Annotated in this window: 53 protein-coding genes, 2 tRNA genes, 2 pseudogenes and 1 riboswitch (1 of these 58 running past the window's edge); of the genes and pseudogenes, 34 read left to right on the top strand and 23 right to left on the bottom strand. The window is 36.9% G+C overall.

Features of this window, described 5'->3' with window-relative positions; translation table 11 throughout:
• A pseudogene (metE, locus tag FHL05_RS01720) lies at window positions 1-1328 on the bottom strand (5-methyltetrahydropteroyltriglutamate--homocysteine S-methyltransferase); it reaches 937 nt to the left of the window's first position.
• Window positions 1329-1472: 144 nt separating this feature from the next.
• Between metE and FHL05_RS01715 the strand changes: the two are divergent.
• The 3 genes from FHL05_RS01715 to FHL05_RS01705 all read left to right on the top strand — a co-directional run bounded on the left by FHL05_RS01715 (window position 1473) and on the right by FHL05_RS01705 (window position 3279).
• A complete protein-coding gene (locus FHL05_RS01715; protein ID WP_153385663.1) occupies window positions 1473-2405 on the top strand; it encodes a LysR family transcriptional regulator in 933 nt (310 codons plus the stop codon).
• Window positions 2406-2473: 68 nt separating this feature from the next.
• Window positions 2474-2665, top strand: coding sequence for a type II toxin-antitoxin system HicA family toxin (locus FHL05_RS01710; RefSeq protein WP_153521891.1), 192 nt, complete (start codon window positions 2474-2476; stop codon window positions 2663-2665).
• 143 nt (window positions 2666-2808) lie between these two features.
• Complete coding sequence (locus tag FHL05_RS01705) at window positions 2809-3279, top strand: glutathione peroxidase (protein WP_153385665.1); 471 nt, start codon at window positions 2809-2811, stop codon at window positions 3277-3279.
• 384 nt (window positions 3280-3663) lie between these two features.
• On the opposite strand, the gene FHL05_RS01700 is transcribed toward FHL05_RS01705, so the two are convergent.
• The 7 genes and pseudogenes from FHL05_RS01700 to FHL05_RS01670 form a co-directional block, all read right to left on the bottom strand.
• Window positions 3664-4035, bottom strand: a complete 372-nt coding sequence (locus tag FHL05_RS01700; protein ID WP_153385666.1) for a 6-carboxytetrahydropterin synthase — start codon at window positions 4033-4035, stop codon at window positions 3664-3666.
• A 3-nt stretch (window positions 4036-4038) separates the two neighbouring features.
• Complete coding sequence (locus FHL05_RS01695; RefSeq protein ID WP_153385667.1) at window positions 4039-5364, bottom strand: TIGR03111 family XrtG-associated glycosyltransferase; 1326 nt, start codon at window positions 5362-5364, stop codon at window positions 4039-4041.
• A pseudogene (xrtG, locus tag FHL05_RS01690) lies at window positions 5361-5984 on the bottom strand (exosortase family protein XrtG); the annotation flags it as partial. The pseudogene xrtG and the gene FHL05_RS01695, both read right to left, overlap by 4 nt.
• Window positions 5985-5990: 6 nt before the next feature.
• The gene (locus FHL05_RS01685) at window positions 5991-6737 is read right to left on the bottom strand and encodes a Firmicu-CTERM sorting domain-containing protein (RefSeq protein ID WP_153521889.1); all 747 of its coding nucleotides are present in this window, start codon (window positions 6735-6737) and stop codon (window positions 5991-5993) included.
• Between the two features lie 76 nt (window positions 6738-6813).
• Entirely contained in the window at window positions 6814-7515 is a 702-nt protein-coding gene (locus tag FHL05_RS01680; RefSeq protein WP_153521887.1) for a glycosyltransferase family protein, read from the bottom strand.
• A gap of 213 nt (window positions 7516-7728) precedes the next feature.
• Window positions 7729-8349, bottom strand: a complete 621-nt coding sequence (locus FHL05_RS01675; protein WP_153521885.1) for a glycosyltransferase family protein — start codon at window positions 8347-8349, stop codon at window positions 7729-7731.
• A gap of 141 nt (window positions 8350-8490) precedes the next feature.
• Entirely contained in the window at window positions 8491-10959 is a 2469-nt protein-coding gene (locus tag FHL05_RS01670) for an autotransporter outer membrane beta-barrel domain-containing protein (protein WP_153385669.1), read from the bottom strand.
• Between the two features lie 260 nt (window positions 10960-11219).
• On the opposite strand from FHL05_RS01670, the gene FHL05_RS01665 reads away from it, so the two are divergent.
• Both FHL05_RS01665 and FHL05_RS01660 read left to right on the top strand, forming a co-directional pair.
• Window positions 11220-11867 (top strand): CatA-like O-acetyltransferase, encoded by a 648-nt coding sequence (locus FHL05_RS01665; protein WP_162000158.1) that lies wholly within the window; start codon window positions 11220-11222, stop codon window positions 11865-11867.
• 136 nt (window positions 11868-12003) lie between these two features.
• On the top strand, window positions 12004-13503 hold the full coding sequence (locus FHL05_RS01660; RefSeq protein WP_153521883.1) for an MFS transporter: 1500 nt from the start codon (window positions 12004-12006) through the stop codon (window positions 13501-13503).
• Between the two features lie 49 nt (window positions 13504-13552).
• Here FHL05_RS01660 and FHL05_RS01655 read toward each other — a convergent pair whose 3' ends face one another.
• Window positions 13553-14296 carry a sulfite exporter TauE/SafE family protein gene (locus FHL05_RS01655; protein WP_153385671.1) on the bottom strand — a complete coding sequence of 248 codons (744 nt, stop codon included), beginning with the start codon at window positions 14294-14296 and terminating at the stop codon, window positions 13553-13555.
• Between the two features lie 126 nt (window positions 14297-14422).
• Here FHL05_RS01655 and FHL05_RS01650 point away from each other — a divergent pair, with 126 nt between their 5' ends.
• Window positions 14423-14977 (top strand): TetR/AcrR family transcriptional regulator, encoded by a 555-nt coding sequence (locus FHL05_RS01650; protein WP_153385672.1) that lies wholly within the window; start codon window positions 14423-14425, stop codon window positions 14975-14977.
• 47 nt (window positions 14978-15024) lie between these two features.
• On the opposite strand, the gene FHL05_RS01645 is transcribed toward FHL05_RS01650, so the two are convergent.
• Window positions 15025-15720, bottom strand: a complete 696-nt coding sequence (locus tag FHL05_RS01645; protein ID WP_153385673.1) for a M57 family metalloprotease — start codon at window positions 15718-15720, stop codon at window positions 15025-15027.
• Between the two features lie 401 nt (window positions 15721-16121).
• Here FHL05_RS01645 and FHL05_RS01640 point away from each other — a divergent pair, with 401 nt between their 5' ends.
• The 4 genes from FHL05_RS01640 (at window position 16122) to FHL05_RS01625 (ending at window position 21273) form a co-directional block, all read left to right on the top strand.
• Window positions 16122-18098, top strand: coding sequence for a PTS sugar transporter subunit IIABC (locus FHL05_RS01640; RefSeq protein WP_420360961.1), 1977 nt, complete (start codon window positions 16122-16124; stop codon window positions 18096-18098).
• A gap of 21 nt (window positions 18099-18119) precedes the next feature.
• A complete protein-coding gene (locus tag FHL05_RS01635; protein WP_153385675.1) occupies window positions 18120-18944 on the top strand; it encodes an alpha/beta hydrolase in 825 nt (274 codons plus the stop codon).
• Window positions 18945-19232: 288 nt separating this feature from the next.
• Window positions 19233-20153 (top strand): DMT family transporter, encoded by a 921-nt coding sequence (locus tag FHL05_RS01630; protein ID WP_153521881.1) that lies wholly within the window; start codon window positions 19233-19235, stop codon window positions 20151-20153.
• 247 nt (window positions 20154-20400) lie between these two features.
• Complete coding sequence (locus FHL05_RS01625) at window positions 20401-21273, top strand: DMT family transporter (protein ID WP_153385677.1); 873 nt, start codon at window positions 20401-20403, stop codon at window positions 21271-21273.
• 62 nt (window positions 21274-21335) lie between these two features.
• On the opposite strand, the gene budA is transcribed toward FHL05_RS01625, so the two are convergent.
• Complete coding sequence (gene budA, locus FHL05_RS01620; RefSeq protein WP_153385678.1) at window positions 21336-22043, bottom strand: acetolactate decarboxylase; 708 nt, start codon at window positions 22041-22043, stop codon at window positions 21336-21338.
• A gap of 36 nt (window positions 22044-22079) precedes the next feature.
• Window positions 22080-23759 (bottom strand): acetolactate synthase AlsS, encoded by a 1680-nt coding sequence (gene alsS / locus FHL05_RS01615; protein ID WP_153385679.1) that lies wholly within the window; start codon window positions 23757-23759, stop codon window positions 22080-22082.
• 112 nt (window positions 23760-23871) lie between these two features.
• Between alsS and FHL05_RS01610 the strand changes: the two genes are divergently transcribed.
• On the top strand, window positions 23872-24300 hold the full coding sequence (locus FHL05_RS01610; RefSeq protein WP_153385680.1) for a MarR family winged helix-turn-helix transcriptional regulator: 429 nt from the start codon (window positions 23872-23874) through the stop codon (window positions 24298-24300).
• Between the two features lie 66 nt (window positions 24301-24366).
• Here FHL05_RS01610 and FHL05_RS01605 read toward each other — a convergent pair whose 3' ends face one another.
• The gene (locus FHL05_RS01605) at window positions 24367-25038 is read right to left on the bottom strand and encodes a metal-dependent transcriptional regulator (RefSeq protein WP_153521879.1); all 672 of its coding nucleotides are present in this window, start codon (window positions 25036-25038) and stop codon (window positions 24367-24369) included.
• Window positions 25039-25087: 49 nt separating this feature from the next.
• Window positions 25088-25249, bottom strand: coding sequence for a hypothetical protein (locus tag FHL05_RS01600; protein WP_153385682.1), 162 nt, complete (start codon window positions 25247-25249; stop codon window positions 25088-25090).
• 406 nt (window positions 25250-25655) lie between these two features.
• Between FHL05_RS01600 and FHL05_RS01595 the strand changes: the two genes are divergently transcribed.
• Together FHL05_RS01595 and FHL05_RS01590 are read left to right on the top strand one after the other, a co-directional pair.
• A complete protein-coding gene (locus FHL05_RS01595) occupies window positions 25656-26096 on the top strand; it encodes a universal stress protein (RefSeq protein ID WP_162853724.1) in 441 nt (146 codons plus the stop codon).
• 36 nt (window positions 26097-26132) lie between these two features.
• Complete coding sequence (locus FHL05_RS01590; RefSeq protein ID WP_153521875.1) at window positions 26133-27749, top strand: Nramp family divalent metal transporter; 1617 nt, start codon at window positions 26133-26135, stop codon at window positions 27747-27749.
• A 593-nt stretch (window positions 27750-28342) separates the two neighbouring features.
• Here FHL05_RS01590 and FHL05_RS01585 read toward each other — a convergent pair.
• A complete protein-coding gene (locus FHL05_RS01585; RefSeq protein WP_153385685.1) occupies window positions 28343-28753 on the bottom strand; it encodes a peptide deformylase in 411 nt (136 codons plus the stop codon).
• A gap of 76 nt (window positions 28754-28829) precedes the next feature.
• Between FHL05_RS01585 and FHL05_RS01580 the strand changes: the two genes are divergently transcribed.
• From FHL05_RS01580 to FHL05_RS01555, 6 genes are all read left to right on the top strand, one after another.
• Window positions 28830-29642 (top strand): glycosyltransferase family 8 protein, encoded by an 813-nt coding sequence (locus FHL05_RS01580; protein ID WP_153385686.1) that lies wholly within the window; start codon window positions 28830-28832, stop codon window positions 29640-29642.
• 128 nt (window positions 29643-29770) lie between these two features.
• Window positions 29771-30307 carry a phenolic acid decarboxylase gene (locus FHL05_RS01575; protein WP_153521873.1) on the top strand — a complete coding sequence of 179 codons (537 nt, stop codon included), beginning with the start codon at window positions 29771-29773 and terminating at the stop codon, window positions 30305-30307.
• 52 nt (window positions 30308-30359) lie between these two features.
• A complete protein-coding gene (locus FHL05_RS01570; RefSeq protein ID WP_153385687.1) occupies window positions 30360-30869 on the top strand; it encodes a PadR family transcriptional regulator in 510 nt (169 codons plus the stop codon).
• A gap of 94 nt (window positions 30870-30963) precedes the next feature.
• Window positions 30964-32265 (top strand): Y-family DNA polymerase, encoded by a 1302-nt coding sequence (locus FHL05_RS01565; RefSeq protein WP_153385688.1) that lies wholly within the window; start codon window positions 30964-30966, stop codon window positions 32263-32265.
• The gene (locus tag FHL05_RS01560) at window positions 32243-32578 is read left to right on the top strand and encodes an acetyl-CoA carboxylase (protein ID WP_238333983.1); all 336 of its coding nucleotides are present in this window, start codon (window positions 32243-32245) and stop codon (window positions 32576-32578) included. Before FHL05_RS01565 ends, FHL05_RS01560 begins: the two co-directional genes overlap by 23 nt.
• The gene (locus FHL05_RS01555; RefSeq protein ID WP_153385689.1) at window positions 32571-32948 is read left to right on the top strand and encodes a YolD-like family protein; all 378 of its coding nucleotides are present in this window, start codon (window positions 32571-32573) and stop codon (window positions 32946-32948) included. Before FHL05_RS01560 ends, FHL05_RS01555 begins: the two co-directional genes overlap by 8 nt.
• A gap of 186 nt (window positions 32949-33134) precedes the next feature.
• Here FHL05_RS01555 and FHL05_RS01550 read toward each other — a convergent pair whose 3' ends face one another.
• A complete protein-coding gene (locus FHL05_RS01550; RefSeq protein WP_153521871.1) occupies window positions 33135-33494 on the bottom strand; it encodes an ArsR/SmtB family transcription factor in 360 nt (119 codons plus the stop codon).
• 121 nt (window positions 33495-33615) lie between these two features.
• Between FHL05_RS01550 and FHL05_RS01545 the strand changes: the two genes are divergently transcribed.
• Window positions 33616-35535 carry a heavy metal translocating P-type ATPase gene (locus tag FHL05_RS01545; RefSeq protein WP_153385691.1) on the top strand — a complete coding sequence of 640 codons (1920 nt, stop codon included), beginning with the start codon at window positions 33616-33618 and terminating at the stop codon, window positions 35533-35535.
• Window positions 35536-35604: 69 nt separating this feature from the next.
• On the opposite strand, the gene FHL05_RS01540 is transcribed toward FHL05_RS01545, so the two are convergent.
• The 4 genes from FHL05_RS01540 to FHL05_RS01525 all read right to left on the bottom strand — a co-directional run bounded on the left by FHL05_RS01540 (window position 35605) and on the right by FHL05_RS01525 (window position 39810).
• Window positions 35605-36150: an N-6 DNA methylase gene (locus tag FHL05_RS01540; protein WP_153385692.1), complete on the bottom strand. Its 546-nt coding sequence runs from the start codon at window positions 36148-36150 to the stop codon at window positions 35605-35607.
• Window positions 36150-37388, bottom strand: coding sequence for an AAA family ATPase (locus tag FHL05_RS01535; protein WP_153385693.1), 1239 nt, complete (start codon window positions 37386-37388; stop codon window positions 36150-36152). The genes FHL05_RS01540 and FHL05_RS01535 overlap by 1 nt, the downstream gene beginning before the upstream one ends.
• Window positions 37389-37593: 205 nt before the next feature.
• Window positions 37594-38931 carry an NCS2 family permease gene (locus FHL05_RS01530; protein ID WP_153521869.1) on the bottom strand — a complete coding sequence of 446 codons (1338 nt, stop codon included), beginning with the start codon at window positions 38929-38931 and terminating at the stop codon, window positions 37594-37596.
• 237 nt (window positions 38932-39168) lie between these two features.
• A complete protein-coding gene (locus FHL05_RS01525; protein WP_153385695.1) occupies window positions 39169-39810 on the bottom strand; it encodes an SDR family oxidoreductase in 642 nt (213 codons plus the stop codon).
• A gap of 176 nt (window positions 39811-39986) precedes the next feature.
• On the opposite strand from FHL05_RS01525, the gene FHL05_RS01520 reads away from it, so the two are divergent.
• Entirely contained in the window at window positions 39987-40748 is a 762-nt protein-coding gene (locus tag FHL05_RS01520) for a flavodoxin family protein (RefSeq protein WP_153385696.1), read from the top strand.
• Window positions 40749-41175: 427 nt separating this feature from the next.
• Here FHL05_RS01520 and tpx read toward each other — a convergent pair whose 3' ends face one another.
• Window positions 41176-41667 (bottom strand): thiol peroxidase, encoded by a 492-nt coding sequence (gene tpx / locus FHL05_RS01515; RefSeq protein ID WP_153385697.1) that lies wholly within the window; start codon window positions 41665-41667, stop codon window positions 41176-41178.
• A 101-nt stretch (window positions 41668-41768) separates the two neighbouring features.
• Between tpx and FHL05_RS01510 the strand changes: the two genes are divergently transcribed.
• The 6 genes from FHL05_RS01510 to FHL05_RS01485 all read left to right on the top strand — a co-directional run bounded on the left by FHL05_RS01510 (window position 41769) and on the right by FHL05_RS01485 (window position 47270).
• A complete protein-coding gene (locus FHL05_RS01510) occupies window positions 41769-42281 on the top strand; it encodes a GNAT family N-acetyltransferase (protein ID WP_153521867.1) in 513 nt (170 codons plus the stop codon).
• 114 nt (window positions 42282-42395) lie between these two features.
• A complete protein-coding gene (locus FHL05_RS01505; RefSeq protein WP_153385699.1) occupies window positions 42396-42869 on the top strand; it encodes an LPXTG cell wall anchor domain-containing protein in 474 nt (157 codons plus the stop codon).
• A 146-nt stretch (window positions 42870-43015) separates the two neighbouring features.
• The gene (locus tag FHL05_RS01500; RefSeq protein ID WP_153385700.1) at window positions 43016-43864 is read left to right on the top strand and encodes a WxL domain-containing protein; all 849 of its coding nucleotides are present in this window, start codon (window positions 43016-43018) and stop codon (window positions 43862-43864) included.
• A gap of 119 nt (window positions 43865-43983) precedes the next feature.
• A complete protein-coding gene (locus FHL05_RS01495; RefSeq protein ID WP_153385701.1) occupies window positions 43984-45081 on the top strand; it encodes a DUF3324 domain-containing protein in 1098 nt (365 codons plus the stop codon).
• Window positions 45082-45166: 85 nt separating this feature from the next.
• Window positions 45167-46150, top strand: a complete 984-nt coding sequence (locus tag FHL05_RS01490) for a WxL protein host-binding domain-containing protein (RefSeq protein ID WP_153385702.1) — start codon at window positions 45167-45169, stop codon at window positions 46148-46150.
• 4 nt (window positions 46151-46154) lie between these two features.
• Window positions 46155-47270, top strand: coding sequence for a DUF916 domain-containing protein (locus tag FHL05_RS01485; protein ID WP_153521865.1), 1116 nt, complete (start codon window positions 46155-46157; stop codon window positions 47268-47270).
• Window positions 47271-47334: 64 nt separating this feature from the next.
• Here the strand turns inward: FHL05_RS01485 and FHL05_RS01480 are convergent, their stop codons facing one another.
• Window positions 47335-48801 carry a helix-turn-helix domain-containing protein gene (locus FHL05_RS01480; RefSeq protein WP_153521863.1) on the bottom strand — a complete coding sequence of 489 codons (1467 nt, stop codon included), beginning with the start codon at window positions 48799-48801 and terminating at the stop codon, window positions 47335-47337.
• 139 nt (window positions 48802-48940) lie between these two features.
• Window positions 48941-49114: riboswitch (Lysine riboswitch) on the top strand.
• Between the two features lie 79 nt (window positions 49115-49193).
• Between FHL05_RS01480 and FHL05_RS01475 the strand changes: the two genes are divergently transcribed.
• The 4 genes from FHL05_RS01475 (at window position 49194) to FHL05_RS01460 (ending at window position 52552) form a co-directional block, all read left to right on the top strand.
• Window positions 49194-50642, top strand: coding sequence for an amino acid permease (locus FHL05_RS01475; protein ID WP_153385706.1), 1449 nt, complete (start codon window positions 49194-49196; stop codon window positions 50640-50642).
• Between the two features lie 319 nt (window positions 50643-50961).
• Complete coding sequence (gene serS / locus FHL05_RS01470; protein WP_153385707.1) at window positions 50962-52251, top strand: serine--tRNA ligase; 1290 nt, start codon at window positions 50962-50964, stop codon at window positions 52249-52251.
• Between the two features lie 64 nt (window positions 52252-52315).
• Window positions 52316-52388 (top strand) — tRNA-Asn (locus FHL05_RS01465).
• A 91-nt stretch (window positions 52389-52479) separates the two neighbouring features.
• Window positions 52480-52552: transfer RNA gene (locus FHL05_RS01460), tRNA-Thr, on the top strand.
• A 118-nt stretch (window positions 52553-52670) separates the two neighbouring features.
• On the opposite strand, the gene FHL05_RS01455 is transcribed toward FHL05_RS01460, so the two are convergent.
• Window positions 52671-54500: an FAD-binding protein gene (locus tag FHL05_RS01455; RefSeq protein ID WP_153385708.1), complete on the bottom strand. Its 1830-nt coding sequence runs from the start codon at window positions 54498-54500 to the stop codon at window positions 52671-52673.
• A 153-nt stretch (window positions 54501-54653) separates the two neighbouring features.
• Here FHL05_RS01455 and FHL05_RS01450 point away from each other — a divergent pair, with 153 nt between their 5' ends.
• The 3 genes from FHL05_RS01450 (at window position 54654) to FHL05_RS01440 (ending at window position 57512) form a co-directional block, all read left to right on the top strand.
• Window positions 54654-55580 (top strand): FAD:protein FMN transferase, encoded by a 927-nt coding sequence (locus FHL05_RS01450; protein ID WP_153385709.1) that lies wholly within the window; start codon window positions 54654-54656, stop codon window positions 55578-55580.
• Between the two features lie 100 nt (window positions 55581-55680).
• A complete protein-coding gene (locus FHL05_RS01445) occupies window positions 55681-56289 on the top strand; it encodes an NADPH-dependent FMN reductase (protein WP_153385710.1) in 609 nt (202 codons plus the stop codon).
• 11 nt (window positions 56290-56300) lie between these two features.
• On the top strand, window positions 56301-57512 hold the full coding sequence (locus tag FHL05_RS01440) for an NAD(P)H-dependent oxidoreductase (protein WP_153521861.1): 1212 nt from the start codon (window positions 56301-56303) through the stop codon (window positions 57510-57512).
• The last annotated feature ends 159 nt before the right edge of the window (window positions 57513-57671 follow it).

Below are 57671 nucleotides of genomic sequence, written 5' to 3'. Positions count from 1 at the left end.
TGGTGTCTAAATTGAGCTCGCGTCTTTTTGACTTCCTTAGTTTGAGGAAATGATCCAATCGTCGTAGTTGGTAAAAGTGGCAAATCGAATTCTTGTTTTTGAATAACAGCACGTTCTTCAAGGCTAGGGTGTCTGACAAATGAGTCAGCGGTCAACTTGTCGATTCGTTCATGAACAGCAGGATTAGCTTTAACTCGAGTTTTTTCAAAGAGTTGTTTGTTTTTAATTTCAGCTTCTTGACCATTGCCATTTAAAATAACTTCTAAGTCGTCGAGTTCAGTCAATTTTTCTTTAGCAAAAGCAAAGTGTTGCTTGATTTCTGGGGCAAAGTCTTCATTTTCAACTGAATAAGGGACGTGTAATAGGGAACATGAAGTTGAGATGACTAAATTTTTGACCGGTAGTCGTTTTAATAAGTCGGTCGTTTCTTCATAGTGATTGCGCCAAATATTTTTCCCATTAACGACGCCGGCGAAGAGAACTTTATCATCAGGAAAGCCTGATTCAACCAGTTCTTCAGTTTTACGCCCCTCGTGAAAGTCCAACCCGATTCCGTCAATTGGAAGGGTGGTCAAGTCAGAATAGACATCACGCACATCGCCAAAGTAAGTTTGAATCAAGACTTTTAAACCGGCTTTGTTGGTTAAGAGTTTTTGATAGATATTTTCGAAGAGCTCTTTATTGGCACCGGTTACATCTTTAACAAGCTCAGGTTCGTCAAGTTGAATCCAAGTAGCTCCTTTCTTAGATAGTTTTTCAAAGACTTCTTGATAAGCAGATACCAAATCATCAACGAAATCTTTTGGTTCTACGTCGTGAAATTCACTCAAAGAAAGCAAGGTAAAGGGTCCAATAATAACTGGACGAGTGTTAATGTCGTTGTCTTTAGCTTCTTGATATTCGTCAAAAATTTTAGTGTCGGTTAGTTTTATTTGGGTTTCTTTAGTAAATTGTGGAACTAAATAGTGGTAGTTGGTGTTGAACCATTTTTTCATGGGCAGGGCTTTAATGTCGCCTTCTTCTCCTTGATAGCCTCTTGCTAAGGCGAAGTATCGGTCGAGTGGTGACAGATTAATTTGCTTAACATTTTCGGGGATAATGTCGAAGAGGTAAGCTGCATCTAATGTCGTATCAAAAAAAGAAAAGTCGTTGCTAGGAATGCCATCGATACCAGCATCTTTAATCAATTGCCAGTGTTTTAAACGTAAATCTTTAGCAAAGTCTTTTAATTCTTTTTCAGTGATTTCGTCTCGCCAATATTTTTCAGTCTGATATTTAAGTTCACGATTTTCGCCGATTCTGGGAAAACCAATAATTGAAGTGGTCATATATAAGTCCCCTTTGTGGTAGTATTTGTAATTGTCTATAAATTACCATGATATTGAAATATTTAATAACTGATAATAACAGGGACATGTTATAGTTTTTAACTATAAGGGGTATAATTGAGAAAAATTTAGGGGATAAGGCTTATGCGAATTCAACAATTGCAGTATCTGGAAATGATTGTCAAAACGGGTTCTATCAACGAAGCAGCAAAACGACTTTACCTAACGCAACCAAGTTTATCGAACGCTATTAAAGAGTTAGAAAATGAAATGGGTATCAAAATCCTTATGCGAAGCAAACTTGGCGTGACACTAACCGATGAAGGACGTGAATTCATGATTTATTCGCGGCAGGTCCTTGATCAGGTGCAATTGTTAAAGGGGCGTTATGAAAAAAATACCGTGCAAAAGCAGGCTTTTTCAGTTTCGGCGCAGCATTATGCCTTCGTTGTGCATGCGTTTGTCGAGTTGATTAAGACGGTTCAGGCTGACGAGTATCAGTTCACTTTGCGAGAGACAGAAACGGAAAATATTTTGACTGATTTATCGAGTTTCAAGAGTGAAATTGGGATTTTGTATCTCAACACCTTCAATCGCCGGGTACTGGAAAAATTATTCAAGGAATACGACCTCGAATTTACTCCGTTGTTCAAGGCTTCACCACACGTTTTTGTGGGCAGGCAGAATCCTTTAACGAAGAAGTCTCGTGTCACGCTAGCTGATTTAGTGGATTATCCTTATTTATCATATGAACAAGGCGATAATCATTCGTTTTATTTTTCAGAAGAGATTTTGAGTACATTAGATAGAAAGAAAAATATCAAGGTCAGTGATCGAGCTACGATTTTTAATTTGATGGTAGGTCTGAATGGTTACACGATTAGTTCTGGTATCATCAGTAATAAATTAAATGATGATAAAATTGTCGCTATTCCTTTAGATGTCGATGATTCAATGACTTTAGGCTGGTTGAAGCACCGTCAACTGGAATTAAGCCCGATTGGAAAAGATTATTTGAAGATGTTAAAAGAACATATTCGAGGCTACGGATTCGATATTATTGGCGAGGATGTCTAGTAGACGATTATTATTTTTCCTAAATGCAAGCCGGGCGTGTACAATAGATAATGAGAGGGGGTAATACCATGGCAATGAAACCCCAAAAAATCGTAAAAATATTGAAGAAACATGGGTTTGTAGAAAAATCTCAAAATGGTTCGCATTTGAAAATGTATAACCCCGAAACTAATGTCACGTTACCAGTCCCAATTCATCACGATAAGGAACTGGAACATGGAATTGAAAGTAAAATTTTGAGACAAGCCGGTATTCGTTAAAAAATAAATAAGGTTATATAATAAACAACTTCGTAATTGAAAACGGGTTGTTCATTATATAGCCTTATTTTGATTAATTCAAAATTTCATCTTATTCTAATAGTATGGTTAAGATAATAAAGAGAGAGAAAGGATTGATTTAAATGGCAACGATTTATGATTTTTCAGAGACAGAAATGAATGGCTTTCAAATTGACTTCAAAGATTATCAAGGCAAGGTTTTGGTAGTCGTAAATACTGCTAGTAAATGTGGATTAGCTCCACAATTGAAGGGTTTGGAAGAACTTTATCAAAAGTACCACGACCAAGGATTGGAAGTTCTCGGTTTACCATCCAATCAATTCCACCAAGAATTAGATAGCGATGAAGCAACTAGCGATTATTGTCAAATGCACTATGGAGTTACTTTTCCGATGACTAAAAAAATTGCCGTTAATGGTGAGGATGAAGATCCATTGTTTACTTATTTGAAGGATATCGGCGGTCATGGTCGTATCAAGTGGAATTTTACTAAATTCTTGATTGGTCGCGATGGTCAGTTGATTGAACGGTTTGCTCCGGTTACTAAGCCTGAAAAGATGGAGAAACAGATTGTTGAGGCTTTGGGGAAATAAATATAAATATATATGGATATTAAAAAAGTTCTGGCACATATTAAAAAATAAGTGTCAGAGCTTTTTTTATTGTGGATATTATCTCTTTTTGTGTTTCATCCGGTTGCGCTTCTCTGCAATATAGTGGAAACGAGTTACACAAGCCAGCTACTTCCGGTTAAGCCTATTTCCCAAACCGCTTGCAAAGTACGCAAGCAATTCGTGAAATTGTCTTAATCCTCGGTAGCTCCCGGGCTTGTTTCACTCTCTAGTTAAAACGAGTTACACAGGGGCAACTACCTGCACCTAAGGCTATTTCCCAAATCACTCGCAAGACCAGCGAGCAATTCGTGAAATTGTCTTAGGCTCCGGTAGCTGACCGCCCCTGTTTCACTCTCTTATATTTCACTCTCTTACATCGATGCAATACGCTCTAGTAGGTGATTCTCCTACTTCTAATCTTACTAATTCAGCGTTCAATTCTTCTAATGCTGGATTGAGTAGGTTGAATAGCCATACGGCTACGTTTTCTACTGCGGGATTGATGGTTTTGAAGTAGGGTAGTTCGTTGAGAAATTTTCCGGAGAAGGTGTCGAAGATGCTTTGTAGTTTGTTATCGATGTCGTTGAAAACTATCATGTGGTCGTTTTTGCTGTGGATTTCGCAAACAATTTCCCAGGTGTGATTATGTTGTTTGCCTTCTCCATTTTCCCATCTCATAGCGTGGCTGGCATTTACGTAATATTTTAATTTGTAGGTATGATATTGTTTGCTCATTGATTATTTCTCTTTTCTTTTATTACGTTTCAAGTCTTCTTTGACAACGTTGATGGTTCGATCAAATTCTACTTTGAAGGGTTCAGAATTCCATTCGGAAGTGGTGGTCATGCTGTTTAAGACGCCGACTAAACGAATCAAGGCACAGATGAAATTGTAGATTGGTAGCGTGATGGCGACCCACCATTGTTTGCGATAAAACTTTTTCTCCTTGGGAAATTCTTTTAATAACTCTAAAACGCAGAGATAATTGAGAAATTCGACCAAAATGTATAGCAAATAAATGATGAAATAAGACATTCCCATCATGATTGGTGAATAACGAAAGAAGAGAAGCACGATACTGGCGCATAGCCAAATCATCCGTGGAAATAGGAAGGTGTGATCGATTAAGAGCCGACGCACCATAAAGTTTTTAAAAAAGTTTTTTATACTCAAATCATTAGCATATTGATGAATGACTTCGACTTCGCCACGTTGCCAGCGTTGACGTTGGGTGTACAATTTTGAAAAATCCTTGATAGGCTCAATATAAAAAATGGCATTGGCACAAAGACCGACCTTGCGCTGCATCCGTTGCCGCAGTTGAAAAGTCATATCCGTGTCCTCGCCAATCGTGTCAATATCGTATAGGAAAGTATTCAAAACGGCTTCTTTGCGAAAGGCAGAAAATGCACCTGACATGGTGAAGAGGTGGTTATTATGCGATTCCATTGTGCGTCCTGACAAGAATGCTTGAGCATATTCGAAGTACTCGTTGTGTTGTAAAAATCCACCAAATTTTTTTAGCGAACGGCGTTGGGTCAAAATCGTTCCTGTTAATGCGGAAATGTCATAGTCATTTTCAAATCTTAATACCATGTTCATCAAAGCATGTTTTTCCAAAATGCCATCGCTATCGATATTGATGATATAAGTTCCGATTGCTCCATAAAGGGCTGCGTTTAAAGCCTCAGCTTTGCCTTTTTCAGTATGGATCAAACGAAGATTCATATCAGAAAAAACATTTTGCGCATGACCAAAGACTTGGAAACTATCATCGGTACTTTGATTGTCAGCTAAAATTACTTGAATCAGTTCAGTTGGATAAGTGGAATCGTGAATTGATTTGATGCAGGCAAAGAGGGTGTCTTCAGAATTATAAACGGGAATCAAGACTGAAATCATAGGCATTTTATCAGGCATAATCATTTTCTGGGGATGTTTGTTGTGAATCATAATTCTAATACTAGATATCATTGAAGGGATGATTTCAATGACGATGGGGATTAAGGCCCAGGTAATCCAAAAGCCCATTTTAAATAAGGTAAGATTTAACCAATAGCTCATGATTTCTCACCTCTCTTAAATTTATTTTGGATTCTTTTGACGCGTGATTGGAAAGCTGCATACAAACTCCGTGAAATTTGTGAATAGGTAAAGACGTTGTAGTAGAGCGCAATCACTAAGATGTAAAAGATTAGGCGTCCAATAATTGAGTGTGCCAAAAAGAAAGAATCGCCACCGAAGAAATGGACGATGGTAATAACGATTGCGAGTCTGATTACATTCGCTAAGTATATCCAGATGATTCCTAAAAAACCGAAAAAGGTTCTTTCGTGACGGTTAAAAATAGGATAGAAGATGGTCAAGCTGATAAAGGCCATTGTTTCAATGATTCCAGAACATTCATAATCAATAGTCATCGTTAGGGGATTGGTTGGATTATTGATACTGATCAATCCATAGTGATTCATCACGGTACTCATGTGCGTTAAATCGCCAAACCAACCGACGCCATTGATGACAGCATGAGTAAAAAACCAGACCCAATAGGGTGTACTGAAGCCAATTAAAATAAAAAAGAGTCCGGCCGTTCCCACAATAAAATAAAAAGCGGGAACGTGAGCTCTTTTTAAAACGGATAATAAATATAACCAGACAACTATTCCAACTAATAAGTATACGTTCGCAAGCTATCCTCTCTTCTTGAAGCCAAAGCCAGTTATTTTTAGAACACTAATAATAGCAATGGTAAAACCAACGCTGGCTAAAACGATTGGTCCCGTACTGCCACCAGATGCTTCTAGTGAACCAGTCCAAAGATTATTATTGGCTAATTTGATTGTTTGACCACTGGTATCTGAAACGCCTTTGAGTTTGTCTAGGGGAATAGAGGCTTCAAAAACATAGCCTGTTCCTTTGTAATCAGAGCCATCGCCATTTTTTTGGTTGATAGTTTGTCTTGAGACATAAGCGTTGTTATTTAAATTTACATTTAAGTCATCACTGGCGTAAATATTCATCGAAACAGCTTTTTTTTGATTAAGATTTAAGGTAACAGTTTGATGATTATTAAAACTAATGTAAAATACTTTGTCACCGACTGTTAAGGTGTAGCCATCTGGTTGAAAATTAGTATAGCCACCGCTTAGTTTAGGATTCATCAAAACATATAAATAAATATTTTTGCCATCAGTTAAAAACGAAACGTATTTAATATTGTCGTCATCGCCTTTAATGGTCATGGCATGTTTAGTTTTATCTTTCCAGTCATCAAAATTGCCGTCAATCTTAATTCCTAAATCGCTTTTTTCATTGTTATCGACAGGCAATTGCGACGAATCAACGGTTGCAGCTTGAGTTATCGAACCTGTAAAAATTATTCCCAAAAAGAGGCAGATAATTGTACTTATAAAGACAAAGAAGCCTTTGAATTTCATTCTTATCCCCCCATATTTAAATAATTATATTCTCTATTCAAATTTAGTATATTACCTATTGGTTTAGAAAGTAAAGCTAATCTTTACTAGTCTTTGTCCAACTAAATAAATCGTGTAATTTTTGCTTTGTGGCATGAAAATTTAACGTTGCTAAAATGAGAAAAGCTGGCAAGAACTGAATCAAGTAGCGACTTCTGCCACCTTCAAAAATCAATAAGAAAATAAAGCCGCCGATAATAGTTAAGCGCATGATTTGCGTAATTTTACGAGTATCGTCCCAAGCAAAGAAAATTATTCCCAAGCAGATACACCAAAAAATCTGCGCAATGAAACGGAAATCGCCTAAATTAGTTCCGTATAAGTAGATGAAATTATCAATTACGCCGGCAACTCCATGCTGTTTAGGAATAGAGCTGCCATGGATAAAGTTTCCTTCTTTGATCCAAGCAAAAGTACCGTCAGCACTATTGTTGCCTTGTTTCTGCAATAAAAATTTTACATAACCAAAAGGTCCCATTTTTTTCAGACGCTTCTTGATTGAGTGAACGGAATAATCGATTCGGGCTTGTTTGCTGATGGTCGTCGCCATTTTGAAGGAATCTTTTTCGTTATAGCCGCCATCGCCCGACAATCCCATATTGATGAAGTGGACGATTGGTTTGGCGCGGAAAGTATTAACTCGGATATAAGTTTGTTTTTGAATGGACTGATTAAAAACGTGATATCCGCCATATGCACTGCCGGCCACCAAGATGACAAGAAGAAGCGTTGCCCACATTTTCCTAGTCGAGACGAGTAAACGAAGCAACTCAACAATCAAAATAGCAATCGCCGGAATTATGCCTGATGGTTTGACGAAATAAGCACAACTGATAGCGACGCCGAAAATTATTGCGACAGGTAGTTTATAAATAAAATTAACTTTAGTATAGGAAATAAAACAATAACATAATAAATATAAAGATACTAATGGTAAGACCCAGGTGTCGGTTTAGGGGACAAGAATCATAGGGAATAAAATGAGCCATAGAGCATGAAGATACATAGCGAGAGGCACTTTTGTTTTATCGATTAGACCGATGCTAAAAAGATTAAATATGGCAGAAAGATCAACTAAAATCAAAGTCAGATAATCAAAAAACAGCCAAGAGGTCATCTTAAATTGAGTTGCAAACCAGTGTTGAATCAAAAGCAAATTAACGTTGTTGGGATTGACGCTAAAATAACCAATTGTATTGATATTACGAGGATTTGTCAGTCCATAGTGAATAGCCCCAACGTCAAATCCGATGGCGGGATGCGTTAATTGAACAAAAATTATTTGAAGGACGATAACGATTAGCAAGAATATAGTAGCAGTGATTTTATTATTTTTTATAAAGATTTTATAAAAGAACTTATGTGCAGTTTTACTGACATATAGCAACAAAAAAATTGCTCCAGCCAGCAAAAGAAAGATTGTCGAAACTGCAGTAGTGCCAATTTTAGTTACTGCATTATCTCCCAAAATAAGATTGGGAGAGGTTAATGCAAAAAAAAATGTCAATGTAAATAAAATATAAAAAATTACTTTTAAGCTGTGATTACTAAAATTAAATAGTTTTTGTCGCATTCTTGCCCCTCATTACCCCATTTTTTCAAGCTTAACCTAAAATGGGCCATTGGTCTAGCTATTCTAAAACACAAATAGACAGAAAAAAATCGTTGGTTTCATTTATCGAAATCAACGATTTCTTATTAATATTATATATTTTTAGTTGCTGACTGAATCAGAAACGGTCCAAGTCAAGGTACCGGTGTATTTACCAGCATTGCTTGCTCCCAGTTGTTTCAAGAGCAATCCGGAGTTATTGGTCCAATCGTCAGCAATATCTTCAGTCGAGCTGGTTTCATGTGAAGTGGTGTCTTCATCAATCATGGTTGGAGTTGAACCAATAGCAGCGTAATTGGAATCGGCAGTCTTACGATAAACCAAGGCTAGATTGCTGTCTAAAGTTTTCCCATTTAAGTACAAGCCATTAGTTGATACGTTCAATTGCCAAGGTTCACGCAGACTGGTTACGCTGAGATCGAAGTCGCTGTTACGTTTTAGATACTCGGTGGTATCGCCTAAATTAATATCTTTGAAGTTTAAGTTCTTAGAAACGGTCATGCTCAAAGACTTATTCGGCTTAGTGTCAACGATATAGGTAACGGTATTTGAAACGAGTCCATTTGCTTGGTCGATAGCCTTGATCGTAACTGTCTGAGTTGAATTTTCAGTGAAGATATTCCAAAAATCGGTATCGTTATCGATTAAACTTTTTAGGTCGATAGATTGATTATAGTCATCATCCGTGGCGGTTGCGCCAGCAGTATAAGTTTTATCTCCAGCAGTGATTTGATAGATGATGTTAGTTCCTGTCGTGTCATCGCCAAAGCTGTGATTGTCGCTATAAGTTAAGTCTGTTACTAAATTTAATGCGGAATTATCAGCCTTATATAATAGGTTGAGATTGGAACTTCCGGTATTATCAAGTTTTAAACTATACTTTTTTGGTGCCATAATTGTAAAAGCAGGCGAGTTGGTTGTAGCAATGTTGTTGGAGCCAGTGAAGGTTGCAGGCTTGGTACCAACGTTAGTGTCAGAATTGACTTGATTAGCAGTGGCAGAAATCTTGATAGTTGCTGAAGTCCCAGTTGCACCAGAAGAGTTACCAATAGTTTTAGCTAAAGTGTGTTTCAAACTGCCATCAACTAATTCACTGGAGCTGATTGCTTCAGTCGTCTTGTTGGCATCGTTATAAGTAATGTAAGCAACGTTGCCATTAGCATCTGGTGTCACTGTGACATTATCGGGAATTTTAATTTGAGCGGCGATATCCTTCCAATTTTCGTTACCACGGATGTAATTTAAATCGTAATTTAAACTAAGTGAGTCACCACCAGCAACTTTTTTATCGGTTGAATCTGAAGTGATAGTTTTATTCAAAGTGTTGTCAGTGATTGAAGCATCAGCATCGCCGTAAAGCAATTCAGGAATGGAATCAAAGGCAACCAACTTCGTGGCAACGCTTGTGGAACTGCCATTAGCAGCAGTGAAACCCCAACGAACCTTGCCATCAGTCGTATTCAATTTAGTCGTATCGACATCGATTGTATCGTTGATCCGTTGGAAATTGGTGCTAGTAGTGTTGTTGTTATCAGAACCATCGGTACTTTTATCGTTATATGAATATTCAAGTTTAGCAGTGGTGCTGCCAGATTCAGCTGGAATCCATTTGATAGTGACGTGATGCCAATAAATTGGATTGCCACTAGAATCGGTATCATTGATCAAATAAGCTGCTGTTGGTTTGATGTGAACTAAGTCATAACCAGTGTCGAAAGGTACAAATTGGTTTTTCATGGTCGAGTTGGCTGTTAAATCAGCTGGTTGATAAGAATCAGCTAATCCAGGATAAGTTAAGGCGATGTGTCCGTAAGAACCACCAGCACCATAGCGAGCATCGCTTGGAAATCCGAGGTTAACTAGATTGGAAGTAGCGGTACCTAATTGAGTATCGTAACCGTTTAAAGAGTAATAAGTGTAGAGTGATGGGAATGACTTGCCATTATTATTGATAGGCTTATTGGATGTATCATAAAAATTATTTTTCTCAGTATCGAATTCCAAAGCGACACTATTTTGAACAGCGGTATTTTTAATGTAGCTTTGTTTAGCATTAGTTCCACTGACTAGAGTAACTTCGGAAGCGTCATAACCATAAACGCCTAAGCCTTCAAGACCAGCGCCCAAGGCTGCAACGCCGTTATCATCATTTTGCAAAACGAAGGCGATTCCTTCACTGTTGATATCAGACTCGCCATCGCCTGAACCAAAGTACATCCAAGCTGAGATAGTTTGTTCTTTGTTAATGTCAAAAGTTTTATCATTTGACCACATTGATCCATAAGTATTATTTGAGTTAGCTAGAGAAATGATATTGCCACTGTCAGAATTTGCCCCTGTATTATCGACGATTTGGGCAGAATTGGTGTCATAGATATCTTTTTTGTCGTAGACCTTAGGAGCAGAGTTAGAGAAATATTTATTAATACCTATCCCCTTAGGAGCGTCTTTTAAGACAGCCAAGTCAGTACTGTCGGTTAAATCGGCAGATGCAAGGTTGGTATTAAATGAAATAAATAAAAGTAACGAACTTATGATAAGCAAAAGACTGACAAGAATCTTTTTTCTCACAATTATTCCCCCAAATAAAAACAATCATCTTTATTATTTCATCTATTGTAGCACCATAAATGAAATAATATATTGTATAAAATGGCTTTAATAATACATTATTTTGCAATTTGTAACGTTTTGTTTAGGATTAAGGAAAAGATGATTTATTATTTGATAATCTTAGTATTCAATAAAATATTAAAACCAGCCAAAAAAACTTCAAAGTATTGTATGATGACTTTGAAGTAAAATGAAATTTAATTTTTGGAGGTAACAACGTGGAATTCACTAAGATTGATTTAGACACTTGGACTAGAACAGAAGTTTTTAACCACTTCATTGATCAAAAAACGACTTATAGTATGACGCACAATGTTCCAATTGATAGGGCTCTAAAATTCGTTAAAGAAAATCATTATAATTTCTATCCTCTATTTATTTTTTCAGTTTTAAAGGTTGTCAATTCAAATTATTTATATCGCATGGCTTTTAATGACCAAGGAGAATTGGGCTATTGGGATAGTTTGGTACCATTTTATTCAATCTTTGATAACAAGACGGAATTGTTCTCGAATATTGATACTGAAAACACCTATACCTTTGCTGAATTTCATCGTGATTATCTTGATGATATTAAGCAATATCAAGGCACAGGCAAACTATTCCCTAAACAGCCAGTTCCACAAAATGTCGTCAATATCTCGATGATGCCATGGGTCAACTATTCTAGTTTCAATTTGAATATTGGAAACAACGACAAGTATCTCTTGCCAATCGTGACAGCTGGTAAGTTTGAAAAAGATATCCATCAAAAAAGACAATTGCCGGTCACATTCCAGATTCATCATGCCGTTTGTGACGGTTATCAAACTGGACTATTCTTCAATCGTCTGGAAGAATTGTTGAGCCAGCCAGAAAAGCTTTAGACCATTTGTATGAATTTATAAAGAAGACTATAATTGAAAATACTGTTAGTATTTTCTGTAAGAATAAGGCAGTGCACAATGCGAGGCCTTATTTTTTATTGGTAAAAAGATTTTGTCATAGGAAGAAGCAAGGGGAATGAGCAGAAATAGGAAAATATTAGTTACTTTTGCGTTGGTTTTGTCGAATATGATGGCAGGACTTGACGCTACGATCATTAATACTGCATTACCAGCAATTATTAGTGATTTGCATGGTATTCAGTATATGGGTTGGATCGTTGCCATATTTTTATTGGGGATGGCCGTTTCAACACCGTTATGGAGTAAATTTGGTGAGAAAAAGGGTAATAAGACAGCCTATATCACCGCAACAGTCGTCTTTATGATTGGAGCTTTGTTTCAAGGATTAGCTCCTAATATTATCTGGTTTATCACCGCTAGAAGTGTCATGGGAATCGGTGCTGGTGGAATGAATACAATTCCATTCATCATCTATTCGCAGATTTTTAAAAATATCAAACGGCGGGCACAAGTTATTGGGCTTGCTTCAGCCGGATTTAGTGGAACATCCATTATTGGACCGCTGATTGGTGGTTGGATCGTTGATACATTCAGTTGGCACTGGGTCTTTTACATCAACTTGCCATTGGCCTTGTTGTCGATTCTGATTATTTCATTCTTCTTCAAAATTAAAGAAACACTCAACACGAGTAAAGTCGACTATCACGGTGCTATCTTGATGGTCCTAGGCTTATCTTCAATTTTAGTTGGTATCCAGTTGCTTGGAGTCGCCTCAATTTTCTTGACCTTATTGTTTATCGTTATTGGTGGCTTCTTGATTTTTTGGATGTCTCGTGTCGAGAAAAAAGTCGATGATCCCATCGTTCCTAATCGTCTCTTCAAAAATGAGAAATTGGTCGTTGACTTGATTTTATTCGCACTCTTATGGGGCTCTTTTGTCGCCTTTAATATTTATATTCCGATGTGGGCTCAAGGTATCATGGGCTTGAGTGCTTTAGTCGGAGGAATGACGCAGATTCCAGGAGCTATTTCTAACTTCATTGGTTCAGAAATGGAACCTTTGATTCAACGCAGAATGGGTCGTTATGAAATTATCGGTATTGGTGCGATTGCCTTTTTAATCTCTTTTGCAGGTTTATATATCGCCAAGCAAACAGCCAGTTACACATTCTTATTAGTGATGGGAGTGTTTGAAGGCTTCGGCGTCGGAATTTGTTTCAATGCTTTATTGCTTGCAGTCCAATTCGATGTCGATAGTCGGGATGTGCCAATTTCAACCTCATTTGCTTACTTGGTCAGAATTTTAAGTCAAACATTCATGTCTTCGATTTATGGAGTTATTTTGAATTTGGCTTTGATTCGTGGCGTTAAGGCAAGTAACGGTCACATAACGATTAGCGTGATGAACAAACTCAGCAATGCTGCTGATGCTAAGTTTTTGCCTAAGGCTTATCTTCCTGAAATGAAGGATATTTTCTTCCAAGGGATTCACAATATTATGTTGATGGCTTTGTTGATGATTGCAGCGGTAATCGTCATTTTGATGTTCTTATTTAGAAGAGAGCATGCTAAGAATAAAGATAAGAGTAAAAGTGCAGTTCAAAAAGTGGCTTAAGAAATAAAAAGGACTACGAATTTTTTTATAAATTCGTAGTCCTTTTGTTTTAAAAGACAGTTTTAATTCCCATAATAACCAAAACTATCGCAATAAAATATTGAACTAAATAAGCGTATTTACTTTTCGATAGAAAATGTTGAACGACATAAGGTGCAATCAATGCTCCAATGGCAGCTCCGATAATTAAGGGGATTCCGGCTTGCCAATAAATACTGCCGGTCGTGAGATGTAAGGCTGAACCTAATACGCACATGCCAACTAGAACATAGGAAGAAGTAGCTGTGGCATTGAAAGTATCTAATCCTAAAATTAACAAGCCAGCTAGAACAGGTCCACCACCGCTGAGTCCAGCGACACCAACCATTAGTCCACTGATAAAGCCATAAACGGCCGCCGCAAATTTACCATGTTGTTTCTTTTTCTTAGTTTTCTTAAATTGTTGAACAAATATTCTGATTCCTAAATATACTAGAATAATTGCAATTAACCATTTGTATAATTGTTCAGGAATATACGGTGCTATGATGGAACCAATGATAACAGCTGGCAACGAAGCAAGTAACATCTGATTTCCTAAACGAAAATTGACTCGACCTTGTTTGATATAGGCTATTACTCCAATGATTAAAGGTGGGACAGCTGTAACGACTGAAGTTGCAGCAGCTGTAGCTGGAGCAAGATTAAAGGAAGACGAGAGGATTCCTAAGTAAAAAGCCGCACCGCCGCCACCTAGAGCGATAACGATCGTTCCAATCAAGATTCCAGCGATAATAAGAAAAATTGTAGTCATCTAAAGAACTCCTTTAACTGGATTCTGAAATTGATTTAGGTTATAGTGCAGTTACATGATGTAATTACACATTACACTTTGTAATTGTAGAACAAATGTCATAAATTTCAAGTGGGAGGTTTTGTTTTGACGACAAGAATTTTATCAAAAGAGAAAATAGTTCTCGCAGCAGTCGACTTGATCAATCATCAAGAAAATCTGACCTTTACACGCTTAAGTCGCATTCTAGGAACACGCTCACAAGCACTTTATAACTATTTTCCAGACGTGATGGCTATTAGAATTGGCGTAGCTATTCATTTTTATAATGATTTGTATCAAAGATTACAAGCAGATTTGTTAGGATTGTCTGGTAAAGAGGCTATCAAAGCCTTCAATAAAATATTTGTTCAGTATTCCTTATCCCATTATCCAGTGGCGCAACAAGTCATTGCAATTCCCGCTGGCAAACTTCACAATGATGATTTAGATGCTGCTATTTTAAAAATACGTAACATTGGGTTGAAATTATTGAAGCCGTTAGTACCTGATAAGAAATCACGCTTGGTAATTTCGCGAATGTTGCGTAATTTGATTATTGGCGAGATTGTTCATATTGGCAACGGTCGGTTTGATAATAAGACCATTTCAGCGGCTGATAGTTTTGATCAGATGTTAAATATTGCTTTATCAACGATTTAATTCAATGAAAAAAGATTCAATCAACGTAAAAATTGATTGAATCTTTTTTATTTGTTATAGATTTTTTTCAAGCCATTCAAGTCAGCTTGAGATAATTTAGAAACGCCTTGATCAACTGGATACATCACAGAATTAGTATAAGAACTGTGCGCCAGTCCTAAGGCATGGCCCAATTCATGAACCGCAACGGAATCTTTAACTGACATAGTTGGATAGGTCATATTCAATCCAGCTTGAGCAGTATTGATTGCGTAATTGTTCAGTTGCAACGCAGAAGGGCCACCATTTCCTAATTCGATGTTACTAGACATGATGTTAGCGATTTTTTTGTGATAGATGAAAAAAGTTATACTGTTTTGATTCGATTGACCTTGACCAGGAATCAATTTCACCAGTCCGGTAGCGTTATAAGTGTTGACCGCATCTAAAAATACCTGGCGAGCATTTTCTGGTACATTGTCTTTAAAGTGATAATAGTAAGTTCTGGAAGTAGTCATCCCCTGTAAAGGCGATTCAATCGGTGTGGTTGCTTTGCCGACCTGACTTTCAGTAGTAGTTTTAGTAGTAGTTCCACTGAGCTTTTGTTCAAGATTGACTTTAGTTAAATAAAGATATGGTTTAAGTTTTTTAGTAGTCTGCGCGACTTGTTTTTCAAGTTTAGGGACTATCTGAGGATTTGTCTCAACGACCACAAAAACAGCGGCCAAAAGGATTAACCAAGTAATCCAAGAATTCTTTTTCATTAAATACTCCCTTAAATTATGTTCTTTGTCTTAGTAATGATAGTTTTTTAAGTTACGCTTGTCCACTTAAAAAAATTATAGGTACAGAAAGGTAAATCAGAAGGTATTAAAATGATAACTTTTTTCGATTTAAAAAAATAGTCAATTTGAAATTTATTTTAAAATGTTATTTATCATTTAATAAAGCAAAATAAAATTACAAATTATTGTCCATTAAAAAAGGACAAAAGCAAGATAATGTCGTTATTTTTTAAATTTATTGGAATAATAAGCCCTTGTCTGTGGGCTTCATGAGATGTTCCTCAGACTATAAAATAAGTTCGAATAAATATTGACTCCATACGTGTTTAAACATATGATATAAGCGTAATCAAAAAAAGACAAATCTATTAAAAAAGGGAATGACTGCTATGAACAATCAAACATTGCTTTCATTAGTTGCACCCGCTGACGGTAAGTTGCTGACGCTGTCAAAAGTGCAAGATCCTGTCTTCTCACAAGGGTTGATGGGAGAAGGGTTCTCAATTGAACCTAGTTCTGGAAATATTGTTTCACCCGCAGACGGAGTAATCACACTCGTTTCAGAAACCAAACACGCTTTTGGTTTGAAGACGAGCAGTGGTGCAGAAATCCTCGTCCATTTAGGAATCGATACCGTGGATTTGAAAGGAGAGCCTTTTGAAGTCTCAATCAAAGAAGGCGACCAAGTAAAAGCTGGCGATTCAGTTGTTAAGATGAACTTGCAAATGATTAAAGATGCCGGTAAGCAAACAACTATTATTTTAGCGATTACTAATAGTAAGGATATTTTAGAGGAATTGATGACAACTGGCTTTGATAAAGATGTTAAAGCTGGTTCAACAGTTGCTGTTGCATCATTGAAATCAGTTCAAAAGAAAGTCGTTAAAAAGACTGGCGGCAAGTACGATGAATTGGCTGCTAATATAGTCGAAAATGTTGGTGGCGTAGAGAATATCAAGAGTTTGATTCACTGTATAACGCGATTGCGTTTTTATCTAAAAGATGATTCTAAAGCAAACGATGAATCAATTGAAAATCTTGATGGCGTTATTACGGTTGCTAAAGCTGGCGGTCAATATCAAGTTGTTATTGGTCAAGCTGTAACTGATGTCTATGACGCCGTTATTGCCCAAATTGGAACACAGTTTACTGATGATTCTGCAACAGCAGAGGCGGTTGCGGAAACGACTGACAAAGCTGATAAGGTCCATGACTTTTGGCCAAATGTTAAACGTGGTGCCAGCAACTTCATTGGTGTTTTGACCGCTTCTATGATTCCTATCATCGGAATCTTGGCTGGTTCTGGTATTTTAAAGGGTATTTTAGCGGCCTTGACTGGTTTTAAAGTGCTCTCAACAACTAGTGGAACTTATATCCTCTTAAACGCAATCGGGGATGCAACATTTTACTTCTTGCCAATTATTTTAGGATTTACTGCTGCTAAGAAGTTAGGTTCGGATCCAATCGTTTTAGCAATTGTTGGTGGAATTTTAATTTATCCACAAATCGTCACCTTAGCTGGCAAAGCTAGCACAGCCTCAACCAGTTTCTTAGGCATACCCACAACTTTAGTTGCGTACACTTCATCTGTCTTTCCGATAATCGTTGCAGCTTGGTTAGGAAAATACGTCGAGCAGTTCTTGAAAAAAGTAATTCCTACCTATATTAGAAGCGTCTTCGTTCCAATTCTTGAAGCTTTGATTTTAAGTTTAGTTATTATTATTGGTGTTGGCCCAATCATTACTGTTTTGAGCAAGGGATTGTCAAATGGTCTTGTTTCAATTTACAATTTCAGTCCAACGCTTTGTGGATTCGTTATCGGTGGTATTTATCAGACGATGGTTATCTTCGGTTTGCACTGGGGACTTATTCCTATCGTTATTAACGACATTGCCACGAACGGACACAGTTATATCAATTCAATTCTTTCCATAACGATGGTCGCTCAAGGTGGCGCTGTTTTAGCAGTCTTCTTGAAAACTAAGAATAAACATCTCAAAGAAATGTCTCTAGCAGCAGCCGTTTCAGCCTTTTGTGGCGTTACAGAACCAGCGTTATATGGTGTCAATTTGAAGTATAAGAGAATTTTTATTGTTGCAAGTATTGCCAGTGCTATCGGTGGTGCTTTGACAGGCTTCTTAAGAGTTGACAATTATGCTTTATCCGGTGCTTTGATAGGTTTCCCAGCCTTTATTACACCAGGAGTCGGAATTGGTAGCAACTTCTATGGCTATCTGATTTCGCACTACGGAACCTTAGTAATTTCCGTTGTCCTAGTTTATTTATTTGGATTTACTGATAAAATGTTGGTAAAGAAAGGCGATCCAATGAATCTAAATAATGTGAAATTAGCATAACAACAAAGGAGATATGAAGATATGAAAGCAGAAGAAAATAATCTCACTATCTCTAATCATGATTTTAAAGTAAAAAGTTACTGGCTTGACCAAGTTGCCGATTTTGGTCAACCAGTCGATTATCCGATAGTCGTCATTTGCCCTGGAGGTGGATTTACCTTCCATTCGCAAAGAGAAGAAGAACCCGTGGCTTTGCGTTTCAATTCATTTGGGATGCACGCGGTGGTCTTAGAATATAAATTAATTGATAAAGAGCCGGTTTATCCTCTGGCCTTGCAAGAATTGGGCAAAGTTATCGACTGGATCAATCAGCAACCCGCATCACGCCATATTGATAAGCAAAGGATTATTTTAGCTGGATTTTCAGCTGGCGGTCATATAGTCGCAGCCTATAATGGGATTGCGACTGATGAAAAATTACGTAAGAAATATCATTTGGATCAGTTCAGCGGTCAACATGCTGCAGCAATCCTGGGATATCCAGTAATCGATATGACAGTGAAGGGCAGTTTCCCTAGTGATGATAAAGTTCGTGAAGAAATCACTCCCGATAAGGCTTTGTGGAAAACTCAAGATTTATTGAACAAGAATTCTAAACCAGTCTTTGTTTGGCAAACGAGAACTGATGAACTGGTCAATGTCATTAATTCATTGATGTATGTTGAAAAGATGAATCAACTAGATTTGCCGGTTGAATATCATTTATTTGGTTCAGGCATCCACGGTTTAGTTTTTGGAACTTATGTGACTAAAAAGCCAGGTAAGGATAAATATCTCAATGCTTGGACTGCAAAATGGATCGAGTTAGCTCTAAATTGGCTTGAAATGATGAAATTAATAGGATAGTTAAACTTTAACTAATGTTTTCTGAAGATTCTCAACAAATTTATAATAATTTGTTGAGGGTCTTTTTTTTTGCGTTCTGAAAGGGTTTGGAAAAACGATTTTAAAATTGAAAACGTTTACTTTCTCAGACGCCTTGTTATATTATTTTGCATTGTTATACTAAAGTGGTTTTAAGACAAAGGAAGGTGAGTATTTATCGTTTCTTGAATGAAGTAATATTTCGGCTATCTGCGAGGATAGCGTAGCAATGAATTCAAATTGGAATCAACGCGAAGGGAAATATTACTCATGAAATCTAAAAAGTTTTTAGGATCCATATATTTAATTATTGCTTCAGTAATTTGGGGAGCAATGTTCGTCGTCGTAAAAGTCATTGTCGACGAAGTTCGTCCAATCCAACTAGTTTGGTTAGAATACTTAATCTCACTAGTATTTTTGATTGGATATTCTGCACTAAAGAGAGAAAAATGGCATATCAATTGGCGTGATCTGAGATTGATTTTTTGGATTGGACTAATTGGTAACACGATTTCTCTTGTTGCCCAAGAAGCAGGTACTGGTCTAGCAAATGCTCAGACTGCTTCAGTTATCACATCAACTATCCCAGCCTTTATGATTATTTTTGGCTGGTTGATCTTAAAAGAATCGCTTGATAAGGTCAAAGTATTTTCAGTTATCATGGCCATGTTAGGTGTCGTTTTGATCGTAGGATTAAAGATGTCTGGTAGTAATGTCGTTATGGGAATTCTCCTATTGCTGCTTACTTCAGTGACTTGGGCTTTAATGTCAGTTCTTATTAAAAAAGTAAGGACGTACAGTTCTTTACAAATTACTATTATGTCAACTATAGTAGCTGTAGTCTGCTTGACGCCATTTATTTTGAGTGACATGAAGTCACTTACAAGCATCAATTTCTTGGATCCGAAAGTCTTCTTGAGTTTACTTTACGTCGGTGCAGTTTCAACATCTGTCGCTTATGTAATGTGGAATAAAGGACTTAAAGTTATCAGTGCTAGTTCATCCGGTCTATTTTATTTGATTCAACCAATCGTTGGCTCATTTTTAGGCTGGTTAATGTTAGGAGAACAAATCTCATTCGGCTTTTTGATTGGTTCAATCATGATTTTAGCCAGTGTTTGGGTCTCAGTTAAGTTCGACGGTTCTTCACCAGAAGAAGCTCGACTTGCTAGTGCTGGCAACAACATTTAAATTATGCAAATTATCGAACGAATCCTTTGTGGATTCGTTTTTTTTGTTCCATAAATAGACGTTATTTCACTCATATGTTTAAAATGTATAAAAATTTCTATTGAAAAAACGTGTCATGTTTATAAAAGATGCTATAATCTAGCCTTAACAGGTTTCCTCAAGAATTGAGAATGTTCCGATTGTCTGTGATTGTGGATGGTCCCGCTGTGAAGTTTATGAGAAATCCAGTGAAAAAAGGAATAGTACGATGAATACAAATAAATTAATTGGTTCAATATTGTTGAGCGTTGCCGCCTGCATCTGGGGTGGAACCTTTGTGGCTGTGAAAGTTATCGTTGGTGAAATTCATCCAATTCAATTGGTCTGGTTACGGTATTTTGTGGCCATTATTTTCTTGATAGCTTTCTCGTTAATTAGAAGAGAACATTGGCACGTTAAAGTTAAAGACCTAAAGTGGTTTGCTTTAATTGGTCTAACTGGTTATGCCGTATCGCTGGTCGCTCAAGAAACTGGAACGTGGTTTTCCAGTGCCCAAACGGGAGCGGTCGTAACCTCTGCAACACCAACATTTATGGCAATATTTGCTTGGTGGATTCTCAAAGAAAAATTAAATCATATGAAAATAATTTCCGTCATCATGGCGACTTTAGGCGTCTTGATGATTGTCGGTATTCACTTGACTGGTAAACATATTTTAACTGGCGTGGTTTTATGGATTGTCGCAGCATTGACCTGGTCTTTGATGTCAGTTTTGATTCAAAAAGTTTCTGATTACAGCGCCTTACAAATTACGATTATTTCTACTATCATCGCCATGCTTTTTTTGACGCCGTTTGTTTTAAGAGACGCTTCAGCATTAGAAAGCGTGAACTTCTTCAGTCCCAAAGTTATTATATGTTTATTTTACGTTGGAGCTTTGTCGACCGCTGCAGCTTTTGTGATGTGGAATAAAGGTTTGACGATGGTAAATCCAAGTGTTTCAGGACTGTTCTACCTCTTGCAGCCAATCGTTGGTACTTTGTTAGGTTGGTTACTTTTAGGAGAAGACATCTCATGGGGCTTTGTGGCCGGATCAATTATGATACTAGCAAGTGTCTGGGTATCGATTAAATTCGCATAGAAAAGCAAAATAGGTGGTTTCAAGGAAAATATTTCTTGAAATCACCTATTTTTATTGATTAATTATTCTGATTTGTGGATGTCTCCTAAGATGTCATGTCCAGAGAAATCAAAATCCATATAAGGTTTATTTTTAGTTGGTAAATGTTGTTCCAAAGTATCGAACTGTTGCAATTCTACGTCACCGGTCGCGCTCTTAAATGACAGTAGATGACCACCAAAATCACGTTGATCTGATAAGAAATGATGGTGGAAGCCACCGACTGCAGCACCGTCAAAAATTTCGGGTGAGTAATAGCTCAACAAAGTACCCGTGATATCTTTTTGTTCAAAAATGCTTTGACTTGCGGCAGTTTTGGCCAAGGTATCATATGGCTTGGATGACCTTTTAACAGCTCTAGTTTGCGCGTAGGAAAATTCGCCGTGCAGTTTAATTGAGAAGAAGGTATTGGCGCTAGTTAGTGACAAAATTTTCTTCTCTAAATCGGCTTGTTCGATGTTTTCCACAGAGGTTAGTTTGTGGTAATCAGCCCAATGAATATTGGCAAAGGGAAGCGTGAAATTATCGTCGACCAGATTGACTTGGCCACGATGATCGACTTGGTAAGGCTTGCCATCTAAGATAACCAATTCGCCATCTAAGCCTTCGCCAGTACCGATTCCGGTATCGCCATGAGTCAATAATTCTTTCATAGTGATAGTTCCATCGAGGAGTCCTGGGACTAATAAAGCAAGAGTTCCGTGTTGATAGAGGATATTCGTATTTGACATAAATAAACTTCTTTCTAGTTAGATTAAGGGGTTATTTTAATTTAGAACATCGTCGACAAGTTTGGAAGCTAATTTGATGTTGTCTGAATAGTCGACAGGAATGTGAAGAACTACTGGTCCTTTTGTAGCAAAGGCTTTAGCAAGCATTGGTTCCAAGTCTTCAGTTCTTTCAACGCGCATGCCTGTGGCACCGAAACTTTCAGCATATTTGACGAAATCGACATTTCCAAGTTGAACGCCAGCATCATGGCCATATTTAGCAATCTCTTGGAAGCGAACCATATCGTAGTAGCCATCGTCCCAAATCAATTGCACGATATTTAAATGCAATCTGACAGCTGTTTCAAGTTCTTGACCAGAGAAGAGGAATCCTCCATCGCCAGCTACAGAAACGATTGGTTGTTCAGGGCGCTCAAGTGCTGCAGCAATAGCCCAAGGTAAAGCTACACCAAGTGTTTGCATACCATTACTGAAGAGTAGGTGTCTTGGTTTGTAGCTTCTGAAGTGACGAGCCATCCAAATGTACAAACTACCAACGTCAACAGTTACCGTAGTATCGTCGTTGACTTGATTTTGAAGAGCATGAATGATTGCTAGTGGGTGAATTCCGTTTTTATCGGAGTGATTTTCAGGGATGGCGTCTTTTTTAGTGAATTTTTCCTGTTGCTGTGCTAAATGTTGGTGCATCTCTTGACTCAAGTCGATATCTTTTGGCAATTGCTCGCTGATTTCATCAAGAGTTTTGGCAATATCAGCTTGAACAATCAAGTCTGGTTGATAATCACTGGTGATTTCTGGTGCGATACTATCGAGACTAATGATTTCACCAGTTCGGCCAACGTTCCAATTACGGGCCTCATATTCAATTGGATCATAGCCGACTGCGATGATTAAGTCGCTTTCTTTGAGAATCGTATCGCCGATTTGATTTCTAAATAGTCCCACACGGCCGTAATAGTTCTTTTCAAGGTCACGAGAGATAACACCAGCTCCTTGGAAAGTCTCAACAACGGGGATTGAGAATTTATGGAGAAATTTGTGTATCTTGTGGGTTACTTCATTGGTAGATGAACGCATTCCAGCTAAAATTACGGGAAGTTTAGCTTTTTTAATCTTCTCAATTATTTGGTTGACCGTGTCTTGGTCAGCTCCACCTAATTCTACGGGTGAAAGACTCTTAATAGTAGGACGTGTGACTTCATCATTTAGGACATCTTGTGGAATTGAGATGAATGCTGCACCTGCTTTAGCAGCAGAAGCTGTTTGGTAAGCGTTTGCAAAGGACTCCGACAAATTATTAGCGTCCTGTACTTCCACGCTATCCTTAGTTGCAGCTGATAATAGTTCTTTACTTGAGATACTTTGGTGGGTTAATCTAGCAATATCATTTCGTGGAACTTGACCACCGATAGCAACAACGGGATCTCCTTCAGCGGTTGCAGTAATTAGACCAGTAGCTAAGTTGGAAACACCAGGACCTGAAGTAGTAGCGACTACTCCTGGTTTACCAGTTAAACGTCCAATTCCTGCTGCTATAAAGGAAGCGTTTTGTTCGTGACGAGTGATGATTAATTTGGGTGCTTTAGGATTATCATTGTGTTCTAGGGATTCGAAGAGCTGATCTATTTTAGCTCCAGGAAGTCCAAAAACGTATTTGACTCCTTGATTGATCATAGTTTGAATCAATTCTTGAGCACCATTGACTTGTTTTGCCATTATTTCTAACCTCTTTTTTTATTTAATTTTGTTCTATAATTAATTATAGGTAAAAAAGTAAATCATTCGTGTTGATTTGTCAACACAAAACTTTTCATTGGAGTGTAAATGAATGAAAAATATCGGTTATTTAGCACAAGATATCTCTATCCTACATAGACAATATTACAAGGATACGCGGTCCCAATTCAATCAAATTAACTTAAATCCGACTGCAGCTTGTATTTTATTGTCAGTTGGCGATTACGAAAACATCAGCCAAAATAAAGTTGCTCGACTATTGGTTATCGATAAGGGATTGGCAACTAGAGAAATTAATAAAATGGTCAAATTGGACTATTTGATTAAGAAAAATGGGGCTGGCAAAACTAAGGTTTTGACTTTGACTGACGAAGGTAAAAAAATCGTTGATACAGTTCAAAAAATTCGTAGTCAATGGTGGGAAGACCGTTTTGCTAAATCCGGAATCACACCAGATAGTCCACTAGTTTCTTCTATTGAGGCTGTTGTTTCAACTATTGTAAACCCTGAAGCTGAATAAGGGTAACCTGTAACGTTATATATAACGAAAAAAGCGTTTGACAACGCATGATTTCATCATGTGTCCTCAAACGCTTTTTTGCATTTCACTGACTTTTTCAATTCGAATCATTTTCGTAATATTCTTAGGCAAGATTTGTTTCAAATTATTCCGTAAATTCAAGACCACCATTGAGTGATCATAATTATTAATATTTAAAATTTTAATATCATCAGATAATTTAATATCTATATTATTCAAAATTTTAAATAAGTAATTATCTTCGGTGAAGTTGATAATTTGGAAAGTTTCGTTAGAAATGTTTTGATTTGCAAGCAAAGAATACTTCGAAAATTCTTGAATTGAGCAGTTGATAGGAATCGTATTCCCGTGTGGGCAAGCTTCAGGGTAGTCTAAATAGATGTTTAAGCGGTCAATCAAAAGTGAATCAGGATGATCAGACAGCTTAGTAGCTTTTTCGTAAATCTCGCTCAATGGAATATCCAGTTTTTCATAGAGCCATGTTTCAATCAGACGATGTTGCTGAATCAAAGGAATCACAGCATTTAAGCCCTTTTTAGTTAATTTAGTACCATAGTACTTTGTGTATTTAACTAAGCCTAATTTTGATAAATGTTGTGTTCGATCTGAGATTGAGGCTTTACTAACATCAGCCTTCACCGCTAGATCAATATTGCTGACATTTTGGAAACTGCCACCTAGTTCAAAAATAAGTCTTAAAAAATTCAGGTCATTCATAATTTTCACCACTTTTTGTTATTTAAGGCGTGTTTCTTCTATATAAGCCTTATTTGGAATGTCCCTTGAAAATCCGGTCATCAGCTAGCAGTAGATTGGTAAAAATCCTTGAATACATACCAATCAACATTTCCGATGTAACCCAACTATCGCTGAGATAATTTTGATTATTGACTTCGTTTATTTTTTCTTCTGGTGTCGTGTTCTTCATAAAGTTTCCCCCCATAAGTTATGAATAAAATCTTTTATTAGTCATTCCTAATAAAGATATAGAAGAATATTAAAATAATACGGATTGTCCATAATTAAATAAATATTCTTTATTAATAGACAATAAACCCCGTCGCTAACGTTTTTAATATATCATATTTATTTTGAATAAAATAGTTAAGAAGGGGGTAAACTTTTTTAAATATACCTCATAATATGGTCTTGAAACGCAGTGTAATAGGCAAGTAACCGTTTTCTAATTTTTTGATAAATATTCCTAAAATGTATTTTTTTATTAGGTGACCTTAAAAAATAGTTTACATCCTATTAAATTGGGGTAGAATGGTTTTTGGAAAGACGAGCAAAGATAAATCTTGTCTTGAGAAAATATATTGGAGGACAGACCAATGTCGAAGCAAAATAACACATTTGAACGTGTGTTAGTCGGTGTTGATGATTCGCCTGATGCACAATTAGCATTTAGATATGCTATGCACCGTTGTATCAAAGATGGATCAACATTAATCATCACTTCCATTTTGGAAAGTGGCGAGATGAATGTATATCAAGCATTGACTAAAGATTACGTCCATGGTGAACGCGATGAACTTGAAGAACATATGAAAGAATATCGTCAGATTGCATTAGATGCCGGAGTTAAAAAGGTCGAACTTATCGTGGCCGAAGGGGATCCCGGTGAAACAATCGTTAAAGACGTTATTCCATCTGCTGAAGCAGATCTTTTGGTTATTGGCTCATTATCGAAAAAAGGTATCAAGAAGTATTTTGGTTCACAAGCAGCATATATGGCGAAATACTCACCTATTTCAATAATGATTATTCGCTAAAAGATATTTTAATAAAGTTAAGGGGAAAGATTAATCATGACTGATGATAATTCAATGACAAAAAAGCATAAATTAATCCACTACGCCAACGGCCCTTCGTTGGAAGAAATTAACGGTACCGTTGATGTACCAAAGAACAAAGGTTTCTTTAAGACCTTATTCGCATATTCAGGACCAGGGGCTTTAGTTGCCGTTGGTTACATGGATCCAGGTAATTGGTCAACATCTATTACAGGTGGTCAAAATTTCCAATACCTATTAATGTCAGTTATTCTTATGTCTAGTTTAATTGCCATGTTACTGCAATATATGGCTGCTAAACTAGGCATCGTGAGTAAGATGGACTTGGCACAAGCCATTCGTGCCAGAACAAGTAAGTCACTAGGTATCGTATTATGGATCCTAACCGAATTAGCTATCATGGCGACAGATATTGCCGAAGTTATCGGTGCTGCTATCGCTTTGTACTTACTTTTCCATATTCCATTAGTAATTGCCGTATTCATCACTGTTGGTGATGTTCTAGTATTGCTATTATTAACAAAGATTGGTTTCAGAAAAATCGAAGCTATCGTTGTATGTTTAATTCTTGTTATTTTATTTGTTTTCGTATATCAAGTTGCTCTATCAAATCCTAACTGGGGTTCAATATTTGGTGGATTAGTACCAACAGGTAAGACATTCTCAACAAGCCCATCAATCGGTGGTCAAACACCATTGACAGGTGCTCTAGGTATCATTGGTGCTACTGTTATGCCTCACAACTTGTACCTTCACTCAGCTATTTCACAAACAAGAAAAGTTGATCACACTGATGAAGATTCAGTTGCACAAAACGTTCGTTTCTCAGCATGGGATTCAAACATCCAATTGACAGCTGCATTCTTCGTTAATGCTTTGCTATTGATCATGGGTGTTGCCGTATTTAAGAGTGGTGCCGTTAAAGATCCATCATTCTTTGGTTTGTTTGAAGCTCTATCAGATACATCTACATTAAGTAATGGTATTTTAATCAGTGTTGCTAAGTCAGGTATCCTTTCAACATTGTTCGCCGTTGCCTTGTTGGCATCAGGTCAAAACTCAACAATCACTGGTACCTTAACTGGTCAAGTTATCATGGAAGGTTTCGTTCACATGAAGATGCCTCTATGGTTACGTCGTTTAGTAACACGTTTAATCTCAGTTATCCCAGTTCTTATCTGTGTTATGATGACAAGCGGTAAGAGCGCAATCTCTGAGCACGAAGCCTTGAATACCTTGATGAATAACTCACAAGTCTTCTTAGCCTTCGCCTTACCATTCTCAATGTTGCCATTGTTAATGATGACAAACAGTAAGACAGAAATGGGTAACAGATTTAAGAACTCAATGTGGTTACAAGTTCTAGGTTGGTTCTCAGTTGTTGCCTTAACATTCTTGAACCTATACGGACTACCAGGTCAAATTGAAGCCTTCTATGGCGACAATCCAGCTAAATCACAATTAGCTACAGCTGACATGATTTCATACGTATTGATTGCAGCCGTACTAGCATTGTTAATCTGGACCGTTGTAGATCTTTATAAAGGTAATGAAAGATTGAAGAAACAATTATCAGCAGAAGGCGCAACAGATGCTGTTGACGCTATTGCTAAGAATGAAAGTACTAGATAGTAAGAGCTGTGAAAAAACATGGTCAGCTACCGAGTACTAACACAAAAAGCGCAAACTCACGAATGTGAGCTTGCGCTTTTTAGGTTAGACGGAAGTAGCTATGTTTTTTCACGCGATACTGAAGCCGCAAGTTTGAGGATAAAAATAGGAAGAACAATTCTAGACGATAAAACAATTTTCCACAATAACGAATGTGAGCTTGGGATTTTTTGGGTTAGACGGAAGTAGTTATGTTTTTCCACAATAAAGGATATGATTCTGCATTCTTCCCATATGTTATGCAATATTTCATTACTATAGGAAGAAAAACAAATAAACTGATAAAATCACTAACTAAACCCAATCAAAAAATCTTCACATTTTGGTACCAATTAATTCGTATTTTAACAACGATAAATTCATAATCATCCGTTATTATTTAAGCATAGTCAAATAACAAAGCAACAAACAAACAGATTTGACTATTACAAAATACTATTAAAATGAATAAAAATTATATCCCCCTCCCAAAAATATAAAACGAAAGAAGAAAACAATATGAGAAATATTAATAAAACAGGAGCTTGCAAATATGCAAGCTCCTTTCTTTTGTCCTAAATCAAAACACCGTTACAATGATCGATTTCATGCTGAATTATTTGAGCAATGAAATCAGTGAATTCTTGGGTATGTTCCTTAAAATTTGTATCTAAATATTCCACTGTAACGCTTTTATAACGGCTGGTTTTTCTTTGACCATCTAAAGAAAGGCAGCCTTCAACAGCTTGATATTCATTCTTTCGATTAATAATAGTGGGATTTATCATCGGAACAGTCATCATTCCCATTGAAAAAGCAATGATTCGTTTGTTGACGCCAATCATATTGGCAGCCATGCCGACGCAATTTTCATGATGATATTTCAAAGTGTCTTGTAAATCAGTTACAACGTTTAAATCGTCTTTAGTGGCGAGACTTGATTTTTGAGCTAAAAAAGTAGTATCGCGATTGATTGATCTAATCATAGTGGACTCCTGTGTCATTAATTAATTACCATTAGTATAATGGAACTAGTAAAAGTTTAACAAGCGGGGGTAGAAAATGAATTTATTGTTTGCGATTGACGATAACGTGGTGACACAGTTAATGACGACCTTGTATTCAATTAAGCAAAATTCATCAGCCAAAAATTATTCAATCTATGTGATTCAAGATAGGAAATTACGCGAGTCGAAGAAGCTGCAGGATTTTTGCCAGAAATTAGGGATGCATTATCATCCAGTTATGGTACAAAAATCTGATTTTGATAGTGCACCGACGACGGACCGTTATCCAAAGACAATTTATTATCGTTTATTAGCCCATAAGTATTTGCCTAAAAATATTAAACGAATTTTATATTTAGATGTCGATATCTTGATCATCAATGATTTGAAGCCTCTTTATCAAATTGATTTAAAGGATTATTGGTACGCGGCTGCTAGTCACAACTCACTTGATGTCACAGATGATTTAAATAAATTAAGGTTAGGTAATTATGAAACTGAAAGTTATTACAATTCCGGCGTTCTGTTGATGGATTTAGATTCAATTAGGGAAAATGTTAAAGCTAGTGACATTTTTGCTTATATCAAAAAGAAGGGGAAAACTTTAGTGTTGCCTGATCAAGATGTGTTAAATGGATTGTATGGCCAGCATATTATGAAAGTTCCAGACGAATTGTATAACTATGACGCTCGGATGAACCCTTTGTATTTTGCAAAAAGCAATGGCGACTGGGATATTGATTGGGTGATTGATCACACGGTAGTCTTACATTTTTGTGGTCGCGATAAACCTTGGCTGCCTGATTATAAGGAACGTTTCTCAGGATTGTATAAGCACTATGCGCATAAAACTAAGCAAATACTATAATGGAGCATCTACTTTTTAGTAGATGTTTTTTTATTGTCAAAATTAATCTCTTGACTAAGTGTCGTTAACGACATATACTATTGTTTGTCGATAACGACATAATGATTTTTACAAGGAGCTATTAATTTATGACTAAAACATTTAAAACTTTAGACGATTTCTTAGGAACACACTTTATTTATACATACGACAATGGTTGGGAATATGAATGGTACGCTAAAAATGACCACACAGTTGACTACCGAATTCACGGTGGCATGGTTGGTGGCCGTTGGGTAACTGATCAAGAAGCTCACATTGTTATGCTGACAGAAGGCATCTACAAGATTTCATGGACAGAACCTACTGGTACAGATGTTGCTTTAGACTTCATGCCTAACGAAAAGAAACTTCACGGAACAATCTTTTTCCCTAAGTGGGTTGAAGAACATCCAGAAATCACTGTTACTTACCAAAATGAACACATCGATTTAATGGAAGAATCTCGTGAAAAATACGAAACATATCCTAAGTTGGTGGTTCCAGAATTTGCTAACATCACATACATGGGTGATGCTGGTCAAGATAACGAAGATGTTATCAGCGAAGCACCTTACAAGGAAATGCCTGACGACATTAGAAATGGCAAGTACTTTGACGAAAACTATCACCGTATCAATAAATAGCATGATAGAATGGTATACGAAGAATCGTATATCATTTTTTTTGGAGATAAAAATGCCTAAGAAACGTATTTTACCCTATGTCTTACTAGGATTGATCAATAATAAAGGAAAACTCTCCGGCTACCAAATCAGTCAGGAGTTTAAAAATGAGGTCGGTGAATTCTGGCATGCTTCACACAGCCAAATTTATCCAGAATTAGCACGGATGAAAGATGATGGTTGGGTGAAGGATGAAGATGATGGTAAGTCAACCTACTATTTAATTACTGATAATGGACAACAAGTGTTACGTAGTTGGTTGGAAGAACCATTAAGCAAAACTGGAGAATTGTTCTCGTTAAAACTTTATTTTATTAAGGATAAGTCGGATTCACTATTAAAATCCTTAATTAGACAAGAATTAGAAATAAAACTAGATAAATTAACCCATTTAAAAAAACGGCTCAAAACGGTTTTCTTTAGCGACAAGCAAATTGAACAAAACTATGGCCATTATTTGATTTTAACGCGAGCAATTGAAAGAGAAACAAATCACGTTAAATGGTTACGTACCAACATCTAAGGAGCGTACTGAATAAGTAGGCTCCTTTTTTTATTGACAGATAAGAACATATGTTCGTATAATGGAGATGCATACAAAAAGGAGGTATAAAACGATGGATTACAGTAAAGAACCACATGGAGTTTTCTTCTTAATTGATAATAAGTCGTTTTATGCCAGCGTTGAGGCAACGTTAAGGGGCTTGAATCCGTTAAAAGAACTGCTGGTAGTAATGAGTGAAGCTGAGAATACTAATGGTGGCTTGATTTTAGCAACTTCGCCGATGGCTAAAAAAATCTTTCATCTTAAGGCAAATGTTTCTAGACAGCGCGACTTGCCAGAGGATCCAAGATTGATTGTTGTCCCACCGCGAATGAATCTCTACATCAAACGAAACTTGCAGATTAATAGTATTTTTCGTGAATTTGCCGCTGAAAGGGATGTTTGGCCGTATTCAATCGATGAATCAATTCTTGATATGACGCATTCTTGGAGATTATTTGGCAATTCTCCTAGAGAAGTTGCCCGAGTGATTCAAAAAACTATCAGAAAGCGTCTGGGATTGTATACGACCGTTGGAATTGGTGACAATCCTGTGCAAGCTAAGATTGCGTTAGATATTTATGCTAAGCATGATCCACAACTAATGGGTGAGATTCATTACGAAACAGTCCCTGAAAAAATTTGGTCGATTTCAAATATGACTGATGTCTGGAGTATTGCCAAACGAACAGAAAAAAGATTGAATCGTTTGGGGATTCACAGCATGTATGAGTTAGCTCATAGCAATCCTTTCTATTTGAAAGAAGAATTAGGGTTGATTGGCGAACAAATTTTTGCGATTGCTTGGGGAATCGACCGTACAAAGATTTCTGATAATATTGCACCTAAAAGTCACAGTATTGGCAATTCTCAAGTTTTGCCAAGAGATTATTTCAATAAGTATGAGATTGAAACAGTTATTAAAGAAATGGGTCAACAAGTTGCTTCAAGATTACGTCATCATCATAAACAAGCAGGTTGCTTTTTCTTAGGTGTCGGTTATTCCTATGCTTCTAGTGAAGAAGGCGAGCGAGGCGGTTTCAATATTAGTGGCAAGATAAACCATACTGATAATGATCAAGAAATAGCTGATTTATTAGTTTATTTATTTGAAAGTCAGTGGCAGGGACAGCCAGTACGCAATCTATCGGTTTATTCTTCTAAATTGATTGATAAAACTAGCCAGCAATTGAATATATTCTTGCCGGTTCAACAACAATGTAAGGATGAAGATAAGTTAAAGGTCGTAGACGAAATCCGTAGTAAATATGGCTTTCAAGCGCTCGTCTATGCTAATAGTTTACAAAAGGGCGGAACCGCGATTACCCGCAGTACTTTAGTGGGTGGTCACAATGGCGGCAATGCTTATGAATAAAGATTTTCAAATTATTATGGAACGGATTAAAGCAAATTTTACTAGAAAAAGAGATACAAGATATTGGTTGCAAATCGTCAATGACCCGTTTGATCGGACTTTTAATTTTTTTATTAATACGCAATATCGTAAAAAAAGGATGCATTCGGTTCCATTACACACGATAAATGTGTATAATTTGTCATATTTAGAGAAAATAGTTGTTCAAATAACCAAAAAAATCCATCTAACTATAGTTTATGATGGATTTATGGGTTTGAAATGGCCCGAGCAACAGGAATTAATTCAAAGAAGGCGACACAGAGATGAATAGTAAGTACGAAGCGGATCCAGATATGGTGCAAGCGTTCTTTGATAATTATTATCATGATCGTGGAAAAATGAAGTGGCAAGGATTTTACTTGTCTGATCATACGGCAGCGTTGAACCGTCAAAAAAAGCAACAACAACATCGAAATGAACTGCGCCCGCAACAAAAAGATGAACAAATAACCAAGCTTTTAATGCAATCTTTTACGTATAATCAAATTGTAAAAGTTCAGTTAAATATTGTAGATTCTAATAATGAAGTGGCAGACGACTTAACTGGAGAGGTTTCCGGTTATGACAATGATGTCTATCACTTAGATAATAAAAAATCCTTTCACCTCGGGGATGTTAGAAATGTTGAAATAGTAATCTAAAACGAAAAAACTACCAACCTATTAAATAAATAATAGATTAGTAGTTTTTTTTGGTTATCAGGATTTATTTAGTCATACAAAAAGGCCAGATGACCACATCTGACCTCCTGCTGATACGAAGTAAGTCGAGAAACTTACTCGCTAAAAACGTATCTTCATGATTATAACAAACATTTTATAAAAATACTAGTAGTCATTTTCATCTTCTATAATATGCTCTTTAGTTTGGTTAAAAATCGTGATGATATGTTGATCACTTAAGCGATAGTGAATGTTGCGACCACGTCTAGCATTGGAAACCAAATTTAATTGTTTAAGAATACTCAATTGATGAGAAATTGATGACTGACTCATATCCAAAGTATCAGCAATTTCTCCAACACTAAGTGGAGTCTCAGCTAGAGCTAAGATGATCTTGACCCGAGTCATATCCCCGAAAGCCTTGAAAATATTGACCATGGCATCCAAGTCATTGTCGCTAGGGAGATTCTGTTTTAAAGTGTGTAAAGCTTGTTGATGATCGAGTTCAAAATTTTGTTCTGGCATAGCTTATCCTCTTGTTGAAATAGGTTGAAATTCATTAAGACTTATTATATTATAATCAATATATGAATGAATGCTCATATATTCAAATGAACATATAATCATTTCAAGGAGGATGTTCTCGATGAAGTCATACGATGTCCAAACTGATTATAAAATTAAAAATAAACCTAAACGAGTAAAAAATGAGTTAAGTCGTGAGACAAAAATAACGATCACACGACTCTTAACCTCTTTTATTCTACTACTTCTTGGTTCGAGTTCTTTAGTATCTGGGCCAGTCGACGTAATCTTTTTCGTTGTCGCCTATTTAGTGATTGGGGCCAGAATCGTTTATAAAGCCATTCGAAATATTTTTCAAGGTGATATCTTTGATGAGAATTTCTTGATGAGTATTGCGACGATTGGAGCAATCATTTTAGGAGAGTATCCTGAAGCAATTGCTGTGATGCTGTTTTACGAATTGGGAAACGTCTTTGAAGATGTTGCGGTTAATAAATCAAAGAAGTCGATTTCAGCTTTACTAGAAGTAAAACCAAATTTTGCGACTTTAAAAATCGGTCAGGAAACTAAAATCGTTGACCCCAGTGAAGTTTTGATTGGACAAATCATTTTAGTGAAGCCTGGAGAGAAGATTCCTTTAGATGGAACAGTTGTCTTAGGACAATCATCAGTCGATACTTCAGCTTTAACAGGTGAGTCGATGCCACAAAATTTAAAAGTTGGCGACAAAGCCTTAAGTGGTTCGATCAACCAAAATGGCACATTGCAAATTAAAGTCAGCAAAGTCTACAACGATTCGACCGTTGCTAAGATTTTAGACTTAGTTGAAAATGCCAGCAATAAAAAAGCTGACACGGAAAAATTCATTACTAAATTTGCCAAAATTTATACGCCAATCGTTGTCTTTTTAGCGCTTGCTTTAGCTGTCGTTCCACCATTAGCTTTTGCAGGAGCTTGGAGCACTTGGATTTATCGAGCTTTGATTTTTCTAGTGATTTCATGTCCTTGTGCCTTAGTGATTTCCGTTCCCTTGAGTTTTTTCGGTGGCATTGGAGCCGCTTCTCGTCAAGGAATTTTGATCAAGGGCAGCAATTATTTGGAAGCCTTGAATTCAGTCGATACTGTCGCCTTTGACAAGACTGGAACGTTAACTAAAGGCCAGTTCTCAGTTACTAGCGTGACACCAGTTAACGATGTTTCACCAGAACAGCTTTTACAAATAGCTGCTAGTGTTGAGAAGAATTCGACGCATCCGATTGCCGTCTCAATTTTGAAGGCTTATTCAGGAAAACTCTTGAGCGTTGAGAATTCTCATGAACAAGCAGGACACGGCTTAGTTGCTACGATTGCTGGAGAAAAGGTAATCGTGGGAAATGACAAGGCCATGCAACAAGCTGGCATAGATTATGTAAAAAATACTGCTTTAGGAACTATCATCTATGTAGCTAAATCACAGCGTTTTTTAGGTAGCATCGTGATTTCAGATGAACCGAAGCGCGATGCTCGAAAAGCTATCCAATTATTGAACAATCGCGGGATTTCGCAAACGGTCATGCTGACAGGCGATAATCAAAAAATCGGTTCAGCGATTGCTAAGAAATTAAAGACGAGCGACGTTTATACGGACTTGTTGCCTGAAAATAAAGTCCAAATCATCAAAAACCTCTTGCAAAAATCGCATCAAGCTAATAAAAAAGTAGCCTTTGTCGGCGATGGCATCAACGATACTCCAGTTTTAGCTAATTCAGATATTGGCTTTGCAATGGGTGGTTTAGGATCCGATGCCGCTGTTGAAGCAAGCGATATCGTCATTATGGGCGATGAACCTTCTAAAGTTTCTAAGACAATGAAGATTGCCAAGAAAACTCGTCGGGTCGTGCTTGAAAATATCAGCTTTGCTTTAATTGTTAAAGTTTTGTTCTTATTAATGGGAGCTTTAGGATTAGTCGATATGTGGCAAGCAGTTTTTGCCGATGTGGGCGTGACGATTATTGCGGTTTTAAATGCGATTAGATTACAATTTATTAATTTTGATAATTGAACAAAAAGAAGCAACTTCTCAAGTTATCTTGAAAGGTTGCTTCTTTTGCTATGTTATTAAAATGAACGATTATTTCAGGATACTCGCAAGGGTATTTTGAAAAGGGTAATTACATTTTCGGGAATATAATTTTATTGTTCTCACCAATTCGTCAGGCTGATTATTCCAATAATCATAAACAAAATCTGGAGACTTAAGATTATTCATATTTTTGTAATGACTTTTACACCAATTGTGAGCTGATAATTTTTTGCCACTTTTATCTGCCTTTCGATTTTTAAAAGCATCAAAGTCGCCGTTGCTAACGATAAATAACATTTCAATTTCAGGTGAGGTATATAAATTCGTAATTGAAGAAATTAATCTTTGATAGGCTTTGGGTATTTTGAATTTTTCGTTATGTGAATCTAAAATTCTCAAAATTGATATTTGATTATTTTGGAAACCAAATGTGAGATGTTCTCTGGCAAAGGTTCTACCATTTCTTTCTCTAATGACATCTTCCTCTAGCATTTCATTTCTATCAAATTTTAGTAGGTGATGGTCTAAAAGAACATTGATGATTGACTTTTCAGCACCGCCTTCAATAATTACAGCAATGTAGTTATTATTCATTATTTTTGTTCCTCACGCTGTTGGTTAAATTCTTTGATACTCTTAATAGTAGTTTTCTTTAAAGCTATGTAAGCACTGTATTCTGGTGCGGTACCTTGAATGCTATTAGACATGAATACTTCAGATCTCAAGAGATCATTTCTGATTTTAGTATTTGAGTATCTAGTCAATGATATGTTTTTCAATCTTCTAGCAATAAATATTTGGTCATTTCTATCAATATCATCTAAGAATTCAGAATAGTGAGTTGTGAATACTAATTTAGCATTGTTAATGTTTATTGCTGGATCTTTAAAGTAATTAATAAATGTTCTGGCAATAGCGTGGTTAAAGTGGTTTTCGATTTCGTCTACAAAAATAATTCCGCCATTTTTTAAAGTACTGAGAATTTGTGTGTAAAGTGAAATTCCTTTGGCAGTTCCAGATGACAAATAATATTCAATAGTTGCAAAATTTCTGTCTGTGATTTCTTGATTGCTATTTTTGAATTTCAATCTGTAAAATATTTGTTGATTAGTATTATTATTATTTGCACTTTCAATTTTCAGATATTCAATACTTGAATCTAAATATTGTAAGACTTCACTTGGTACACTTCCAAAATTAGAAATGAAGAAATTAGTATTAGTAAAAATCGTATTGTCAGCAACTTTCAAAGTTTCATAATTATTACTTCTCATGACAGTTCTAAACATAGAATCATCTGATGCCAAAACAGCTGCAACGTCAGTATTTAAGTTGTTGCGATCCATTATTAAGTCATTTTTGGAGAATTTTAATAAATTTTTCTTAGCTTCGCTGATTCTAGCTTTTTTCCGATAAATTTTTTCAGATTTAACTTCATATTCATTTAGGTCGGAATCTACTTCATCGCTGCTTTTTCCTATAACGATAGTGTCTTGGTAAAGAAAATTATTGCTACCATAAAAATAGACGTCAAAAGTTACTGTAGAATCATCAAAAAGTGCTTCTTTTAATTTGGTTTCCTTGATAGATCTACCGATTGATAATAGAGATAAAATTCCCATTGTAAGTTTCATGATTGTAGTTTTACCAGTAGCGTTTTTACCTACGATTGTCGTTACATTATTTGTATAATTGGCGCCAAATAAGTGCATGAGTGACTCTGTATGATTTTTTGAGACTCGACTATTTGTTAATAAAGAGAAATGAAGATTATCTTCAAATAGAGGGTATCCTTTAATATTGATTGCTAAAAATCGTAATTTATTTGTCATTGTTTCACCTCATTTGATACAGAAATTATCAACTTTCTATGTAATATCTTAACAAAAAATACACGTTATAACCAAATTTTTCGTTTATAACATCGAAAAAATCTTCTGTGGATAGTAAAATATCATTCTATAATCGTTTTGAACGTAAAAAGAACTCTCTTACAAGCGTGACGCCTGTAAGAGAGTTCTTTTCATTATCAATTTATTATGAAGGTAAAACATTAATCGTATAGAGCAAGAGAATAAAGACGAAGAACAGGATGTACATAATTGGTGTAACTTCCTTTCTTCTGCCGGCAGCCCACATTGTGAGAGGGTAGAAGAGGATTCCAAAGGCGAATCCGTAAGAAATGTTATAAGTCAATGGCATACCTACGATAGTTAAGAAAGCAGGCATGGCAATTTCAAATTTGTTCCAGTTGATTTGTTTCATTGACTGAGCCATCAAGATTCCGACAATAATCAAAACTGGTGCGGTAACGTTTGATGTAACGACGGTTAATAATGGCGAGAAGAACATGGCAACTGCAAACAAGACACTGACGACTAGTGAAGTCAAACCCGTTCTACCACCAACTGCTATTCCGGCTGAGGATTCGACGTAAGCAGCTGTTGGAGTGGTACCCATAACTGCACCACCAAGCATCGAAATTGAGTCAGCCATCAAAGCACGGCCAATTCTAGGCATTTTGTTATCTTTCATGAACCCAGCTTGTTCAGCCAAGCCAATCAAAGTACCAGCAGTATCGAAGAACGCTACTAATAAGAAGACTAAGACGACAGCCCAGAGTTTTGGATCAGCTAAATCAGGCAAGTGAGCGATTCCGACACCAAAGGTTGGTTTCATGCTGGGAATTGTCGAAATGATTTGGTGTGGCAATGGAATTAACTTCGTTACTAAACCAACGATGGTCGTCATGACCATACCAATGAAGATGGAACCAGGGACTTTTTTAGCCATTAACAGACCAGTTGCCACGAGGCCAAAGATTGTTAGCCAAGTAGTTGGAACAGTCAATGACCCCATCTCAACTAGTGTTGACTTGCTTCCAGTTACGAGGCCGCCCCCTTGCAGTCCAACAAAAGCGATGAATAATCCGATACCTGAGGCCATCGCGAGTTTTAAGTCATGGGGAATCGAATCGATGACTAATTCACGTAATTTTAAAACCGAGATAAGCAAGAACAAGATGCTGGACATAAATACTCCAGCCATTGCTGTTTGCCAAGGGATGCCCATGGCTAGAACAACTGAATAAGTGAAGAAAGCATTGTCCCCAAGTCCTGGAGCAATGGCGATTGGGTAATTGGCAAGTAATGCCATCAAGATAGAACCTAAAATTGCAGAAAGAGCAGTGGCTGTGAAGACAGCACCTTTGTTCATACCAGCAGTTCCCAAAACCTGTGGATTGACGAAGAGAATATAAGCCATTGAAACAAAAGTTGTTAAACCAGCTAATATTTCGCGTCTAACGGTAGTTTGGGCTTCTTTAATATGAAAGAGCTTTTCGATGAAACTGAGATTGTCTACACCGGATTCCATGATATTAACCCCCTAAGGTTTATTAATTTACTCTGTAAGTATTACAGAACTTGTAAAATAATACAACTAAAAGACGATTAAATATGACAAATATGTATATATTGTTCGGATAATCTGTTTTCAAAAAGCTGGTTATGGTGATTATCGTTATATAAATTGTGTGAATACCGAATAAATTATAAAATCCCAGCCAGTTTCACAAGAATTGGTTGGGATTTTATTTAATTTATTGAAAATTTAGTTGAAGAAATCTTCTTCAGGTTGGTCGCCACTAGCAAAGGTGTATTCTTTTCCAATTGTATTAGGATTTTGAATAATCAAGGCGAGGGCTTTGGCAACGTCGACACGAGGTATCATGCCTTGTTCGTTTGGACCGAGCAACTTAACTTTGCCTGTGCCGTCTTCATCGCTCAAGCCGCCAGGATGGATGATAGTGTAATCAAGACCGCTTCCGCGCAAATGGTCGTCAGCGTAATGCTTAGCAATCATATAAGGTCTAATGCCACTTGCTTCCCACTTGCTGCGATTGTCGCTAAAGAGTGAACTAACCATGATATAACGTTTGATGCCAATAGTCTCAGCGACCATCATAGTTTTAATTGCTCCATCAAGATCAATTTCAATCGTCTTGTCATAACCGGCACCACCAGCACCAGCGGAAAAGACGATAACGTCAGCTCCAGAAGCTTCAATTGAATCCTTAATATCATCAAGTGAAGCTGTTAAATCGATGAATTGAGTTTCAATATTGTTTTCATTGTAGGCTTTGATCTGTTCTTGACTGCGCAATCCAGCAACAAAATCGATGTTTCTTGATTGTAACTCTCCAATCAGTAGGTGACCCACTTTTCCGTGAGCACCAATAATAAGAACTTTCATATTACAAAACCTCCTTAGTTAAACATACTGTATCAATATTTTTTTAATAATGCTAGTTTAATCCACTAACGGTACTCAAAATAGACATATAATAATGAAGAAAAGTAATTTTTTAGTAGTAATTGAACCTAATTCATTAGTATATTAAACTTAGCACGACAGGGGGAGAAGATAGTATGAAGATATTAGGAATATTAGCTTCGCACCAAGAACATGGTCTAAATGCCAAGTTGTTGGACGAAGTTTTGCAAAATGTAAAGCCTGGTGTGGAAACTGAGACAGTCTATTTAGAAAATTACGATATCACGCCTCATAAATACCATGAGAAAAATGCTGTCTTGGATGAATTGTCGAAGAAGTTGATGGAGTCTGATGTTTGGGTCTTCGCTGCACCAACTTATTGGCGCGAACTTTCCGGAGTTTTAAAGAACTTCTTCGATTGTATGCGTCCCAAATTCGTTTATTTCAAAGAAAATGGCGATACGATTCCCGGACAATTCAAGAACAAGCATTACTTGAGTATCAGTTCATGTTATGTTTCAACTTTGGAGAACTTCATTACTGGTGTGACTGATGAGAGTTTTAAGACAATCGATCGAGTCATGACAGCAGCAGGCGTTATCAAAGTCGGGGAAATCGTTTTGCCAGGTACTTTTGGGATGAAAGAGATACCAGAAAGCAAAAAAGAACTTTGTCACAAATACGCTAAGAAGATTTCAGTTAGAAAGAGAAAGGATGATTCAACTTTGAAAAGATATATACAGCTATTCTGCATGATTGCCGTGATGGCATTAATAACAATGGGTATTCAAATTCCAATGAAATCCTTTATTGGCGGTAGTTTTTGGTTGAATTATGTTAGTTTCACTGTGATTTTCTTCGTGTTGCTGGCATGTATTTTGCATTTTGTTACATTTGTAAAACATCGTCGGAGATGATTTGATGATTTTGGAGATTAGTTCGAACAAATTTGGGTAGATAAAAAGGCAGTCAGATTGGTGATTGCCTTTTAGTGTTTTTAGAATTGGTATTGGTGGCTTTTGGGATTTAGGAAAGGGTCCAAACCTTAAGTTCACGAGCTTTAAAACCACGCTTCTCTTGGTTTTCCTGCTAAACTAAAACGAGTTCCGGAGGCCAGACTTCTGTGCTTTGCCTGACTTCCCAAACTGCCTGCTTCGCAGTCAATTCGTGAAGTCGTGCAAATGCTCGAAGTCTAGGCGGGCCTCCTGCACTCTCTGGATTGAAACGAGTTCCACAGGGGCAACCCATTCCGGTTAAGCCTATTTCACGAATCACTCGCAAAGTACGCGAGCAATTTGTGGAATTGTCTTAATCCTCGTGGGCTGACCGCCCCTGTTGCACTCTCTAGTTTTCGTTCAACTGTCCCAATACTCTATCATAACTAGGTTCATCTGTTTGTACTGGCATGATTTCTGAATAGCTGATTTCATCATTCTTATCAACCACCCAAACTGAACGGGCTAGGATGTTTAGGTCTTTTATCCAAAGGTTTGATTTCTTACCGAAGTCGTGGTCGACGTCTGATAGCATTCTCATGTTCTTAACGTTTTCAGCGGCGCACCAGTTGCTTTGTTCTTCTACTGTATTAGTAGAGATGGTTACGAAGTTGATGCTTGAGTGGGCGTCTACTTCTTCGTTAAAGTGCTTTGTTTGAATGCTGCATACGCTTGTGTTGATGTTTGGCACAACACTGATTAAGAGTGTCTTGTCTAGCAAGTCGCTTAATTTGACTTCGTTGTTGTCTTTGTCTAAAACAGTGAAGTCAGGGAATTTTTCACCTACTGACAATGGTTTTCCAATTGTTGAAACTGTATTTCCTTTAAACTCGAGATCCATAAAGAATCACACCTTTCTTTTTGACATAGATATATTATAAGTTAGTTCAAAATGAAAGCCTAGAAATAAGATTACAAATTAAAGACGTACGAGGTCACGAAATGTTACTAATAGGAAGAAAAATAAAAATACGTAATTTTGAAAAGGCTGATTTGAAGCCTTTTCTTGAATTGGTCAAAGACAAGAATAACCACGATTCCTCAGGCCTGGAGTACACCACCGACGAAAAATTTGGTGCGGATATTTTCGACCTCTATTTGCGTCGAGAAGATGTTTATGCGATTGCTTTAAAGGATAATGACTTGATGATCGGGCTGATTGAGCTAAATAAACGGGGCGTGACACAAACTCTGCTTGCTACCAGAGAAATCGGTTTCGTGATTGATAAAAAATTTCGACACAAGGGTTATGCCAAAGAAGCGGTGCAGTTGTTGATTGACTACGGTTTCAATGAGCTTAAGTTAACGGAAATTTGGGCTGGCAGTCGAGAAGACAATCCTATCTCCCAGAAACTCTTAGAAAAATTAAAGTTCGAATACATCTATAAAGTAAATCAAGCGGTTCCATACGTATCACAGGTTAATATCGTTAAGTATTATCTTTTAAAAAAATAATTCATTTCTTGTAAGAATTTCTTAATTATTTCGGACTATTCATGGCGTAGACAGATGGTATTATACAAAGCGTAAGGAGAAAACAAACAAGACTTTTGATGAGAGGTTTTTTATATGAAGAAGAAAATGAGATCTAGAAAAAGTCTCACAGTCAAAAAGCGAATGTTCGGTTTCTTCGCAATTGCCGTTATATTGTTGGGTGTGATTGGTGGATTTGGTTTTACACAAGTAATTGCCGAATCCAACAGTACGACAGGAGGTGGCGCTGACAGATCGGCACCAGTTGCAGTTGTCGCCAGCAAGTCAGACGCTGCTGATACTGACTTAGGTGGCGGTAATGCTTCAAATGCTAATGTAGTGTTGAATTCCGATAATACTGGAACTAGTACAGGCGATAGCAATAAAGCTTCGATGAAGAATACTGGTACGACCGATACTACTCCGTCAGTGAATGTCAACAACATGTCATCATATCCACAAACGGGAGATGCACATGATACCGGATTGATCATAACAGGATTTTCAATCTTAATTGGTCTATTCGCTTTTTATGGTTATAAGCTCCGTAAAAGCTTAAGAATTTCGTGAGTTTCTAAGGTTTCAAGTGATTCAATTATGATAAATAACTTTTACGAATAATGAGATGTACGAGTTGTAAAATTTGTTATTATCTAATTGTAATCAAGTAAGACAAAAAACAAAAAAATAATTTTCTATATCAGGGAGGATATATCATGAAATTATCAAGAAACGTCTTAGTAGGATCACTAGCAACAGCAGGAATGGTTTTAGGAGCACTTGCACCAGCACTTACAGCACAAGCTGCAACAACATCAGGAACAGTTGATCCATCAACTGGTAAAGTTTCAGGAACAGTTGATTCAGAAACTGGTAAATATAAAACATCGGCAACAGATTCACTACCAGATGGTGGATTAGCAATTGCTTATGATGATGGTACAACTGATACAATTGGTGAAGCATCCGCACAATCAAATGCTAACGTTAAAGTTGTTGACGGACTATTAGTACTTGACCAAGTTCCTGACTTTGGATTTGGTACAGCTGCAATGGGTTCAACAGTTGATTTGAACAATAACAAATATAACGATCAAGCAACAGATTCAGAAAATGCATCAGCTGTTAAAGTTATTGAATCACGTTCTGGCCAACCTGGTTTCACTTTAAATGCAAGTATGTCACTATTTACAGATGGATCTACTGCTGCAGGTAAGGCATTTACAATGACATTAAACCCAGTTGGATTGACAAATGATGAAGGTGCTAATGTAGCAAACGAAGGTGCATCGTTAAAGACTGAAGAAGCTCCTATTACAGCAAGTGCAACCGCAGCACCTCAAACAGTTATAGATTTAGCTTCAGGTACATATAAAGCAGGTAGTATCAATGCCACATATAGTACTCCTGATTCAGCTTCATTGAAGCTAGTGGATGGAACTAATGGTTCAACAAGTTCTGATGCAAAAGATGCAGCTGTGAAGTCATATAATTCAACAATCACATGGACATTAGCTGCAAAACCAACAAAAACAGGAACAACAACAGCACCAGATGCTGGATAGTTTGAAATTATAAGAGTAATAAATTTATTATAAATAAAGAAACCACTACTACATTAGTAGTGGTTTTTATTTTATAATGTAATCGGTTGTAATTAATTTTATATCTGGGGAGGTATAGGATGAATAAAAGAAAATTAAGAATCTTTTCGATATTATTGTTTTTTATAACAATTTTTGCAATAGGTTCTAATAATACAAATGTCAAGGCTGCAGGTTCTTCTGGAGATTATTCTCTTAAGGTTGGTGGTTCAAATACTGATAATTTGAATATTGATGGTGGCAATTATTATATTACTGGTAATCCTGGCCAATCTGTTGATTTGAAATTAATGGTTATCAATAGCGCTAATAGAACTAGACAATTCAAATTTAATGTAACAACGGCTTATACGACAGATAGTGGAGCAATTGGCTATAATAAATTAAAAGTTACTGACCCATCTTTGAAAATTCAGACACGCAGTTTAGCAACTCCTAAGAAAGCGGTTTTTTCCGTTCCTGGAAATAAGACAGCAACGTTGACTTTTAAGATGAAAGTTCCTGAAAAGAAATTCAATGGTACTTTGATGGGTGGTGTTTCAGTAGCCCCTTATAAAGAAAAAGCTAAAGGAACTGTTTCTAAGAATGGTACGTTGATTAAAAATAGATTTAGCTATTCTATTCCTATTCAAATTCGTCAAAGTGGTAATAAATCTGTTGAGCCTAAATACTCCATCAGATCTGTTAAGCCAGCATTAACAAATACATCCAATGGTAAAAATCAAGGTGTTAAGGCTAATATTCATAATTCTACTAATTCTTATGCTGGTACTTTGAAAGCACACGCGGTCATTACTAAAAAGGGTGATAAAGATTTCAAGATAACTGAGGATTCTCAAGCGGATATTGTACCAACGACAAACTTCAATATGGGAATCTCATGGGGTAAAAAGTCATTGCAATCTGGTGATTATCACTTGAAGTTAACTTACAAGACTGAAGGTGGCATCAAGAGCTGGGTTCTCAACAAGGACTTCACTATTACTAATAACGATGCTGCTAAATACAACAAGCTAGCAGGTATCAAGCCAAACTATCTCTGGTTATACATTCTTCTAGCAATTCTTGCATTAGCAATTATCCTCGGCTTAGGTATTTACTTAGGTAAGAGAAATAATAACAAGAATAATAATGGCAATAATAATTCTGGTAATAATACGAGAAGACGTCGTCGTTAATAAAAAATAAATTAAGCTGTTCCAACACTTGGAGCAGCTTTTTTAGTATCATGTATTACATAAGGTCTCTGATTAGAGGATTATTATGAATAAAAAAATTATCTATTTTATATCAATTATTTTCTTTGCATTAGTTACTTTTATTATCAAGCCGCAAGCTGTAAAAGCTGACTTAAACGGCATAACCGTTACGCCTTTGATTGAGAACGATTCAGATGTTACTGATCGTTTTCAAATCGTGGGGAAGTCTAAGGGCGTGCGGACATTAAAAATATCAATTTCTAATTTTGGGGTTAGAAAAGCTAACTTACGAGTTGTACCAACGAATGCCACGACATCGATGGATGGCAAAATCGTCTATACGCAAAATGTTAAAGCAGGACAGTATGGCTTGAAGTATGCTTTTTCTGATATGACTAAACCGCAAACTGTCTTAGTACGTCCTAATAAAACTAAGGATTTAACTTTTAAAGTCAAATTGCCTAGTGGAAATATTAAAGGGTTGTTATTAGGTGGTTTCAATATTTATGATACTGGCAATCAAGTTCCTGGTAATGCGGATGTTCCAGTTTGGATTACCGATGATAATAAACCAGTCGGCGGAATATTGAGTTTGCACAATTTGGGATTAGATGTCATCAGAAAAAAGCCACATATAATTATCAATCTCCAAAATAAAGAACCGGGAATCATGAAAAATGTCATCGTTCATATGACAGTTAAGCGCAAGAGTTGGCTTGATCGATTCAATCTCGGTCCTAAAAAGATGCAAGTTGATACGACTTATCCAAAGGTTGCACCTAACTCTCGTATTCCAGTTGACTTTGACCAAAATACTACGCCGATTCAAGCAGGCAAGTATGTCGTCAAAGGGGCCGCTCGTAGTGGCAAAGCAACTTGGACGTTCCATAAAACTTACACAATTACTCAAGAACAAGCCAATGATATTAATAAACGTTGCAAGGGTTTGATATATAATAAGACTACAACATATATCTTGATTGTCTGCGTCTTGGTTTCAATCATCTTCTTAATTTTCTGGGCAATCTGGTATTCAGGTAGGAGCTAAAAGTATGAAGAAACGAATAATTATCTTTTTTTCAACATTATTATTGCTCTTGGCAACTATTTTGCCATTTGCGACAACAATTAAAGCTGACTCTGATAAGTCCTATGCCATTCAGGCAATTTTGCCGAATAATCAGATTAATAAAGATGAATCTTATTTTGATTTGAAAGTAGAACCAAATAAGGAGCAGACTTTAAAAGTTTTGATTGCTAATACGGGGAGCAAACCTATTACCGTCAAAGCAGAAGTCAATAATGCCTATACAGCAGATTCAGGGGTCATCGGCTATGACAAATATGATGCCAAGCCTTACAAGTCTAAACTGCCATCTTTGACCTCGTTAGTTGATGGCAAACGTAAGCAAGTCGTTAAGTTAAAGACTGGGGAAAACAAGACAGTCGAATTTAAGGTGAAATCACCAGCTTCCGAATATGCTGGTATTATTTTGGGTGGTGTCACGACAACGGCGTCAGTCAGTCCTACCAAATCAAAGAATATCAACATCAAGAATCAAGTTCACTACGTTAAAGGCGTCGTGCTTCGTTCAAAAGATGATGGGGTCATGCCAGATATGCATTTGACTTCAGCTGCTCCTAAAGCAGTGGCTGGTTCAACCGGGATTGCCTATACGATGGACAATACCGCACCGATAAACATCAATAAAGTGTCTCTAACAGCTAAAATTAAAAATGGCTCTAAGACGACCAATTACAATGCTGATAACTTGCAGATAGCTCCTAATTCGCGATTTAACTATTTTATTCCAATTAAAAAGTTAACAGCTGGAACTTATAAAGCTCAAATCACTTTAAAGAATAACAATGGCTTTAATAAGTCATTCAACTACAATATTACCGTTAAACAAAGAGAAGCTGATAACGTGACTGAAGCAGCCACGCCTAAGCAACAAACTAACAATAAACAGTGGATAGCTATTATTGTTGGCATCATCGTTTTAATAGCGGTCGTCGTTTGGATGTATCTCTACTATTCACAACGTAACAAGGGTGATGGCCCTAAGAAAGGCCGCGGCAAGTTCAGATTGCCAAATAAGAAACAAACTGATGATTCTAAGAAGACTCGTTCAGGCGACACTAGATCGTCGCGTCATAAGAAATAATCTAGTTCAAAACAAATAGGCCAAGGTAATCCATTTTGATTACCTTGGCCTATTTCTTAATGCTTTAAAGTGCTTTTTTCTTCTTTTTATTATCAATTTTATTTTTGAGTTTCTTCACATAAACTGCATTCAGTTGAATCAGCAACCAAATATAGTCTGGTCTTGTCGAAGAAATATCCCAAGTAATCACTTTTAGATTCTCTGGATATTTCTTTTTTTCGATATCTAATGGCAAGACGTCTAAAGATGTTATCAAAACATCGACATTTTCGTAAACGTTGCTTGGAACGATTTCAACGAACTTCAAAGTTCTGATATTCCTCAAAACTACTTCAGCTGCTTGGTTACCAGGATCAATCAAAACTTTGACCTTGATAACGTCTTCCTCACGAATCGTGGAGATGTAACTTGGCAAGACCTGATAAAGATTTCTAGAAATCAATTCGGATGCATTATAGATACCAGTAAATTCGTTTTGGTCAACGTTTGAGAAGAATTTATAGATATCTTTATATAAATCCGTATAAACTCGTTCTTCATCGGAAGTGTACATCGTATCTAGATGCATGATTGAATAAGGCGCCATAATATAATAGAATACGATGTCTCTTGTGACGTAGGTCATGATGTGTTTCAAAGTCTTTTGATTGTGATAAACACTCATGTCGTCGTGATAATGTTCTTTCAAAAAATCTATAAAGTGATAAACGAGCGCATAGAATTTCGGGTTGATTCTAGCATTAGCGTTGATTGGTTGTTCAAAAGCCGTATCGCTAGGTTGAAAAGCGGTCTTTCTAAAGAGATTGACTAACTTATTTTCATTATCCAACGCCAAAATAGGCACAATTGGATAATCCTCATGGGTCAAGATATCCTGACCAAGCATTTGATCACCGAAAACATCGTTATAATAAGGCAATTCTTCGATGTAGTTACGTTTGATAAGTCTAATCCGTGAAATAGCTAAAAAATATTTTAATTGAATATGAACGATTGGATTATCGAATTTGATCCCCGCGCGTCCGATAATCTGGTCGATTGAATTTTCTTGGATTAGTGTAAAAGGCCATTCTTGACCGTGATAAGTGTACCAATAAACATAATATGCCATCCAGCGGATATTCTTTTCGTTTCCTTTGATTTCTAGTGTCGAGTTAGAAATCTTCAGGCCAAAATTCTTTAAGAATGCACGGAATTTTGACATCCGTCGGTTCAAAGTTGACTTACTGGTAAAGTGGTCGCTACTAAAACTTTCAAATGAAGGATTAGAACTAGTCAATCCATAATTGAAAGCTTGGAAAACGATGGAATTTTTAACCAAGTATAGTCGATAAGTATCGATGGCAATTTTGCTGAAGTCGATTGATTCTATCTTTGTATCGCTAGCATCAATATCGGGAGCGACGTCAGCAAGGTCTTCTAGTAATGCTTGGAAAATATTATATGTTTTTTGGTAGGTGAATTGTAGTCGGTTACTGATATTACTCAAGTTTACTTCACGAGGAGGTAACGATTTAATCACAGTTAGCATGTGGTATTTCTCAACGTCTTGCTTACTAAGAAAATTTGCTCCAACATATGTCTTCCCCCGGTAACGTTATAATTAAAAAAGTTTAATAATATACGAAACACTACTTGCTACTATCTTAACATTTATTTATAATGTTTTGTAATCAGATAGAGGTGCAATCTTTATTATTAGTATTTTTGAGTGCGGATAGGGTACTTTGAAAAAATATGAAAGGAAAGTTTGCCGAAATCATGTTATCCCTACTTGGTAATTTGATTGGGCTATTGCTTAATAGGCAGTAGACTGTCGCTTTTTGCGTTGAGCTATTGATTAATGGGATAATTATAATCCTTATTGTCGGTAGTTCCTCTGATAATAAGGATTTTTTTTATATCCAAAAAGGGGAATGAAAGATGGAAAATAATGATGTGAATAGGTCGTTGAAGACCCGTCACTTATCGATGATTGCGCTTGGTGGTTCAATTGGAACTGGGCTCTTTGTCGCAAGTGGCTCGTCGATTTCAACAGCTGGTCCAGGAGGAGCTTTGATAGCTTATGTGGCTATCGGTATCATGGTGTACTTCTTGATGACTAGTCTAGGAGAAATGGCAACATATATGCCAGTCTCTGGATCGTTCGCTACATATGCAACAAAATTTATCGACCCTGCTTTTGGGTTTGCGCTAGGTTGGAATTACTGGTTCAACTGGGCTATCACACTGGCAGTCGACCTATCTACAATTTCTTTAGTAGTTAAGTATTGGTTCCCAAGCTGGACTTCGTGGAAAATCAGTTTGACGTTCATGATAATCCTCTTGGTAATTAATTTTATTTCGGTAAGTTCATTTGGAGAAACAGAATATTGGTTGTCATCAATCAAGGTTACCGCCGTTATTATCTTCTTGATTGTTGGTATTTTAAGCATTCTTGGTATTTTAGGTAATCAAAACTTTGTCGGATTGACAAATTATTCATATAAGAAGGCACCTTTTGTCGGAGGAATACCGGCAATCCTAAGCGTCTTCGTCGTTGCTGGGTTCTCATTTCAGGGAACTGAATTGATCGGTATCACAGCTGGTGAATCAGCAACGCCAGAAAAGAGTATTCCTAAGGCTATCAAACAAGTCTTTTGGAGAATCCTTCTATTTTATATTTTATCAATCGCTGTTATTGGTGCCTTGATTCCTTATACAAGTCCTAACTTGTTGGGTTCAGGTGCTGGCGATATTGCTATCAGTCCATTTACGATTGTCTTTAAGAAAGTCGGGATTCCTTTAGCCGCTGGAGTCATGAATGCTGTAATTTTAACTTCGGTTATTTCAGCTGCTAACTCAGGTCTTTATGCTGCTAGTCGGATGCTTTGGTCAATGAGTAAAAATGGCATGGCACCTAAGGCTTTTCAAAGAACTAATGGTCGTGGGGTTCCCGTCTTCTCACTTCTTTTGACAGCGCTAATTGGAGCCATCGCGCTATTTACAAGTTTATATGGCGACTCATTTTATGAATTACTAGTTGCTGCTAGTGGGTTGACTGGATTTATCGCTTGGCTGGGAATCGCTTTTTCCCATTACCGCTTCAGAAAGGCTTACCTATATAAGGGATACAGTCTCGATGATTTGAGATACAAGGCTAAGTGGTTCCCATTTGGTCCAATTTTAGCCATTATCTTAGGTATCATTATTATTTTGGGTCAAGATGTTCGTTCAATGGTTAATTTCAACTTTGGACGTTTATTGATTAGTTACAGTGGTTTGATTATTCTCTTTATTTGCTGGGCTTACTACAAGATTAAGCATAAGACTAAGTTCTTGAAACTTGAAGATATCGATGTTGAGCAAGAAAAGAAGGATAATCATTACTAGTTGAAATTTGTGATGCTTTAAACTATTATTAAAGATGAATATAACGCTAAAAGAGTGCCTACTCACAAACCCTTCAGAGAGACGATGGTCGGTGTGAATCGTTAAGGTTTTTATTCCAGCATTCTATGGTAACGGGTAATTCCGTTCGGTTTGATCCGATAAAATCTGAAAGTGCAGTGTATTTGCATACGCTGAAACTGGGTGGTACCGCGAATAGTCGATTCGTCCCTTTATTGGGATGAATCGGCTATTTTTTATGCGTTAGTTTTTATCAAAACTGTTTACTTATGTGGCACAGTTAAAATATAGGAGGTTGGTCATGTTAGACATTAAGTTGATTAGAAAAGATCCAGATTGGATTAAGGATAAATTAGCTTCACGTGGCGTTAAGGCTGAAGAAATCGATGAATTGCTTTCATACGATGAAAAGCGTCGTGACTTGTTAGTTAAGACTGAAACATTGAAAGAAAAGAGAAATAAGGTTTCTCAAGATATTGCAACAAAGAAACGCAACAAGGAAAGTGCTGACGATGAAATTGCTGCTATGAAACAAGTTGGTAGCGATATTAAGTCAATCGATAGTGAACTTGAAGAAGCTCAAGAAAAGATGAATTATATTTTGGTTCGTCTTCCTAATATTCCCGACGATTCTGTTCCTGTTGGACCTGACGAAAGCACTAATGTGGAAATCAGAAAGGTTGGCGCTATTCCTAAGGAAGGCTTCAAACCTCGCCACCACTGGGATATCGGTGAAGAACTAGGAATCTTAGACTTTGAACAAGCTACAAAGGTTTCTGGTAGTCGTTTCGTTTACTACATTGGTATGGGTGCCAGATTGGAACGTGCAGTTTATAATTTCATGTTGGATCAACACCAAAAGGAAGGCTATACCGAAGTAATTCCTCCATACTTAGTTAACAACGATGCTATGTTTGGTACTAGTCAATTTCCTAAGTTTACTGAAGACGTTTATACCGTAATGGTCGACGAAAACCCATTGACTTTGATTCCAACTGCTGAAGTTCCATTGACGAACTACTTTGCTGATAAGATTTTGGATGAAAAAGACTTGCCTAAGTATGTCACAGCTCTAACACCTTGCTTCCGTTCTGAAGCTGGTTCTGCTGGTCGTGATACTCGTGGTTTGATTAGAATGCACCAATTCAACAAGGTCGAAATGGTTAAGGTGGCAAAGCCTGAAGAATCATACGACGAATTGGAGAAGTTGACAGCTAATGCTGAAAACATTTTGCAACAATTAGGACTTCCATATCACGTTATCGTTCTTTCAAGTGGGGATGCAAGTTTCAGTTCTGCTAAGACTTATGACCTTGAAGTTTGGATGCCTGCTCAAGACAAGTATCGTGAAGTTTCAAGTTGTTCAAACTGTCTTGATTTCCAAGCTCGTCGTGCTCACATTCGTTATCGTGATGCTAATGGCAAGACTAGATTGGCTCACACATTGAATGGTTCAGGACTAGCTGCTGGTCGTACAGTTGCTGCAATTCTTGAAAACAATCAAAATGAAGACGGATCAGTAACAATTCCCGATGTTTTAGTACCATATATGGGTGGCGTAACAAAAATTACTAAAGAAAATGCCAAATAGTTATTGACCTAAAGCCGATAAATTGATAAAATTTAATAGTTCTGTTAAAGAGCTATTGAATTATTCCGGATTAGCTCAGTTGGTAGAGCATCTGACTGTTAATCAGGGTGTCGTCAGTTCGAGTCTGACATCCGGAGTTATAATACTTAGGAAAACCTAGGTGTCCAATAAATTACATCTAGTTCAAAGAATTAGATGTAATTTTTTTATAGGTTTTTCTTTATTTTTGCCGTCTTAGCTCAGTTGGTAGAGCATCGGTATCGTAAACCGGCGGTCACAGGTTCAAATCCTGCAGACGGCATAGATAATGAAGTGAAATATCCTTCCAAGTAAACGTTGAGTAATCAACGTTTACTTTTTTTTTGCAAAAAAACACGATAACCAATCTTTTGATTATCGTGTTTATTACTTTAATTAAATTATTTTATTTGGTTTAAAGCATTTTGAACAGCTTCTTTAATTGCCTTACTTGAAGCGGAAGCACCAGAAACTGTATCAACATCAGTTGAGTTCTTCTCAACGATTTCTTGAGGAAGTTCTTTAACAGCTTTCAGTCCGTAATCGTCAGATTCGCTTTGTTTCAAAATTTCGATATTTTCGATATCGGATTTATTTTTGGCAGTGACCCGAACAACGATTTCATTGCCCATGCCAGCAGTTGACTTGCCGATATATTGGTTAGCTTTAGTTTCAAAATGTTCTTCACCAACATCAGAGCCTAAACCAGATTCGTGAACGCTAGCTGAAGAATTGGCATCAGTTTGGACTGTTTCAACTTTAATTTCAGGTTTCTTTTCGGCAGCATTTTCACCGGCAATTTTACCGAAGATTAAATTCTCAGCTAGGTTGCTGCCACCGTTATACTGACGTCCCATCAAACTGCCCAATTCACCAGCAGCATAGAGATGTGGTATAACGGCGTTATCATTGTCGACGACCTCAGCCTTGGAGTTGTGAACCGGTCCACCTTGGGTATTCAACAATCCTTGGACCATTGCCAAAGCGTAATAGGGACCATCGTTATCAAAGGCTGTTAGAGTTTTTGCATCACGGTTATAAGCATAATCGTGTTTTATCTCGGCAAAATGATTGAAGTCTTTAATCGTTTCTTTTAGTTTATCAACTGATACATTCATTACTTTACTTAGACTTGCTAAGTCGTCAGCTTTAACGACTGCCTTTAAAAATTCTGGATAAGGAGCATTCTTGTCGTTTTTCAATTCATCGTATTTCTTTTGATCGAAGACGACGTAAGGGTGGCGTTGAGCATTTGGGATTCTCCAATTGCCGTGATCTTTGATGTGTCCATGTCTATGGATTTCATTTTCATCGAAGTAACGAGTTCCATCGTCTCCAACAACAATCAAGCTGCCTTGATGGAAGGCTGGCCAATCGAAGGGAAGAAATTGCGAACGTTTGCCGTCAGCAGGCTTTGGAGTTAGGCCATGAAAGATGCCATATGATTCATAGTTGTTCATGTTGTAAAGTTGAGCACCAACTTCGCTAGCCATCTTAACGCCGATACCTTTGTTATAAAGCGAACCGATTGGGTTCAAACTAGTTTCACCAAGATAGTTTTCAACCATCTTGTGGTTATTTTCAAAGCCACCTGTTGCCAATACGACGCCGTTATTTGCACGGACGTTGAGCAGTTTACCGTTACGCTTGATTTGAACGCCGACGATTGCCTTAGTTTCAGGGTTTTGAATCAAGTGTTCTGCTGGCGTTTCATACAAAACGTCAATTTTATCAGCACGGTCTAAAACTTGTTGACGAAGGTTCTTCCAAAGGGCTGAATCAGCGACACCTTCGTGAACAGCAACTAAATCATGAGTAGCTTGACCACGAAATTCGGGGTATTCGTGAGCCATAAAGTGCAAGGCTTTTGAAACCGGTGAGTCAGGGTGTTTTCTCATGATAAATGGCTTAACGCCCAAATATTTTTCTAAGTAATCAGGGATATTATAAAGTCCCTTAACATAAGTCTCCATTAAATCTTTATCGTATGATAAAGGAAATGCAAGGTCTTGATAATATTTTCTCAAGTCATCTAAGTTAGAACCTGAAGAAATAACTTGACCAGCATAACGGGTATTTCCACCTTCATGACCCTCTGGAGCAGAGTCTGTAATCAAAACTTTACTATCGTTATCCGCAGCAAATCTAGCGGCAGATGCACCTGCGCCACCAAAACCTAAGACAATGACGTCATAACTTGCATCCCATTTTATTTTTGAATCCTCAAACATTTAATTCACTCCATTTCCTCACAATGTTAGGATTAATATACCGCTAATTTGTGATATTGTGAATAAGTTCCCTTTGTCGAGAACGACAATTAGAGCTATCATGAGAGAGCTTGCAAGTGTTTATCTATTTTGAAAACGAATTGAGGATTTTCCATGGGATTAATAAATAAGAGCTATTACGCTTTAGGAACGCTGATAAATTTATCAGTCGCAAAACCCAGTAGCATCGATGATTTAGATGCTGGTTATGCGCTGATTCAAAAGTTTGAAGATAAATTAACTGTCAATCGAAAGGAATCTGAGGTCATGTCGATTAACCACCAAGCAGGTAAAAGACCAGTCTCAGTTTCGCTCGATACTTATAATTTGATTAAAAGAGCTGTTTTAGTCAGCCAAAAGCACTTAGGCTTCAATGTTGCTATCGGTCCCTTGGTCAAGCTGTGGAAAATTGGCTTTAAGGGTGCCAATAAACCAAGCGATGAAGATATTCAAGCACGTTTGAAAATTATTGATCCAGAAAAAATTATTTTAGACGATGCAAAACAATCCGTCTTCTTACAAGAAAAGGGTATGGAGATTGATTTAGGTGGTATCGCTAAAGGCTATATTGCTGATGAAATTAAAAAATTGTGGTTAAAACGAAATGTCAAAACCGGAATTATTGATTTAGGTGGCAACGTCTCATTAGTAGGACCAAGTCTACATGAAGATGGTTTGTGGAATATCGGCGTTCAAAATCCTCTTAAACCTCGTGATGTTTCATTAGGAGTCTTACGTACTCCTGAAAAATCGATTGGTACTTCAGGAATTTATGAGCGTAAATTAGTTGTTGACGGTCATGAATATCATCACATGTTCGACTCAAGAACTGGTTATCCGATTCAAAATAATTTAGCCAGCGTCACGATTGTCAGCGATAAATCTATCGATGGCGAAATTTGGTCGACCTTAGGATTTTATCAAGGTATTGAAAAAGGCAAAGCGATGATTGAAGCTCAACGAGGGATTGAGGCTGTTTTCATAACTAAAGACTTGGAAACTGTTGTAACTAGTGGCTTGAATAATTTCAAACTAATATAAGTATTTTATATATTACTAATATAAAAAAGTATATTGATTTAATTAGTGAAACATTTTACAATGAGCTTGGGAAATTAATATAAATGGGATGATTTTTGATATGAATAAATTTATAGCAATTGTTGGATCAAATTCAAAGAAGTCGACTAATCGTGAATTATTGCAGTATATGAAGCAACATTTTCAGACCAGTGCTGAAATTGAGTTAGTCGAAATCAAAGGGTTGCCACTCTATAAGAAGACGCCTGATCAATTCGTTCCGCAACGGGCTAAAGATATTGCCAAAAAAATTGTGGATTCAGATGGCGTTATTATTGCTACACCTGAATATGACCATTCAATCCCCGCAGCTTTATCCAGCGCTCTAGCTTGGTTGTCATATGGCATTCATCCATTCGTGGATAAGCCAGTGATGATTACTGGAGCTTCTTATGGATCACTGGGTTCATCACGAGCTCAATCGCAACTGCGCCAAATTTTAGATTCACCTGAACTAAAAGCTCGCATCATGCCAAGTTCGGAATTTTTGTTAGCACATTCATTGCAGGCTTTCGATGAAAAGGGCAATTTAGCAGATAAAAAGGTTTCAAAACAACTTGATGGACTCTTTAAAGACTTTTTGCAATTCGTTAATATCTCTAAGCAATTAAATAACGCCAGTGATATCAACAAGCAAAAGGCAAAAGATTTCTCATGGGATAAAGATTAGGAGGAAAAGATATGAAATTAGTAGGTATTGCCGGTTCAATCGCTGAACAATCATACAATCGGACTTTATTGAAGTTTATTGCAAAACATTTTGAAGGTTTAGTTGATATCGATGTCTTAGATATCAATGACGTACCAATGTTTTGCCAAGATGACGACCAAACTAATAGTCCTGCTATTCAAGATTTGAATAAGAAAATCAGTGCTGCTGACGGAGTTATCATTGCTACTCCAGAACACAATCACAGTGTCCCTGCTGCTTTAAAGAACGTCATCGAATGGCTCTCATATAAGATTCATCCTCTGGATGGAAAGCCAGTTATGATTGTTGGAGCATCCTATCACTCACAAGGGTCAGCCCGCGCACAGTTGCATTTGCGTCAGATTCTTGAAGCTCCTGGTGTTAATGCAGTTGTTTTGCCCGGAAATGAATTCTTGTTGGGTAATGTCAAAGAAGCCTTCGATGAAAATAATGATTTAAAAGACCAAAGAACGATTGATTTCTTACAGACGACCTTGCAGAATTTCATCAAATTTGCTCGTGTCATCAATATGATTGGTACGACAAACGATTATGAAGATGAAGATCTCAGTGCCAAGACTGGTACCGATACTACGGTCAAAGGTGTTGAGATGAACGACGACGATTGGCTCGACAAGGCTGCTAAAAAGGTCAATGCAGTTGAGGGTAATAGCTACGTCAAACTTGACAGTGGACTTCTAACAGTCAATCAGTTGAATTACTTCTTGAAGACGATTCCTCTAGAATTGACTTACGTTGACGAGAACAACCAATTTATTTATTACAATAGAGCTCTACCAACTGAGAAGATGTTGGCTAAGAGAACGCCTGCTCAAGTTGGAGATAGTCTTGATAAGGTCCATCCCGATATAAAGCGTGTTATTAAACATGTCAAACAAGTTATCAATGAGTTGAGAACTGGTAAATCAGACCTTGTCTCGATGCCCGTACCTGGCGATGAAGAAAAAAGCCACGTGATGCACTATTATAAGGCAATGCATGATGAGGATAATAATTACAAAGGCGTTAATGAATGGGCAGTTGATTTGAAGCCAATTGTTGACTATTACTTGCAAGCAACTGGTCAAAAATTAGTTGCTGATCCAAATAGTCAAGTTGATGCCACTTCTGGTGCTTCAAAACAACCGGCTAAACCAGAAGTAAAAGTTGATGCTACAACCAGTGCTTCTAAGGAAAATTAATTATTAAAGAAAACAAAAGACGACCAACTATTTGAAGTGAACCCTCCTAGTTGGAGTAATCCAACGGGAGGGTTTTCTTTGTTTTCAAAAGATATTAAATTGGCTTGTATAACAGATGTTAATAATGGGTTGCCTATTGTACAAGCTATGAAAAAATAT

This window comes from Companilactobacillus halodurans (genome assembly GCF_009600995.1).
Taxonomy (GTDB): domain Bacteria; phylum Bacillota; class Bacilli; order Lactobacillales; family Lactobacillaceae; genus Companilactobacillus; species Companilactobacillus halodurans.
This window is presented reverse-complemented; position numbering and strand designations above follow the sequence as displayed.

Coding starts and splice junctions, on each gene's coding strand:
- FHL05_RS01715 (WP_153385663.1), top strand. CDS start 1,473: ATGCGAATTCAACAATTGCAGTATCTGGAAATGATTGTCAAAACGGGT.
- FHL05_RS01710 (WP_153521891.1), top strand. CDS start 2,474: ATGGCAATGAAACCCCAAAAAATCGTAAAAATATTGAAGAAACATGGG.
- FHL05_RS01705 (WP_153385665.1), top strand. CDS start 2,809: ATGGCAACGATTTATGATTTTTCAGAGACAGAAATGAATGGCTTTCAA.
- FHL05_RS01700 (WP_153385666.1), bottom strand. CDS start 4,035: ATGAGCAAACAATATCATACCTACAAATTAAAATATTACGTAAATGCC.
- FHL05_RS01695 (WP_153385667.1), bottom strand. CDS start 5,364: ATGAGCTATTGGTTAAATCTTACCTTATTTAAAATGGGCTTTTGGATT.
- FHL05_RS01685 (WP_153521889.1), bottom strand. CDS start 6,737: ATGAAATTCAAAGGCTTCTTTGTCTTTATAAGTACAATTATCTGCCTC.
- FHL05_RS01680 (WP_153521887.1), bottom strand. CDS start 7,515: ATGTGGGCAACGCTTCTTCTTGTCATCTTGGTGGCCGGCAGTGCATAT.
- FHL05_RS01675 (WP_153521885.1), bottom strand. CDS start 8,349: ATGCGACAAAAACTATTTAATTTTAGTAATCACAGCTTAAAAGTAATT.
- FHL05_RS01660 (WP_153521883.1), top strand. CDS start 12,004: ATGAGCAGAAATAGGAAAATATTAGTTACTTTTGCGTTGGTTTTGTCG.
- FHL05_RS01655 (WP_153385671.1), bottom strand. CDS start 14,296: ATGACTACAATTTTTCTTATTATCGCTGGAATCTTGATTGGAACGATC.
- FHL05_RS01645 (WP_153385673.1), bottom strand. CDS start 15,720: ATGAAAAAGAATTCTTGGATTACTTGGTTAATCCTTTTGGCCGCTGTT.
- FHL05_RS01640 (WP_420360961.1), top strand. CDS start 16,122: ATGACTGCTATGAACAATCAAACATTGCTTTCATTAGTTGCACCCGCT.
- FHL05_RS01635 (WP_153385675.1), top strand. CDS start 18,120: ATGAAAGCAGAAGAAAATAATCTCACTATCTCTAATCATGATTTTAAA.
- FHL05_RS01630 (WP_153521881.1), top strand. CDS start 19,233: ATGAAATCTAAAAAGTTTTTAGGATCCATATATTTAATTATTGCTTCA.
- FHL05_RS01625 (WP_153385677.1), top strand. CDS start 20,401: ATGAATACAAATAAATTAATTGGTTCAATATTGTTGAGCGTTGCCGCC.
- budA (WP_153385678.1), bottom strand. CDS start 22,043: ATGTCAAATACGAATATCCTCTATCAACACGGAACTCTTGCTTTATTA.
- alsS (WP_153385679.1), bottom strand. CDS start 23,759: ATGGCAAAACAAGTCAATGGTGCTCAAGAATTGATTCAAACTATGATC.
- FHL05_RS01610 (WP_153385680.1), top strand. CDS start 23,872: ATGAAAAATATCGGTTATTTAGCACAAGATATCTCTATCCTACATAGA.
- FHL05_RS01605 (WP_153521879.1), bottom strand. CDS start 25,038: ATGAATGACCTGAATTTTTTAAGACTTATTTTTGAACTAGGTGGCAGT.
- FHL05_RS01600 (WP_153385682.1), bottom strand. CDS start 25,249: ATGAAGAACACGACACCAGAAGAAAAAATAAACGAAGTCAATAATCAA.
- FHL05_RS01595 (WP_162853724.1), top strand. CDS start 25,656: ATGTCGAAGCAAAATAACACATTTGAACGTGTGTTAGTCGGTGTTGAT.
- FHL05_RS01590 (WP_153521875.1), top strand. CDS start 26,133: ATGACTGATGATAATTCAATGACAAAAAAGCATAAATTAATCCACTAC.
- FHL05_RS01585 (WP_153385685.1), bottom strand. CDS start 28,753: ATGATTAGATCAATCAATCGCGATACTACTTTTTTAGCTCAAAAATCA.
- FHL05_RS01580 (WP_153385686.1), top strand. CDS start 28,830: ATGAATTTATTGTTTGCGATTGACGATAACGTGGTGACACAGTTAATG.
- FHL05_RS01575 (WP_153521873.1), top strand. CDS start 29,771: ATGACTAAAACATTTAAAACTTTAGACGATTTCTTAGGAACACACTTT.
- FHL05_RS01570 (WP_153385687.1), top strand. CDS start 30,360: ATGCCTAAGAAACGTATTTTACCCTATGTCTTACTAGGATTGATCAAT.
- FHL05_RS01565 (WP_153385688.1), top strand. CDS start 30,964: ATGGATTACAGTAAAGAACCACATGGAGTTTTCTTCTTAATTGATAAT.
- FHL05_RS01560 (WP_238333983.1), top strand. CDS start 32,243: ATGGCGGCAATGCTTATGAATAAAGATTTTCAAATTATTATGGAACGG.
- FHL05_RS01555 (WP_153385689.1), top strand. CDS start 32,571: ATGAATAGTAAGTACGAAGCGGATCCAGATATGGTGCAAGCGTTCTTT.
- FHL05_RS01550 (WP_153521871.1), bottom strand. CDS start 33,494: ATGCCAGAACAAAATTTTGAACTCGATCATCAACAAGCTTTACACACT.
- FHL05_RS01545 (WP_153385691.1), top strand. CDS start 33,616: ATGAAGTCATACGATGTCCAAACTGATTATAAAATTAAAAATAAACCT.
- FHL05_RS01540 (WP_153385692.1), bottom strand. CDS start 36,150: ATGAATAATAACTACATTGCTGTAATTATTGAAGGCGGTGCTGAAAAG.
- FHL05_RS01535 (WP_153385693.1), bottom strand. CDS start 37,388: ATGACAAATAAATTACGATTTTTAGCAATCAATATTAAAGGATACCCT.
- FHL05_RS01530 (WP_153521869.1), bottom strand. CDS start 38,931: ATGGAATCCGGTGTAGACAATCTCAGTTTCATCGAAAAGCTCTTTCAT.
- FHL05_RS01525 (WP_153385695.1), bottom strand. CDS start 39,810: ATGAAAGTTCTTATTATTGGTGCTCACGGAAAAGTGGGTCACCTACTG.
- FHL05_RS01520 (WP_153385696.1), top strand. CDS start 39,987: ATGAAGATATTAGGAATATTAGCTTCGCACCAAGAACATGGTCTAAAT.
- tpx (WP_153385697.1), bottom strand. CDS start 41,667: ATGGATCTCGAGTTTAAAGGAAATACAGTTTCAACAATTGGAAAACCA.
- FHL05_RS01510 (WP_153521867.1), top strand. CDS start 41,769: ATGTTACTAATAGGAAGAAAAATAAAAATACGTAATTTTGAAAAGGCT.
- FHL05_RS01505 (WP_153385699.1), top strand. CDS start 42,396: ATGAAGAAGAAAATGAGATCTAGAAAAAGTCTCACAGTCAAAAAGCGA.
- FHL05_RS01500 (WP_153385700.1), top strand. CDS start 43,016: ATGAAATTATCAAGAAACGTCTTAGTAGGATCACTAGCAACAGCAGGA.
- FHL05_RS01495 (WP_153385701.1), top strand. CDS start 43,984: ATGAATAAAAGAAAATTAAGAATCTTTTCGATATTATTGTTTTTTATA.
- FHL05_RS01490 (WP_153385702.1), top strand. CDS start 45,167: ATGAATAAAAAAATTATCTATTTTATATCAATTATTTTCTTTGCATTA.
- FHL05_RS01485 (WP_153521865.1), top strand. CDS start 46,155: ATGAAGAAACGAATAATTATCTTTTTTTCAACATTATTATTGCTCTTG.
- FHL05_RS01480 (WP_153521863.1), bottom strand. CDS start 48,801: ATGCTAACTGTGATTAAATCGTTACCTCCTCGTGAAGTAAACTTGAGT.
- FHL05_RS01475 (WP_153385706.1), top strand. CDS start 49,194: ATGGAAAATAATGATGTGAATAGGTCGTTGAAGACCCGTCACTTATCG.
- serS (WP_153385707.1), top strand. CDS start 50,962: ATGTTAGACATTAAGTTGATTAGAAAAGATCCAGATTGGATTAAGGAT.
- FHL05_RS01455 (WP_153385708.1), bottom strand. CDS start 54,500: ATGTTTGAGGATTCAAAAATAAAATGGGATGCAAGTTATGACGTCATT.
- FHL05_RS01450 (WP_153385709.1), top strand. CDS start 54,654: ATGGGATTAATAAATAAGAGCTATTACGCTTTAGGAACGCTGATAAAT.
- FHL05_RS01445 (WP_153385710.1), top strand. CDS start 55,681: ATGAATAAATTTATAGCAATTGTTGGATCAAATTCAAAGAAGTCGACT.
- FHL05_RS01440 (WP_153521861.1), top strand. CDS start 56,301: ATGAAATTAGTAGGTATTGCCGGTTCAATCGCTGAACAATCATACAAT.